Below are 51533 nucleotides of genomic sequence, written 5' to 3'. Positions count from 1 at the left end.
GCCTAAAATGGCCGTTGATTTATCTGCGGAAACAACTAACCAGCAATAAAAATTGCCTTGTGATAATCTATAAAAATCACCTAATTGAATAACATCCTGATATTTTTTGAAAAAGGTGATCTGTTCCTTAACCTGTTCTAATTCGGCGGCAGAAATTTTATTTAAATCTAGTTCATAGCCAAAGGTTCCAAAATAAGCGACATCTGCACGCATTTTTAAACTAGTGACTCTATCTACTTGGTGATTTGGAACTGCAGCAACATGGCTACCCATCGATACAATAGGATATAGCATAGATGTGCCATATTGGATGTGTAATCTCTCGACAGCATCTGTATTGTCGGAAGCCCAGGCCTGGGGAGCATAATATAGCATTCCGGCATCAAATCGGGCACCTCCAGATGCGCAAGATTCAAACAATATCTCTGGAAATCTAGCAATTAGTCTATCGTATAAGCTATATACCCCCAAAATATATCGATGGAAGAATTCTTTTTGGCAAGCAGCAGTTAGTGAGTGGCTAAATGCTTCTGTAATATTGCGATTCATGTCCCAYTTGATATATGCAATATTGGCGGTATCAATAATTTCGCACATTTTATTAAAGATACAGTCTACCACTTCGGTTCTACTAAAATCCAATACATATTGATTTCTACCATACGAGGATTTTCTATTTGGCGTTGCGATAGCATAGTCTGGATGAGTAGCATAAAGTTCGCTAATTTCATTAACCATCTCTGGTTCGAACCACAATCCAAAATCTAATCCCATAGCATTAATTTTTTCGGAGAGTCCTTTGATACCGTTTGGCAATTTTTCTAAATATACCGACCAATCTCCTAATGAAGTGGAATCGTTATCTCGTTTTCCGAACCACCCATCGTCGAGTACAAATAGTTCGATTCCGGCAGCTTTTGCAGTTGCTGCAATTTTCAAAATGCTTTCTTCGTTAAAGTCAAAATATGTTGCCTCCCAATTATTAATTAAGATAGGACGACTTTTTTGTTTGTACTTGCCACGCATTAGATTATTTCTAAACAAATTGTGAAAATTTTGACTCATTTTATTTAGACCCGAATCGCTATAGACCAGAACGGCTTCTGGGGTRTCAAACTTTTCGCCAGCCAATAATGTCCAATTGAATTCGAACGGATTAATGCCCATCAAAACACGAGTAACATCATACGCATCTACTTCCACTTGGGCTAAAAAGTTGCCACTATAAATTAAAGTGAATCCATACGCTTCTCCAGCAGTTTCAGTAGTTTGGGGGCGTTTGAGTGCAATAAAAGGATTGTGCATAGCRCTGCTGGCACCTCGACTGCTAGCAACAGACTGAATACCCGAAGTAATTTTACGAGTAGAGATATGACGTTCTCGAGCCCAAGCTCCATCTAAAGTAATCATTTCAAAATTACTATCATATAAATCGAGACTAGCGGACATTGCGCGTTCTATTCTTAAAGGCTTTGTAGAGATATTGATAAACGCAGTACTGCGAACTATTGCCGCTATATCAGAAAATACATGATAACGTAAAAGTACTTTTAAGCCGATCACATCATCTTGTAAAGTGATCTCCAAAGTTTCAACGTTATTACCATAAGTGGATGGTAGACCTGTAATAGCATCTTTTCCATTTTTTATGATGTGAGATTTGTAAACAAGGTCTGTAATAGAACTACCGTTATCGGCAACAACTTGATACGCAGGATCACGATAATCGCCTGTACCATAGCTTGGATATTCTTGTTTTAGGACCTCCAACGAAAAATCGAGATCACCTTTAAAGACACACGGAGCAAGACTGGTGCCCTTTTCTACTAACAAATGATCGAAGTCATCACGATGTCTAATCTTTTTTCCAAAGTATAATTGTCCAAGATGATTATTTTTTAAAATCTTAATTATATAACTCACATCATCATTATAAATATGAAAAGTGTTATTACTAAACTGAATCACAGTAATCAATCCCTTCGTTGTTAAAAATAAAAAGACCACAGTATGTTGTGATCTTAGATTAAATTAATGGTTGAATGCTTCATTAGTGTGAATGAAACTACAAATAGTATAGCAGAAATATGCAAATAATGTATACCCCCATCCCATACCAATTGTGTAAACCCATACGTGGTTACTGCATAAGCAATATCTTCACGATATAATCCTGCAATGACCTGAGTGTTTAGATTGTGTTCTAGCATAGCTTTAATATATCCTTGTTTGCGTTCAATAGAAGATAGTCTATCATCGCCTGCTACATGCAAAATATTGGTATGACCATAAGAGATTAAATGTTTTGTTGCTATATATCCTCCTAAAATATTATCGGTGTTAACTACTTTAATTTTGTTGTGCGTATCCTCTGTAAGAGTAATTTGGTCAATTAATACTATATTATATTTTTGAGCGAGTTCTTGTAATATTTGAAGTTGATATGGAAATCCGATAAAAATTCCACCTGCAATAATTCTTGAAGTAAAATAATCTTCGATTAGATCGTATTCTTGTGGGGTGTTGATAATGTTAACTAAAGCAGTGTGATTATATTCCTTATGTATCAAGGGATTAAAAAAACATAAAAATTCATTTTATGAGAACATTTCGCGAAACGCGTGTTTTGCGAAATGTTTAGCTTCACAACTAGTCCTAATTTTAAGCACAAAAAAAGCGAGAATTTTCTCTCGCGTATATTTTGCTTTAAAACAATTTTCTAAATATATTATCGAAATTGTTACTCTCAATACCATTAATACTTTTAAGGTCCTCAAACTTCATTCCGGCATAATTTACTCGTAGACATAAAGTTCTTTTGCACTGGTTAATAATATTTTTCTTGATTTGAATGCTATCAATTTCTCCTAACTTAATAATTGCTATGCGTTTGACTAATATTCCTCTAGATAAATAGAGCATTGTGTTAGACATACCATAAAATGTAGTATTATATATTAGCTTATGTGTAGGACTTATTCTTTTCTTTTCATCTACAAAATCAAATTCTGAAAAAAAGGTGTAAATTACGCCAAAAACTTCATTAAACGGTAAAATAGGAAATATAACATTGATTTTCTCATCTGCTTCATCTACTCCTATTATACTAATCGAAATTGTAGCTTTATTAAATAACCTAAAAATGGGAGTTTGACTAATATGAACTGCTGATATTCTTTCTTTATTAATTATTCCACTTTGAGTATTTAGTAGTCCTGAATGTACAGTTATAATTTCTTCTTGTTGATCTATTCTAAAATCATAGAATTTAACTAGGTTCCATAAACAACTAAGCACCTTAATTAATATAATAAATAGCAACAAAGCTATAACCTGGGTCATAGGAGTATCTAATATTACTTCGAATCCAATATTATATCCCAGCACCAATAGTGATAATATAACACTGAGATTAACCACTAGTGTACTATAAGATAAAGAAAATAGCAAAAYTTCTTTTTTGTTCATTCTGTAAATAGCTTTTATCTTAGTCGATTCCTGGTTTCTTAATAAAGTTTTTTGTAGTTGTTGAATAATTTTACTACTAAGCACTAATTTTATATCTTCGCTTTGATTTTTAGTATATGTATTTATTGTATATAAACCCAATAGACGCTGCTTAAAAGTTCTTGTTATATCAATACTTGTAATGGAAATGAGAGGAATTTTAGTAATCTTCTTATTAAATACTCCGACCTCTATTTGCAACAAACCATTCTCTACATAAAATTTTTTGCTAATCCAAGTRCAAATTGTATAGATGCAACTTATAAAAAACAAAACTAAACTAGAATAAATAGCAATCTTACGAAAATCAAATAATGAGGCAAATACATARTATGATACGATATAACTTAGTACTGTAAATACTAAATTTCGAAAACTCTCTCTATATTTCATTCATTGTACCATCACTTTCTTTGCCTAAAAATGTTATAATAAATTCAGCAATCTCTCCGGCTTCTCTTGTCTTTACAGGTAATAAAGTGTGAACTACAGTAGTTGTAACAATACTAATAATTGCAAGCCCCATCCTATCTAAAATCGGATTGCTRATGGTCGTGATTTGCTGAACCCTTCTAATCGGAATTATAACAGTAACCACTTTAAAAAATCCTTTAGTATACATAATCCTCTCTTGGTTATAACTGTATCCCCAATATTTTGTGTTGCAAATTGYTTTTAKCCACATMAATACAAATATACCTATTATCAACATCAGTATATGTAGATTTGTTAGTTGTATTTTATCTAATATAAACTGATAGCTAACTAATAGTATTATTGATAGCATAATTGCAGTACTGGTATTTTTTATTAATAAATATCTTAACATCTGATTATTCATCATAATTCTCCTCTACCCTAAAATTACTTTTATTTAATTGACACACGTTACATTGTACTCGCTACATCTAATGTATTCAGACACCATATACTTTATTATTTATTATCAATATTTTATGTTTATTTTATATTGCAGTATATTTTTTTAAAGTTTTCAAACACCAGTGTCGATATGTATACTGAAGCTTATTTTTGTACTTAAATATATTTTAGGAGGGGTTATTTATGGCAATAAACTCAATTACAGGCTTTCAATCCTCTATTAACAATCCTCAAAATCAAAACATCAATAGAACAAGAGAACTTCAACGAGAACGCGAAGAAAGAAACGAAGAACTTTCAACCGGAAAAAAGGTTAATGAAGCAGCAGACAATCCTGCAGTTATGGCAATAGCCACTAAAATGGTATCAGCATATATTGGATTAAATGCACAAAGTAATAATATTGAATCCGAAATGAGTCGTTCTAATGTTGCTGATGGTGCTTTGAGTGATTCTCAAGCTACTTTATCTCGGATGAACGAACTTGCACTTCAAGCCAATAACGGAATTTTAACTGATGAAGATCGGTCCTATATTCAGATGGAAATGGATCAACTAGGGGAACAATTAGGATCAATTTCTAAAAATACAGAATTTAATACCAAAGCCGTATTCGATGAAGAAGGTATTGATTTCAGTGAAGATACTTTAGGTTCATTTAGTGTTGATGTGACAGATCCTAATGCACTTAGCCAAATTCGTGGAATGTCCTCTGCTGTTAGTTCGATGCAAGCCGAAGTAGGAGCAGACTACAATGCAAATGAATCAGAAGTAAGATCTAATAATATTACTGCAGAAAATACCATGGCTGCTGTTAGCCAAATGCAGGATACAGATTATGCCGAATCCACTAGTGCAATACTTAAAAACAATTTATTAGATCAATATAGGTTACAAATGCAAAGTCAAATGCAAACTCAAATGATAAATCAGATGAGCATTATGCTGTAATTTGAATCAACTTGTAAATTTGTAAATATATTTTTGTAAACGTACAGTAATTTACTAAATTATTTTAACTACTTCACCGATATATATATTAGATTTATGTACTAAGGTACAAAAAAGTTAGGAGGATAATTATGGCACTTGGTCTAAATTCCGATATGAATTATTCTATACAAAACAATGACAGAAATGCTGATCGTGCTACTGCACAAATTCGAGAAATTCAACAAAATCTCGAAGAGCGACGTCAAGAACAGGCCACCGCAGAAGCATTACCGCAATCAGCTAATATTCCCGCCGGACTCTCTGTAGGATCTAGAATGGTATCCGCTTATATTGGATTAACTGTTGAAACTTCAAATGTAGAAAGCCAAAACGAGAATTACACTTCTGATAATAGTGCTTTAAACACCACTCAAACCGCAACTAACACGGCTCAGAATTTTACATTAACTCAAAATAATATTTTAACTATTCAGCCACCCGAAGATACCACTAGTTTATATACTACCGAAGAAGAAGAAGATGCCTTGGCTTTATACGAAGACACTCCTTCTCCTCAAGAGGAACTAGAAGCTAGAATCATTGAAGCACGTGCAGAAAGAGAAGCAGAACAAGAAGCACTTACCAGTGAAAGAGAAGCAGAACTTAACGCACAACAAGCTGAAACATCTCAAGAAATTAGCGAAATGCAGGAAGAGACACTTGAAGAAAATATTAATGCTGAAAATATAGCTGCCACCGCTAATACTAATGCCACTACTGCAGCAACCAGTACAACATTAAAAACCAATTTATTAGATCAATATAGATTTCAAATGCAATCTCGTTGGCAAACTTCTGCTATGAACATGATGAATCAAATGTCTACTTTATTTAATGTTTAAGTTCAAGAAGGGCAGAACTTTTGCCCTTTTTTATAAAAAGCTTGTAAATACAGTATTCGATATATCTATTCCAAAATTTGTAAGATAAATATTTGTTTCATTTTCTATTAAAGCTTTTTCATTTTTCCATKTATTTATTTCATATCCATAAATTTCTTCAATATTTTTACCATACCTATTTTTAAAATCTTTTTTACATATTCCTCTAATCATTCTTAGTCCCAAAAACATAAATTCTTCCATACTCATTTTGTTTGTTATAACATCTTCTTCTTTTATAATATCTGTGCCGTGATCTATTCCTTGTATATATTTTTTCAAATCATCTGTGTTTGTATATCTTATATTATTTAAATATCCACTAGCACCCAACCCTACACCAATATATTCATCTAATGTCCAATAGAGAATATTGTGTTTACATTTATACCCATTTTTAGCCCAATTCGATATTTCATATTGAAAAAATCCATATGAACTTAATATTTCTTTTGCAGTAGCATACATTTGTCTATCTACATCTTCAGATGTAATTAAAAATAATCCATTCTTGTAATCATTATAGAGCTTTGTATTTTTTTCTAAAATCAGCGCATATGCTGAAATATGTGTAATAGGATACTGACTGACCCTTGCAAGAGTGCATTTCCAATCATGCAAAGTTTGAGACGGCAACGCAAACATTAAATCTGTATTTATATTTGTAATCCCTATGCCTAATAAATCATTAATGGTATTTTCCCAATCTTCAAAAGTGTGAATTCTGCCTATTTTTTTTAACAAATTATTGCACGAACTCTGTAATCCTAAACTGACTCTATTTATACTCGTATTTTTAATTATTTGCAAATGTGATTTAGTTAAAGTTCCCGGATTTACTTCTATTGTCCATTCTATATCTTTATCTAAAATAAAATTGTCTTCAATTACTTCACAAATTTTACTCAATAAATTTACCGATAAAGCAGTAGGAGTTCCACCACCTATAAAAATAGTATTGATTTTTCGTTTAACTTTCCTACTATATCTTTTTAATTCTTCAACTAAAGCACTGACATATACATCTTCTAACGAATTATCTGCAATTGATAAAAAATCACAATAATAACATTTTGATTGACAAAATGGTATGTGAACGTATAATCCTGTATTCATCGTCGCAACTCTTTTCATTTTCTTATTTATAAGTGTAGACATTTTTTTTTAATTATATGCAATTATGTTTAAAAAAATTTTTTCATGGTCATACTACAAAAAAAAACAGAAATGGAATAAAACCGTGAATAAAAATTATTTAGGATTTGTATTTGAATTAGGATTTAACATGGGAATCGCATCATGCCTAGAAGAAAAAATGAAAAACGAAGTTAAAATTCATCTTAAGGATGAATCTTATATACGATCTGCAGTATATTCAACTTATACAAAAGACATCACTGATGTTAACGAGCAAAATCTAATAAAGCAAAATATAGACTATCTGTTATTTAAAGGAATACTTTCTGGAAAAAATTTCTTTAAAGAATGGTTAAAAACCAAGGTTCATGATCGAGAATACAAATTGGAATATTTTCAAGCTAATTTTAAAAATGTATTTGGTCAATTCAATCAACAAGACCAAAAAGAGTATTTTATTAATTCTCTAGAAACTCAACTTCAAATAAAGTTAAATGTTACAGAACGAGAATCATTATTTTTTAAAGGACAAGTTTTACGTGCCGATACTATAATTTTAATTTCTGTCAGTCAAAAATACTATTTATGCGTAGTAGATAATGCCATTAGTATCAGCCATATCCAAGATTATTCAAACTTAGAAAATATAAAAAAAATTTTTCAGCATTCTATTTATTCACAAGTCAGCAAAAGTCAATTTAGTAATCTAGCAATAGATGGTGTAGATATTTCTGATATGAATATTTCTGAATTACTCAATAATTATATGATTGGATTAGCATCAAAAGAGAAACCTTTATTAAAAATGATTCAAGCCGGTAGTTATGCCTATAATTTTATCAAATTATTATTTACTAAAACTACTATACAACATCTCACAAATATATGTATCGTTGGATATACAGATTCAGAAGTTTGTAGTTGTAATTTAACAGATAGTCAAATAGATATTTTAGAAACTTGTTTTAAACATTATTATTATTCAGATAAACAACATAAAACAACTACATTTGAAGATAAAAATAAAGACTTATTTAGTAGAGTTAGATCTAATTTCAAACAATTTTTCAAGTTGGACGAAAATACATTAAATAAACTTGTTAATTTTAAACCGGTATCGTTCACAGAAACATTTGATGATTTTCAAAATACAGCTGCAAAGTATACATTTGAAGAAGACACAGATACCCTGAGAAACATTCATGCAAAACAAATTTCAAAGTATATTGCAAATAAAGATGTTCAACTATTATTTTTAACTGGAAATCCAGGAATTGGAAAAACTACTGCAATTGTAGAATATCTCAAAAAAGAAGAGGGATTTTTATTTTTATACTTAAGTCCTAGAACTCAAGTAAATAATGATATATTAGAAAAGTTTTTAAATAATAATAAATTATACACTGACGATGCTGTATATTTAACAGCAAATAGTCAAGAAGAAAAAAATATTAATGGAGTAAATTTTTTAGCATCTAATCCTGAAAAATATATATCTGTTAAAAGTGATATTACTTTTTTASCTATTGATAATAAGAAAAAATTTTTATATTCGACGACGAAATTCAAGGAGCATAATGATACAATTTTTTCTAAAGCTGCAGAACATAATTTAGGTGTGTTATCCAAACTGACAAAAGCTATTAATTGTGTAATTTCCAATAACTTAAGCAATAAAATTATATCAACAGCTTGTATTCAATCCCTACGAAAATGTTCAGGCGGMAAATCAACGGCAACGCATATCAAAACTATATTCGATACATTTTATAACGAAAATACACGTCAAGTAAAAAATTTTGATAACTTTGCTAKAAAATTTCAAAATGTAATTATAATGGTAGATGAAATAACAGGTGATGGTGCCGGAATAGCGTTCTTGGATAATTTAATTAAATTAGTTTATCGACAAATTTATGACGCTATACCGCACAATGAAAAACATAAAGTAAATTTCAAAATACTTGTAGCAGATGCTTCTATTACCAACATAAAAGTCATTGAACAACACTTTAGAAATAGTCTTGGTGATAATAGTAAAATATATTTCAACAAAAATAAACAATCAAACAAAGAATTAGAAATATTTAACTTTCAATTTAGAAATAAATATAATTCTATCTGTATTAACACTAATTCTTATCCTGCTAATAAGTTATCTATAGAATACGATTTRTTACTCCAGACTTGTTTTGTCCCAGATGTATCTACTATATCTACCAATATAAATAATAATAATCTCAATGATAGGATAAGTAATGAAGCAATCGATATTATCGCTTCTAAAAGAGCCAAACAAGTTATTATATATATACAAAATTTAAATAGATTAGCACAAATTTCAGAGATAATGAATATTAAGTATTTAAAAAAATTTGGTACACAAATGATTAAAAATACAGACTATATTATTATTAATTCTATTTTATCTGATGCAGAAAAAGCCAATGTACTCAAATATAAAGATCAAGTTAAATTTGTATTAATGACATCTTCAGCTAGTAGAGGTATCTCTTTTCCAAATACCACTCGAATACTAATAGATGTACCTAATTTTAATATTGAACACAATTTAATGGAAATTTTACAATTAATATATAGAGGCAGAGGTGGTAAYCTTGATTTTACAACAAAATATTTAAAATTTTTTATCAACGATACGATTTTTTTCAATGATTCTTTGGATAGTACYAGGATTCAAAAATCTTTGATAGGATTATTTACCATGCTAATAATAATCAAAATCGCTATTTTAACACGAATTTATGGCAGTACTAAATTTAAAAATCAAAATATTTCATTAATACCAACCGGTGAAAAAGCAATAGACTCATCTTCAACCAGTCTAATTGAAACATTAAGTTCTTTAATTATACAATTAAAACGAGCTTATCGCAGAGATCTAACCAATAAGAATCTTGAAAATATAATTTATCAATTAACAGAAACTTTTTCTTCTATTAGTATCCATACTCAAGGAGAAATTTTTAATAATACTTCATTAAAGAAAATTCAAAATAATTTTCATACTGTATGGGATAATGGTATGGACAAATTATTAGATTTTAACCCTTTGATAGAACCTATTATTTTAGGAGATTTAATGATTTTTCCACTTAAATGTAGCATAGAGAGTTTTTTGCATTTTAACAATGAAATTATTCGAAAACAATTTATAGACAATAATTTACGTGAACAACTTCTAGAACAGATTCAATATAATGACAATATACCAAATACTATAAAAAAAGACTTAAACACAGCATTAGATACATTAATCCATGTGTATACAAGTAATATATCTAAAAAACTTCAAGATATTACTTGTAATGATTCAATGTTTATAGCTATGCCTATCATAGGTATTTTTACTTTTTCAGAATTTGAAGCTTTTACCGAAAATACACTAACAAATAACAGAAATACATTTAAACAATTATTGTATTCTTATTTAAGATCTCATTATAATATAACTGGTGTATTACCTATATCCAGTAATTACGAGAATGTCCCTTATATACTTTTTAAAAGCAACAACTTACAAGCTATTCGCAACAAAATATATAATGACAGATATATTTTCTGTTCAAGAGAATTAAATTTATTGAATTTACTTTTAATATAATGCACAACAATTCAACATAGCAAAAAAAATAATACTTTTCCATTGTATTTTTTCCAAAATTAGTATAATATATATATGTATTAAAAAAATATTAATAAGGAGGAATACAATGAAGAAAAACAAGAAACTAGCCTTTACATTAGCAAAGCTAATTGGATTAGTACAAACTATTGTGTTAATTGTTCTAATTATAGTAGTCTCTGTTCAAGTTTCAAATTCAAGTTCGAGAGAAATTTCATCCAGATTTAATACTACAGCTGAACTTAATGCTACTAAAGTACAAAACATTCTAGATTCTGCATTTAATTTATTAAACGATTTACAACATTATATTATTCGTACATATGAAGACTATAACGAACCTCTTATGATTGAAGGAAAATCAAGTCCTAATAATAATTGGAGTTCTATATTAAACGAATATATTTCTGCTGAAAATTACACTGCTGAAAATTATTTTTTACACACCGCTTGGAGTGCTATTGAATATAATGAAAATTTGAGCGGATTTGGGCTTTACTTTGAACCATATGCATTTGATTCAACTCAGGAAATATATGCATTTGAAGTTTACGGTGAGCAGGCACACAATAATACTGCAATTATAATAGATGAATACTCAGATTATGCAAATAAGGATTTTTATATTATGTCTAAAAATACAGGGAAAACATATATTACTAATCCTAAATTAATAAAAAATCAATTAGTTATTACGGTATCACTTCCTATTATGTATCAAAATCAATTTAAAGGTGCTTTAGCTGTTGATATTGATATTCAGGCTTTTTCAAAAACTAAAATTAATAGTACAACTTATCAAACATTATTTTCTGCTGTCTGTGATAATAACTGGACTATAATTTATGATTCAATGACAAATGATAGCATAGGATTAAATGTACGTGATTACGTATCAGAGGAAGATGTAATAGAATGGACAAATTTAGCTGCACAAAATCGTCCTTTTTCTCTTGTTACAGACTCTCTTAACGATATGGGGTATGAAGACAACGCATCTCAACAAAGATATTTATATCCTGTTCGTGCTGGAGATAATATTTGGTGGGCTCATGTCGAAATTGATCGAGATGAAATGCTCAGTTCTTCAACCAATCTTACTATCACAATTATTGTAATTTCATTTATATCATTGGTAATTTTAATAATGTTCATTATATATTTATTAACTCGATCACTTAAGCCTTTAACTCCACTTCTAGCAGCAGCAGATCAAATGTCTAATGGTAATTTAGACCTCAAACTAAATGTACACACTAACGATGAAGTCGGTCAACTTGGAACTGCATTTATTAAAATGAGTAATATATTACAAACAATGATTCAAGACATTCAATTTATACTTTCCGAAATGGCAAAAGGAGATTTTACGGTTACAAAGAAAACTAAAGCAAATTATATTGGTGCATTTGCTCCAATTAAATCTTCATTACTCGAAATAGGTGATGTGCTAAGCAATACCTTATCGAATATATCTTCTGCTGCTCTAGAGGTTAGTAATGGCGCTGAGGAAATTGCCACTGGTGCAACAGAACTTGCTGACGGAACGGTCGAACAAAGTAAAATTATTCAACATTTTAGTACTTCTACCGAAAATATCGCAACCTTAATTAAAGATTCTGTAGTCAACGTACAAGAAACCGCTAAAATTTCTCAAGAAGCAAAATCTAAAGCTGATAAAGGCACTCAAATTATGGAAAACATGTTAATTTCTATGAATACTATTAATCAATCTAGTCACACAATTTCTACTGTACTAAAAACTGTTGAAAGTATTGCTGGACAAACCAATCTTCTTGCATTAAATGCAGCAATAGAAGCAGCGCGCGCAGGAGAAGCTGGAAAAGGGTTTGCTGTTGTTGCAAGCGAAATTAGAGAATTAGCAAATCGTAGTAGTGAAACCGTAAAAGAAATTGATGATATAATTAAAGTGAGTATAAGCGATGTTTCTAAAGGACAAAAAATGGCTAATCAAACTTCTGAGAGTCTACATGATATTGTAGAAACTATTGCACAAACCAGTGCTCTTGCAGTTATTCTATTAGAAGCTGCTGCTCAACAACAAACTAGCATAGAAGAACTTTTAGCAGGAACCAAACAAATTGCTCATCTAATTCAATCAAGCTCTAGTACAGCTGAAGAAAGTGCCGCTGTAAGTGAAGAATTAGCTGCACAAGCTGAGCATTTAACCAGTATGATGCAATTTTTTAAAGTAGATTAATATAACGCAGCCTTAATTTATTCATCCTCATTTACAGTAACTATGGCATATATAAAAAATAATTAGTAGTTTTTCCTAAAAATAGTTGTATATTTTCAGTACTTGTATTAAAATAAAAATACCTTTATGGTAAATTTTATAATTAATGGAGGCAATAAAATGGTTAATGGACTTACCAATATACCACCAGTCAAATTTGAAGGACGAGATAGTAAAAAAGCTCTAAGCTTCAAATATTATAATCCTGACGAAATGATTCAAGGCAAAAAAATGAAAGATTATCTTAAATTTGCAATGAGTTACTGGCACACTTTGTGCGGAGATGGTACAGATCCTTTTGGATCCAGTACAATTGATAGAGATTATAGCGGTCAAACCCCGATGGAAAAAGCAAAAACAAAGGCCGATGTTGCCTTTGCTCTTATGCAAATTCTTGGCATAGAATATTTTTGCTTTCACGACTTGGATATTGCACCTACTGGAAACAGTCTGAAAGAATTGAAAAATAATTTAATAGAAATAACAGACTATATCAAAGGATTAATGGATAAAACCGGTATCAAGTTACTCTGGGGTACTGCTAATTGTTTTAGTCATCCTCGTTATATGAATGGTGCAGGGACTTCACCACAAGCTGATATTTTTGCATGTGCTGCAGCACAAATAAAAAATGCTATAGATGCAACGATCAAACTCGGTGGAACAGGATATGTATTTTGGGGTGGTCGTGAGGGATATGAAACTTTAYTAAATACTAATATGGAAATTGAACTTGACAATATGGCAAAGCTAATGCACATGGCCGTTGATTATGCTCGTTCCAAAGGATTTACAGGAGATTTCTATATTGAACCAAAACCAAAAGAACCTACAAAGCATCAATATGATTTCGATGTTGCAACCGTTGTTGGATTTTTAAGAAAATATGGTTTAGATAAAGATTTTAAAATGAATATTGAAGCAAACCATGCAACTCTTGCAGGGCATACATTCCAACATGAGCTTAATGTTGCTAGAGTAAATAATGTATTTGGTTCCATTGATGCCAATCAAGGCGATCTTCTGCTTGGCTGGGATACTGATCAATTCCCTACAAACGTTTATGACACAACACTTTGTATGTTAGAAGTTATTAAAGCAGGCGGATTTACAAATGGTGGATTAAACTTTGATGCAAAAGTTAGGCGAGCATCATATACTATGGAAGATATCATTTTAGCTTATATTTCAGGTATGGACACATTTGCACTCGGTCTAAAAATTGCCAATAAGATTATAGAAGATGGTAGAATTGATGAATTTGTATCCAGAAGATACGCAAGTTATAAAACTGGAATTGGGGCCGACATTATTGCTGGTAGAACAAATCTTGAAGAACTTGAAAAATATGCACTTGAATTGCCTCCTGTTGAACCTCATCCTGGTAAACAAGAATATCTTGAAGCAGTGTTCAATAATGTAATGTTTACGGTTTAATAAATACTATCAAGGTTCAAGTCTTCTTGCACCTTGAATATCAATTCTTTTGGAGGAGTTTTCTATGAACCCAATATTATCTGGATTTTATCCAGATCCATCTATATGCAGAGCAAACGACACATTTTATATGGTAACTAGTACCTTTGAATATTTTCCTAGTGTCCCAATATTTAAAAGTAAAAACTTAATYAATTGGGAACAAATTGGTCACTGCATATCAAATGAAAATTATGTAAAACTTACTAATTCTAAAATTAGTGGTGGAATTTTTGCTCCTACCATTCGATATCACAATGAAATATTTTATATGATAACAACTGATGTTTCTGGAATTGGTAACTTTTTTGTAACTGCGACAAATCCTGCAGGACCTTGGAGTGAACCTATTCGAGTAGATTTTAAAGGCATTGATCCTAGCTTATATTTTGAAGGTGAAGATGTTTATTGTAATACAACCGGAATAGACAAAAATGGTAATCGCGGAATTCAGATGGCTAAAATTGATATCAAAACAGGACAATGTCTTGAAGAAAAACATTTTTTATGGACAGGTACTGGCGGAATATATCCAGAAGGAGCTCATATTTATAAACATGGCAACAAATATTACCTGCTTGTTGCTGAAGGCGGAACATCAATGGGGCATATGGAAACCATTGCTTATGCAGATAATATATACGGTCCTTACGAATCCAATCCTGCAAATCCAATCTTAACTCATAGAAATGTAGAAAGCAATATTCAAGGTACTGGTCATATGGATATAGTTGAAGCTGCTGATGGAAAGTTTTTTGCAGTATTTTTAGCCTTTAGATTAACGGAAAGCTATTTTCATCATCTTGGACGAGAAACATTTGTTGCACCTGTTACATGGAAAAAAAATGAATTTCCTATAATTAATGATAACAAACCTATTACTACCGAAATTGATATATCTCAATTTCCAGCAATACCAACTATTGTAAACAAAAGCTTCATAGATACTTTTTCAACTTCTCAATTAGACTTTAAATATAATTTTTTGCGTAAACCTTCATCTGTAAAGTATGAAATCAACAACGGTTTAATATTATATGGTAATAATATTTCAATAAACGAAATTAGTACTCCAGCATTTATCGGATTTAGACAAACTGAATTTAATGTAGAAATATTTTTTCACATAAAAGCCGAAATGCAGCTTGATGATTTTTGTGGTGTTACAGTATTTTATAATAGCACACGACACTTTGATTTATGCATAAGTAAGAAGTCTATTTGGCTAAAAAAAGTATTTGATGATATTAAAGAAGTTTCCTTTGAAACAAATACAACTGAAACAAATATAGTTTTATATATAAAAGCAGATGAATTTAAATATTATTTTGGATTTGGAGATACTGAACAAACCGCTGCTAATAACATTGTGGCAACAGGACTCACAAGACATGTTTCAACTGAAGTAGCTAAGATTACCTACACTGGAGTATATCTTGGAATGTTTGTTGAAGGCAGTTTAGAAAGTAAAATGACTGTTACAAAAATTAAATATAATGCATAGGAGCGAGATATGGAATATATTTTAGGCGTTGATCTTGGAACAAGCGGAACTAAAACAGTTTTATTTGATAAGGCGGGTATTAAAATTGCATCTAGCACTGTAGAATATGAATTATTTACACCTAAAAATGGCTGGGCAGAACAGAATCCTGATGATTGGTTAAGTGCAACTATTACTACTATTAGAGATGTTATAACAAAATCTGGTGTTGCAGCAACTGATATCAAAGGATTGGGAATTTCTGGTCAAATGCATGGACTTGTAATGGTTGATAAAAATGGTACTGTTATTAGAAATGCCATTCTATGGTGTGATGGTAGAACTGGCAAAGAATGTGCAGAAATAACTACAAAAATCGGAAAAGAACGATTAATTGAAATCTCTGCTAATCCAGCTCTTACAGGTTTCACTGCTGGCAAGGTTGTATGGGTTCAAAAACATGAACCTGACAACTATGCTAAGTGTCATAAAATGATGCTTCCAAAAGATTATATTCGGTTTAAACTTACTGGAAATTATGGAGCTGAAGTTTCTGATGCTTCTGGGACTAATTTATTTGATATTAATACTAAGCAGTGGTCCAAAGAAATTTTAGATAATTTAGATATTGATATAAATTTATTACCAGAAGTGAAAGATTCTGTAGATATTGCGGGTAATATTACAAAAGAAATTGCAAAGCAAACTGGACTTAGTACAAACACCATTGTATGTTATGGAGCAGCAGATAATGCCGCCGCTGCAATAGGAACGGGCGTTGTATCTACAGGCAAAGCTTTTACTACAATAGGAACTAGTGGTGTAATTTTTGTTCATTCAGACAAACCTTTGATTGACAAAAAAGGTAGAATTCATACTTTCTGTTCTGCAGTTCCTAATAAATATACTCTAATGAGCTGTACATTATCTGCTGGAATGTCATTAAAATGGTTTAGAGACAATTTATGTAGTGATGAAATCAATGTTGCTAAGAATCTTGAAAAAGATAGTTATGAACTAATTAATGAAGGGGTTGCTAACATTCCTATCGGTTCTGATAAATTGATATTTTTACCTTACTTGATGGGAGAACGTTCACCTATTCTTGACGAAAAGGCTAGAGGTGTATTTTTTGGATTAAATACCATTCACACTAAATATCATATGTTACGAGCGCTTATGGAAGGTGTTATGTTTTCTCAATGGCAATGTCTAAATGTAATGAGGGAACTAGGAGTTAAAACTAATCTTATGTATGCTTGTGGTGGGGGTGCAAAAAGTCCAATTTGGCGCACAATGATGGCTGATATGTATAATATAGATGTTACCACAGTTAAAAACGAGGAGGGACCAGCGTTGGGTGTTGCAATTCTTGCCGCAGTTGCTTGTAACATGTATGAAAATATAGAAATTGCTTGTGATACTATGGTGAAAATTAAAGAAAAGATTTCTCCTATTACTAATAATCATTTAGATTATATAAAATATTATGAAATTTATACACACCTATATCCAGCGCTGATAGCAAGTTTTGCCAAATTAAATGATATATAAAAATTTATTTTAATTTTGTACACAACTTTAAGGCAGATGATAGTTGTACTTGCCTTAAAGTCTATAATTAACCAAATAATGTTATTTTTTTGACCAGAATCAGTTTCCTATCATAATCTAGTTCCACTAAATCAGTAGGTTTAATACTTTCACTTTTATTTTCAAAATATTCAGCATCTGCATACTGTAACAACAAGTATACAAACTGTGAACAATACATAATATTTGATTTTGGCTTATATGATTGTTTAGAGAATAATCCTAATAAATTATAAGCACTTCCACTTAAATTTATTTCTCGAATCTTATCAATCATTTTTTGCTTTTGTTCTTTACTAACCTCTAATTTATATACATAAATAGAAGAATCTTCCTTTTTTAATAAATATTCTATCATTTCTGCATTTAATCCCGGTGGATTTATATATTCACCTCCATTATAACTTATTAAAGTATTAAGTTTACTATCAAATGCAATAGATACATGATTATAAGTTTTATGCGTTTTAATTGAAATAACTTTACTGGTTGGACTTCCAGTATCAGAAAGAACTATATAAATATGGTTATCTTGTATACTTTCTTCCAATTTTTTTAAATATTTTTCATTAAGAGTCCCTTCATTTATATATGAAAAAAAACTATTTCTTTTAACCTGTTCAATAACTTCTTCAATAACTTCTTTGGTTAAAACTTCTTTAGAATTTTTTAAAAATTCTATTTTATTGGATAAAATTTGATTAAATTCTTCTATCTTATCAAAGGACAAAAAGGACAAATTTGAATTTCGTTCTACATTAATATCAGAAAAAATATAAACTTTATCTAAGTTCAAATCCAATATTTCTTTTAAATAAAACGAAAAACCTAAAAATAAATATGAAATTAGCATGGTCATTTTTCCTACTATAAAATCTGTACCATTTAAAATAAAAATACAATAGCAAACTTGAAGTGTTATTAGTGTCATATATGCTATAACAGTTAGTAATCTTTTCAGATTACTCTTAGATATGAAAATCATGTATGCTGTCAATAGCAAGTCAATAAATATATAAACTAAGCAAGAAGTTATTGGTCCATTAAATGATAATAAACAAATAGAAATTATTATTAAATTAAGTTTAAAAATTTGCCACTTCAACATGATATCCCCCCTAACTCTATTTTATCATGTTAAGTAATATACTGCAATATAGGCTTATACTATCAAATTATAAAAAATATATATTTATAATATTAGAAATTAACACTAAGATATTTTTTCATATTTATCAAACAGGAGTCAATGTATTTTAAATTGAATACACAAAAAATGTAATAAAATATACAAAAATTTAACAATAAATTTATTGACAAATCTAATTTTATAGTATATAATCAAGACAATTCTGTGCTAGCTGGGGAGGTAGCGGTGCCCTGTACTTGCAACCCGCTAGAGCAAGAGTGATGCTTTGTCTGCGGCAGTTATTTGTTTGGTCTGCCCCTGAAAAGTGGTGTTGAGAGTTCAGTCTTACGCAATAAGTGCTTATGAACCGTGTCAGGTCTTGACGGAAGCAGCACTAAGTAAGTTTATTTATGTGCCGTAAGGGTGCTGGATTTGAGCTAACTGTCAGGGTAACGCTTGTGAATTGCTGTCAAAGCAAAGTGCACAGAATTATACATAACATGTCTTGGGCATGTTTTTTTTTGCTTAAATATCTAAAAAGGTTATAAAAATGGCCATTTTGGAAAAATTAAATAATAGCACATAAAGTATAATAGAAGAAGGTGAAATTTTGAAAGGTATAGTAGAAAAAATTTTTGGTACTCACTCTCAAAGAGAGTTAAAACGAATAGAACCTATTTTACAAAAAATTGAATCATATGATGAAGAAATGCAAGCATTAAGTGACGATGAATTAAAAGCTAAAACTGAAGAATTCAAAGAACGAATACAAAATGGTGAATCACTAGACCATTTGATGCCAGAAGCATATGCTGTCTGTCGTGAAGCAAGCGTTCGTGCATTGGGCATGAAACATTATCCAGTGCAGCTCATTGGTGGAATTATTTTACACTATGGACGTATTGCCGAAATGAGAACTGGTGAAGGAAAAACTTTAGTTGCAACATTACCAGCATATCTTAATGCTCTTAGCGGAAAAGGAGTGCATGTTGTTACGGTAAACGATTATCTAGCAAGTCGTGATGCGGCTGAAATGGGTGTATTATATAATTATCTTGGTTTGAGTGTAGGATGTATTTTAAGTAATATGGATAACAACAAACGCCGTGAAGCTTATGGTTGTGATATAACTTATGGTACAAATAATGAATATGGTTTTGATTATTTAAGAGACAACATGGTTTTATATGCAAAAGACATGGTTCAACGTGAATTAAACTATGCTCTTATAGATGAAGTGGATTCTGTTTTAGTCGATGAAGCTAGAACTCCATTAATTATTTCTGGTCAAGGTGCAAAATCCACTCATCTTTATAAAGCTGCAGATATTTTTGTGCGTAGATTAAAAAAAGGACAATTGCTTAGCGATGAATCTACTATGGCGACATTAATGCGCGAAGAAATCGAAGAAGAGGGAGATTATATCGTAGATGAAAAACAACGATCCGTAACTCTAACTTTAGAAGGTGTAAAAAAAGCTGAACAATATTTTGGTATCGAAAATTTAGCTGATCCCAATAATATGGAAATTCAACATCACATCACTATAGCGCTAAAAGCTCACAATTTGATGCATCTTGAAAAAGATTATATTGTGAATGAAAAAGAAGAAATTGTAATTGTAGATGATCATACCGGTCGATTAATGGATGGTCGAAGATATTCAGACGGGCTTCATCAAGCAATAGAAGCAAAAGAAAATGTAGAAGTAAAAAAAGAAAGTAAAACATTGGCAACAATAACTTTCCAAAACTTTTTTAATCGATATTCTAAAAAATCTGGAATGACTGGTACAGCTTTAACAGAAGAAAGTGAATTTAGAGAAATTTATGGCATGGATGTTATTGTTATTCCTACCAATAAACCTATTCTTAGAATTGATCATCCAGATGTTGTATATACAACAGAAGCTGGAAAATACAAGTCTATTATAGAAGATGTTAAAGAGTCCGTTATCAAAGGTCAACCTGTATTAGTAGGTACTGTAACTATCGATATTTCGGAACATTTGAGTAAATTATTAACTAAAGAAGGTATAAAACATCAAGTTTTAAATGCCAAATATCATCAACAAGAAGCTGAAATTGTTGCTCAAGCTGGCAAAAAAAATTCTGTCACAATTGCAACTAACATGGCTGGACGTGGTACTGATATAAAATTAGAAGAAGGTGTCCCTGAGCTTGGCGGTCTTAAGATTATTGGTACAGAACGACATGAATCTCGACGTATTGATAATCAATTAAGAGGACGTTCTGGTCGTCAAGGTGACCCCGGAGAATCGCGCTTTTATTTAGCATTAGAAGATAATTTAATGCGTTTATTTATGCCTGAAAGTACCCTTAAAATGTTTAATTCTCTCGGTATTCCAGATGATGAACCTATTACACATGGTATTATGACTAAAGCCATTGAGCGTGCTCAAACAAAAGTAGAATCAAATAACTATGGTATTCGTAAACATCTCTTGGAATATGATCGAATTATGAATGAGCAAAGAGAATTAATTTATGGGGAGCGTTATAAAGTTTTAACCCAAGACAATATCCGTGAAAACATTATGAACATGACTCGTGACGTAATTGATCAAGCAGTAGAGAATGCAACTGCTGGATTAGAGTATCCGGAAGACTGGGATTTGGCAAAACTTATGGAATATCTCAATGCTATTATTCCTTATGATAATTTAACATTCACTTCTGAAGAACAAAAAGATTTATCTGAGAAAAAATTAAAAGATTTGTTATTTGAAAAAGCGGAAGAAATTTATAAATTTAAAGAGGAAAATATCGGCGAACAAATGCGCGAAAATGAACGTGTTATGTTACTGCGAGTTATTGATCAAAAATGGATGGATCACCTTGATAATATCGAACAAGTGCGTCAAGGAATAAATTTACATGCCTATGGTCAACGTAATCCATTAGTAGAATATAAATATATAAGCTTTGATATGTTTGAGGAAATGACTGACAATATTAAGCAAGATACTGTTAAAGCTGTCTTCCACATCCCAATGCAAACTAATAGAGAAATTAAAAGAGAGTCTGTTTTTAAAAATGTCATTACCAATATACAAGATAATAGTACTCCAAAAACTCCAGCTAAAGCGGAAAAAATAAATAGAAATGATACCTGTCCTTGTGGCAGTGGCAAGAAATACAAAAATTGTTGTGGACAATAGTTTTTAAATAAAAATCATAAACATTAAAAGTATAGTATGGCGTATAAATGAGGTTATTATGGATAAAATTATAGGAAGTAATATGATTTTTTACGACGAAGTTGAATCTACAAATCAAATTGCAAAAGAATTAATAAAAACTAGCAATATTCAAAGCGGAGCCATTATTATAGCAGATACACAAACTTCAGGCAAAGGAAGACTCGGTCGTAGTTGGTCCTCACCAAAAGGTGAGGGAATCTTTATGAGCATAGTCGTATGTCCAACTTTAGCGATAAATCAAATTCCAAAATTAACATTAATATCCGGATTGGCTATGTGTCATACACTTAAAAATATATGTGGTAGTAACGACACTCGCATAAAATGGCCAAATGATATATTAATTAATGAAAAAAAAGTTTGTGGAATATTGTGTGAATTGGTCGGAAATAATACTGGCAAAAATTTCATTATTATTGGAATCGGCGTAAATGTAAATCAAACTACTTTTCCATCTACGCTTCCTTATGCCACATCTTTACGTTTAGAATATAAAGTCGAGTTTTCTAGACAAAGAATAATAGATGAATTTGCAAAAATATTTGATGAAATGTATAAAACATATCTGATTGAAAAAAATCTTTCTCCTTTTATCAAAGACTATGCTAATTTATGTATAAATACAGGAAAAAAAGTATATGTAAATACAGAAAATACAACTGAGATAGTTACTGTTGAAAAAATTAATGAAGAAGGATTTTTAGAAGTGATTGATATGTATGGGAATAAACATGAAATTCAAAGTGGAGAAGTTTCAGTACGAGGTATTTATGGTTATGTATAATTAAGTTTAAAATGCTGAATCAGTAATATATTCAGCATTTTTTATGTATCTATTTTTTAAAAATTTCTATATTGTCTGCACTTTCGCCCCAATATAAAGTACGACCTTCTAATTCATAATACATATCCACAGATATGTCACCTACTATGTATAGCATTTTAGTTGGAGATAAAATTTCATAATATGCATATTTTGGATTAGTACCTACCCTAACATTACCGTTTTTTTCAAATTTTATATTTTCATTGGTACTAGTAGAAGTCCATTCGCCTAACAACTGTGGATTAAAATATTTATATGCAAAATTAATTGTTATACCAAGCGTCAATAATATAGCGATTAAACATCCTCCAACTAATATGTATATTTTTTGATTTTTTAGATTGATTTTCATTTGTAAGTTCCTCCTAAATACATTAAAAAATATTTTAAAGGTATTATACTATAAAAAATATGATTTTTCAATAGGTATTTTATAAAGGAGCCATAACAAAAATGGCTCTACTGGCATTCGATTTGACTATTTCTCCTTTATCCACGTGAGGCTGTATAAAAAAAAGTGCTAGTGTTAGTATAACTGCTAAACATTTTTTCATTTGTTATCCTCCTTGTGTTTAAACATATGCCTATAATTAGTCTAACCTTTTTTTTGTTTTTTATTGTAGTAATCTTTTGACAATTATTTTATAATGATATTTGACAACTTTAAAGAATACCTTTAAAGTATATATAACTACAGCATTCAGTTAAATTTTGAACTTGAAAACTATATTTTATATAAATTTATCTGCATATGTGGTATAATAAGGTATATTATTAATATTTTGAGAAAGGATTAATACTTTATGAACAATAACGAATCAAACGCTTTAAGAAATGCTTTTGCAGTTGGAGATAATTTCTTAAATACATTGCCTGAGAAAATGCTAATAAACATAATCGCCAATTTATCTGACGACTCTATATTTGTACTTGATGTTCATACGTCTCTTATACAATATTATGGAAACTATTTTAATACTGAGCTTGGATCAAATAAAAGGTCTATACCTCTTGGATATGAGGCTAAAGAAGGTTTAGTTCATGAGGATGATACAGAATTATATTTAAAGCTTATTAGAAATATGCAAAAGGGGCGCTATGAAGAATTAGATATCCGATATTTAATTCCAAACGGAACCTATGAATACTATACTTCTTCTTATCAACCCATATATGATAAAAATGGAGATTTAAACTTTGTAATTGGAAAGACTATAAATATAAATAAAGAAAAAATGTCTAGTGATGAATTTCGACTAGATCTTTTAACTGGCTGCTTTAATAAAGTCAGTGCCGAGCAAATGATTGCATCAAAATTAACAGAAAAGAAAGAATTAAAACATGCTCTTTTTATACTAGATATAGATAATTTTAAGGTCATTAATGATTCCTTTGGGCATTTATTTGGTGATGATGTTTTAAAAGAAGTTGCAAAGGATTTGAAAAAATTATTTAGAAGCAATGATGTCATTGCAAGAATAGGAGGAGATGAATTTGTTATTTTCTTAGAAAATGTTCCAAATGTTGATTTACTTGTTGCACGTAGTACAAAAATTATTGATGCGCTTAATAAGCATTATTCAAATGGAGACAACGTTTATGAAATTTCAGCTAGTATTGGTGTCGCTCAATACCCTGAAGCTGGAACCACATACCGACAAATCTTAAAATCTGCTAATGATGCATTATCTCTTGCAAAAAATAATGGTAAAAAACGTTTTGTATTTTCCACAGACCCAATTGCTCATACAAAAGTCATGTCTCCTCTTAGATTTGAGACTAATGACATTATTGCTGGATTATATTTTGATCATGACTTAATTTCCTCTGTTTTCAATATTTTATACGAAACAGGTTGTGAATTATCTAGTATTAATTCAGCACTTCGATTGATAGCACAAAAATATAATGCTGATAGATGTTATATTTTAGAAACATTTGATGAAGGTGAAACATACCATGCAACTTATGAGTGGTGTAGAAAAAATGTTGTTCGAAAACTTAGCTCACATTCACATGTTGATGTTTCAGTATTAGAGGATTTATTTCTTGCTTCTCATAATGGTATGATTTATTCAAAAGATTTTTATGCAACATTTAGAAACTATGGTGATTTTGAAAAAAGCACTTACCAAGGTACACACTCTTTTTTACACTCTCAAATAAAAAAAGAAACTTACGTGAAATTTATACTTGGTATAGATGACTGCTCATTGCCTAGAGTTTGGACAGCCAAAGAAGTAAATACTCTACAATATATGTCTAAAATAATCTCTCTAATGATTGAATCATCAACCCTTGTATCTGAACTTAATCACTTAAATTATTATGATCCATTAACGCATGTAAAAAATCGTAATAGCTATCGTGATACTATGCAAGATATTAATAAGTTTGATATTACATCTTTAGGTGTTGTATATATCGACATTAAAGGACTAAGTTCAATTAATTATGCACGAGGTACAACCTTTGGAGACGAAATTTTAGTTAGAGTAGCAAATCTTTTAGAGACTATCTTCGGTAATAATGTTTATCGCGTAGGAGGAGATGAATTTGTTGTTATAGTTCAAAATGTCAGTGAAGATGTTTTTGAAAACAAGGTACAACTCCTTGATGGAAAAGGTCGTGAAGAAAAGGACTATAAATTATCCATAGGATATACCTGGAATAGACATATTGAAACACATGATGAACAAATCAATTCTCTTTCCCATAATAAATATAGCCTAATTTTAACTAAGGGGCTAGAGTCCGAAATAGCAGAAGGCAAATTTGTTGTTTTCTTGCAACCTCAAATTGACATGCAAACCGATGATGTTACTAGTGCAGAAGCATTAATTAGGCGAAAATACGCAGATGGTCGTATCCAGCCTCCTATTATGTTTATCCCATTCTATGAAAAAGAAGGTATTATTTCTAGAATTGACCTTTTTGTACTAGATACTGTCTGCAAAGCTATAAATGAATGGAAAGAAATTCGACCTGACAAAGAATATAAAGTCTCTGTAAACTGTTCTCGTTCCACTATTACGGAAGATGATATCGTAGATAGATTTGCTCAGGTTTGTCAAAAAAATGGCGTTTCACCTTCTTTAATTGTTATTGAAATAACTGAAACTATTAATTCTACAAATAACCTTAGGTTATCAGAAATTATTTCTAATTTTATAGAAGCTGGATTCTTAGTTTCTCTCGACGATTTTGGAAGCGGATATTCAAATCTTTCTACTTTTGTAAAATCTCGTTTCGACGAATTAAAAATTGATATGCAACTAACAAACAATCTACACCGTGATGAAAAGTCTAAAGTCTTGACCGAAGTTGCTCTTAATCTATGCGAAAGACTTGATGGCTTAACTTCTGTTGCAGAAGGAATAGAAACCAAAGAACAATATGATATTTTAAAACAAATGAATTGTGTAAAAGGTCAAGGATATTATTTCGACAAACCAATGCCTATAAATGAATTTACAGATAAGTATGTACGTTTATCTTAATCTATTGAATAAACAAATTGATTTTTTAGCTCTTTCTCTTTTTTAGAGGAGGAGCTTTTTTGGAACAAGCAGTMAAATAATACATTGACAACGATATTATATTTCATTATAATAGTAATCAATATACTAACTAATATAATGTTATTACTATATACTTAAAATTTAAGGAGGCGATTTTTTGAATACACAAAACATTTTAAATATTATGAATATTCAACTTAACGAAGTTTCAGAGCAAGAAAGTCTAAGTAATACTATTTTATTATTACTCGTGACCCGCGAAGCAGATGAAACAATAATTTCTAAATTAACTATAGCAAATGAATCAGATATACCCATTTTATTAAAAGAAATATTTCATTCAGTTGCAATGAATGAATTTTTACGTTTACCTATACAATATTTAAGCAAAACTAATTTAAATAATGAGACAATAAAAAAAATTTTTACCGATATAAATCATTGGAAATTAAATAAAACTCAATATACTGAGGCAATCAATTATGTTTTTACAATTATAGAACGTACATTGCCTATATACAGTACACCTTCATACATTAATGAATTATTAATTAAATTACTGGAGCCTATAGGCGGAACTTTTTATTCAGGTACTTTAGGTATTGCATCTACTATGATTATGGCATATCAATACGCTGCTTATCTTGGAAATACTTTAGAAATTTAYGGTCAAGAAATTAATTTACAAATCTACGCGCTTGCAGTTATTAGATTATACGTCAATGGAATCTCATCACATCATATATTAGCATCTGATATGCTTACTTCTCCTATAATTAACAATTTTGACTATATTGCAATACACCCTCCTGCTAACATTGAATGGAAAGATAAGCAATCTCAAATTATCGACAGACCAGATTTATATAGTTTTGGATTTCCTCAAGTTACTACTTCTGATTGGCTTTTTTTATCACTAGCATTAAAATTACTAAATAAAACCGGTAAAGCCGTAGTACTTACCCCTGTGGGTTCTTTATTTAGAACCGGAATGGAAGAAAAGCTTAGAACTAGAATTATTTATTGTGATTATATAGAAGCAATTATAGAACTTCCAGAAAGAATCGTTACAAATTCATCTACTAATTTCGCTATAATAATATTTAACAAGAATAAATCTATCAAATTAAAAAATTCGATTCAATTCATTGATGCTACACARTTATATGAATCTCAAAAACGTGCTAAAAGAGCTTTAAGTATAGATAATATAAATGAAATAGTAAATATTTATAAATCTCAAACAGATATTGTTAACCTTAGCACAATTGTTTCTTTAACTAATCTTCGGTCTTCCAATATTTTGCCTAGTAAATATGTAACCAAAACTTCGTTTTTAAGTAATATTTATGGTGAAATTAAATTATCTATGCCCAATATAGTTTCAAACAAGACTTTAGATGATGTAGGAATTTTTTTCAGAGGCATAAATATTTTACGTAGTTATCTCCAAAATCCAAATGGTGATTTTCGAGTTATTAACCTTGCTAACGTCGAAGACGGAGAAATTAATATGGCAACTTTAACAACATATGAAGTAGATAATCGTGCTAGATTAGATATGTACCGTGTTCAAGAAGGTAATTTGATTATTTCAAATAGAGGGACCTTAAAGATATGTATAGTTCCAAAACATAAAGGCAATTTATTAATTTCCCAAAATTTTATAGGTCTTAGATTGCATAAAGGATATAATCCAGAATATATTAAACAATTTTTACAAAGTCCTTTAGGAGAATATCTTATTAATACAAAAAGAGCAGGTAGCGCATCCCAAATAATTAATATCCGAGATTTAAAAGAAATTCCATTTATTGAACCATTAACTCAAAATCAAACCGAAATTATAGACTCATATAATACTAAACAACAACAAATAGTCACTAAAATTGAAAAATTAGAATTAGAATTATTAACTATGAGAAATAAATTATATGACCAAATGGGAATTTCAAAATTTTTTCAACTATAAATATTTTTTTTCCTTATTACACAAAGGTCGGAAAATTTTTAATATACACTTTCTTCGCGTACTATTTCTACCGCACGTCTTAATTTATCTAAATTTCCATGTATATTATAAATATCTCTAAATATAAATTCTGCTTTACAATTATTTTTTCGTATAATATCCATAGAAATTTTTATATATTTTCTAAATGCTTCTTCATCAAAAGATTTTTCAGCTCCCAAAAAACAGGGGGGAATTTGCTTAGAATATATAATTCCTCTTTGAGAGAGTCTTGGTGCAATAAATTGTTCATCACATAACGCAGAAACAGAAACTTTACGTAAGTTTTTTATTTGATCTATATTATTTTCCCAAAAATTACTAATAGGTTCACGACAGCCATAGTATATCATTCCAAACTCTTCAGCAACACGTTTGGTTTCTGGCAATATAAACTCCTTAAATACTTTTGATGATACCTCAAAAAATTCTTGAGCATTTATATGACCCCATGTATCACTACTTTTTACAATTCCATTAAATCCCTGCTGCGGGAGTTCATGACTAAAACAATAACTACCACCTATATAATTATTTTTATTATTCAAACATATACAACGTTCATGTTCTTGAAACCTCAGTAACCTRATAGTATCATTTGCTAAAAATGTCATTAAATTTTTAAATTCTTCAGGTTCTCTTGTGATTGAATAAAACATATTATCTCTACCTAATAACTCCAATGCTTGTTGTGTTAAACTACAATTCCAATGATTAGTTGTATTTACTGGAACTACATCTAAAATATCTCCTAAAATATTTTGAATTTTATGCTTCTTAACTTTCAGAGCTTGTTGTTTATATGTATAGTTACTAAATGAAAGTTTTTGAAAATCTTGTTTCAAAGATCCCAAATGAGGTTTGATATAAAAATTTTGACCATCAAATGAACATATTTTATGACTATCTAATCCATATCTTAATCCCTCTATTTCAAATTTTAGAGGATAATAGTTAGGAACTATTTTATCATCACCAAACAGATTATATGGAATAATATTCCTCAAAAGTTCCTCTTCTATTTCTCTCGTTAAAATATTTTCACAGAATAAATCAGGTGAAATATCTTTCCAAAAAGTTAACTCTTCCATTACAATCATTGGTATATCTCCTTTTAATTCATTATGTGCATACCAATGATCTGTTTTTTCTGCCATGATAGGCAAATTAGCTAGTTCCCGCTGTTCTTTTGCCAGCATACGTAAATACTCACGTTCCCGTTTATTAACCATATAATCCCTCCATTTATAACACACTTTATTACAATACAGTTATATGTTAAATATAATTTTACATATATAATGATTTATAAATTTATATTTCAATAAATTTATTTTTTATATAAATATTATATAATACATATTATTTTTCTGCAACAAAAAAGACCTAGTTATATAGGTCTTTTCATTCCATTCTTATCGTAACATTAAAACTACTTCTATCTCCTCGATATCTAGCAATAGAATATTCTATAGGAACACCTTCTTTGTTTTTACCTACTGTATAAAAAAGTTGTATAGGCTTCCCTTTTTTTATATCTAATAATTTCATGTCTTGCTCATTTGCTTCAGTTACTTCAATTCTTCTAGTTACTTGTACAATTCTAGTGTCCAAATTTAATGATAAAAGATCATATAAACTTTCTTTTTCCATCTTGTACTTAATCAAAAATGAGCATCTCTCAAATGGTAAATATGTGATAATAGTAACTATAGGTTCTCCATCTACCATACGTCTACGATGCATATATAATATATCTGCTCCATTTGCTAAATTCAAAACTTGTGCAATATACGATGTAGCTTTAATTTTTTTAAATCCCAGAATTTCAGTTGTTGGAATTTTGCCAAGTCTTTGCATCTCACTATTGAAGCTTTCTATTTGTTGTACAAAAACATGATGCAGTTTCTGTTTTGCAACAATAGTCCCTTTTCCTTTTTGACGTGTCAAATAACCCTCTCTGACCAAATCAAGCACTGCTTGCCGTACAGTAGTACGACTTATATTATACATGTTACTCAATTCGAGTTCAGTGGGAATCATTGTACCAACAGGATAAAAGTTTGATTCTATATCGCTCAGTAGAATTTGTTTTAATTGATAAAACATAGGAATAGGTGCTAATTTGTCAATGGTTTTGGTTTGTTTATCCAAAAAAATATCTCCCTTCTACTAGATAGTAAGTGTAATATTATCTTATATTTCGCCGAAAATCAAGATAACAGAGTAGATAGCCAAAATCTTTATACATCTATGTTAAAAATATTTCATAAAAAACATCTATATGTATTCTAATAAATATTAAAAAAATCAAAAAAAATTTATAAAAAGCTATTGACATAACACAAAAATGCTGGTATTATAATGTTGTAACATTGATACATAAAATTTGTATAGGAGGTAACTAATGACAGGAATAATTTTTAATATACAGCGTTTTAGTACTAGTGATGGACCCGGAATCAGAACTACAATTTTTTTTAAGGGCTGTAACTTAAGATGTCAATGGTGCCACAATCCTGAATCTTATATTCCAACAATACAATTAATGTGGAATAGCGAGCAATGCGTCTCTTGTGACGCATGTACTATAAACTGTCCTAGCAGTATACCACACAACAATCGCATAAACAACCAAAAATGTCAAAATTGTGGAAAATGTGTCAATGCTTGTTTATATAGGGCATTAACAATATCAGGTGAAGAAAAATCTTCTGATGAATTAGTTGCCTTAGTAAAAAAAGATATGATATATTATAAAAATTCTGGCGGAGGACTCACTCTATCTGGAGGAGAAGTTTTACTGCAATCTGATTTTGCTGCAGACATTTTTAAAAAAACTAAAGAGCTTAATATACATAACTCACTTGATACGGCTCTTAATGTACCTTTTCATAATATAAAAAAAGTTTTGCCATATACTGATTTAGTTTTGCTCGATTTAAAATTAATGAATTCTCATAAACATCATAAATATACAGCCGTTAAAAATGAACTAATACTAGATAATTCACGACGTCTTTTCGACACTGGGATTGAAGTCCATATACGTGTTCCAGTAATTAAAAATATAAATGATAGTATAGAAAATATGCATACTTTACTAGATTTTATCGAAGGATATGATAATGTCACGAAAGTCGAATTGCTACCTTATCATGATATGGGCATCAACAAATCCAATATGATCGGCATAGAAAGCACAACATTTGAGCCACCCCTACAAAATTGCCTAAATGAGCTAAAAATGCTAATTAAAACAAGGAGGTCATAGTTAATGGACTCAATTTTAGAAAAAAAGATAGAAGCTTTATTTGGCCGTTCTGTAAAAGAAACTTTTATGGAACGAATACAATATACGTTTGAAACCGAATTTATGTTTGCAAATGACAGCTTTGCAGTTAAATACGGAAAAACTTTATATCATATTTTAGATAATATTTCGGTTGTTCTAGAAGATGATATGAAAATCGTTGGTTGTGTTAAAGTACGTATACCCGAAGATTCCGAAGTCGAGGAAATATTAAAAGTATATCATCGCTGGTGGGATATGTCTGTTGAAGATCGATTTAAAAAGGTCGCTTTCTATTATACAAATGGATGGTTAAAATGTCGCCCATATTGGTTTGCTAGCTTTGGTCATCTTGGCATAGATTACGAGGATCTAGTGTTCAACGGATATGATTCTATCATTAAACGTGCACAAACTAGATTAACTAAAAGTTGCAATGAAAAGCAACAAGAGTTTTTAAACGGCATAATTATTTCTATTCAAGCATTGAGCAATTTTTATGAGCGTTATGCTACTGCAGCTGTGGCTGCGGGCAAAATTGATCTTGCCGATGATCTAAAAACTATAGCGCATCAACCTGCCAAAACATTCAAACAAGCATTACAGCATATTTGGTTAAACACATTAGTATTACAAAAAGTTTCAGGATGCGGAGTTTTAAATTTTAGTAGATTAGATAAATATCTACAACCGTTATATGATCAAGATATCAAGGCTGGCATTTTAACTCGCGAAGAAGCCTTAAACTTAGTTGAAGAATTCTATTTTAGAAACAACGAAATGATGGCTCAAACTGATCATATGTCTGAAGAAACGACTGGCACCAAGGATACTCTTGAATTAGCATTCGATGACCCTAACTATTTAACACTTGGAGGAATAAATGCAGATGGGACTTCCGCAGTATGTGAACTTTCTTATATAATGCTAGAAGCTGCAAATGAAATGCGTCTTCGAAATCCATTTATTGTTGTACGATACCATGAAGGAATTGCTGAAGACTTTTGGAAATTGTGTGCTAAAGCCATGCGAAACAATGCGACAGTCGTAGTATATAATGACGAAACTATGATCCCAGCATTAAAATATCACAATATTTCTGCACCTGAAGTGTATGATTATGGATTTTGGGGATGCAACGATCCCAATATTGCTGCCTATGAAGGCGGACTTCGACAACTGTGGATGAATATGGCTAAACCTTTAGAGCTTGCTTTGCATCAAGGTGATTATCCATTAGAGCCTAAAAAAGAAGAAGATGTAGCCAAAGAATGTGCGTGGAGCATCGAAGACCGCATGATGGGAATAATGATAGGTCCATATTATGGAATTAAAACCAAGCCTGCTAACGAAATCAACTCTATGGAAGAATTTCTAAAAATCTTTGAAATACAATTCGATCATCTCATTTCAGAATTTCGAAAAGGTTTCGAAGCAGATTTTATTATTGAACAACACGAAACTGTTGGCAAGATGCGCATTGAAGATTGCTTCTTAAAAGGAACCATTGAAAATGCAGTCACTTGGACAGAAGGCGGAACCAAATATCATAAAATTGTAGCGCAAGGCTGCGGTCTTGCAACTGTTATTAATGCATTATATATAATTGAAAAAGTAGTCTTCGATGAAAAACTTTTAACATTAGAAGAACTTGCAACAATGATGCGTAATAACTACGAGGGCAATGAACATTGGCGTTTAAAATTTAAGAACAAATATCCAAAATTTGGTAACGATATTGATGAAGTTGATAAATATGCTCAAATTATAACTGATATATTCATGCGTATAATAGCAAAACACAATGGCCCTGAATATCTATATCAATTTTGGCCCACATATTCAACCGATAGAGCATTTACAATTATGGGTGAACATGTCGGAGCAACTCCAGATGGACGGCTAGCTCGAGAGCCTATTAGTGAAAATCAATCGCCTGCTGATGGAAGCGATCTTGAAGGTGTAACTGCTATGTTAAATTCTCTTAGCAAAGTACCTTTCAACCGCATCACAGGCGGACCATTAAACTTAAGGCTTCATCCAACAGTTGCCGCAGGAGATAAAGGTATTGATACTGTCGCCGCATTATTAAAAACTTATATGCAAAAAGGAGGAATGCAGCTTCAACTCAATGTCATCGATGCAGAAACCTTAAAACTTGCACAGGAAAATCCAGATAAATACCGCAGTTTATGTGTTCGCGTAACAGGGTATAGTGCATTTTTTGTTGAAATGGGTAAAAAAGCTCAAGATGAATTAATTCATCGTACGCAACATCAAATTTAATTTGTAGGAGGCAATTTTAATATGAAAAGTTTTATAGTAGAAAAAGACGGTAAAATGAGAATTGGTGAAGTTTCAAAACCAGTTATATCTTCCACTCAGGCATTAGTAAAAACTATTGCTTGTGGAATGTGTGGCACAGATATTAAATTGATTCACCGAACATTTAAGGGTTTTCCAGAAGATGTTTATCCTATAACTTTAGGACACGAAGGCGTTGGTGAAGTTATAGAAGTTGGCACAGACGTCAAAGGCTATAAAATTGGAGATAAAGTTCTTTTGCCATTTGCAACATCAGAAGGATACGGATCTGGTTGGGGAGCTCTCAGTGAATATGCAGTGGTCGATGATGTCAAAGCATTTCCCAAAGGCGAGGAGCCTGTATGGGGATTCGCACAAACTGTTCTTCCTGACGACATTGATCCCGTTGATGCTGTCATGCTTGTAACATTTAGGGAAGTGCTAAGTAGTATTAGATATTTTGACATCAAAGCTGCAAATTCAATTGTTGTGTTTGGGTGCGGACCTGTCGGATCAACATTTATCAAATTTTTATCACTTACAGGTGTAAAAAATATTATTGCAGTAGATATCTTTGACGACAAATTAGAAATCGCTAAATCCATCGGGGCTACACATACTATTAACAGTAAAGATCAAGATTTAGCTGCCGCTGTTCGTGCTATTTATCCAGATGGAGTAGATTTCGTATTAGATGCAGTAGGTCTTCCATTTATTGTAAATCAAGCAATGGCATTAATTAATGACCGCGGMGCTGTTCTTTGCTATGGAGTTCCTGAAAAAGAAGAAATTACCATTGATTTTAGTAAAGCTTCTTACAATTTTAGAGTTATATATCAACAAATGCCTAGAAAAGACGAAGAAGGTGCCGCAACCGATCAAGTTCTCGAGTGGGTTAGAAATGGGCAACTAGTAATTAAAGATTTTATCTCTGATTATTTTAAATTTGAAGACAGCGTTGAAGCATATGAAAAATTATTAGCACGTAAAATYCTAAAAAAAGGCATTATAACTTACAATTAAAAGGAGATCATTATGTATTTAATAGCTCATGATATTGGAACTTCTGGTAATAAAGCAACTCTTTTTTCTGCAGACGGAAAACTCATTACTAGTGTAACTCATGCCTATAATACTCATTATTTTAACGAAACTTGGGTTGAACAAGATGCTAATGATTGGTGGAATGCCGTTTGTATCACCACTCGCTCCTTAATTGCAGATGCACAAATTGACCCAACTGAGATTGCTGCAGTCAGCTTTAGTGGCCAAATGATGGGCGCCTTATGCGTTGATAAATCTGGTAATCCGTTACGACCATCCATTATATGGGCGGATCAACGTGCAACAGCTCAATCAGATCAAATCGCAGAACAAATTACACAGCGAGATTTTTATCATATAGTTGGTCATAGAAATACACCATCATATGGACTACAAAAGTTGATGTGGATTCGTGATAATGAACCAGATATTTATGCAAAAACTTATAAAGTATTAAATGCTAAAGACTTTATAGTTCTCAAACTAACTAATCAATTTTACACTGAACCTTCTGATGCAAACAGTATGGCTTGTTTTGACTTAAACACCTGGGAATGGTCAGATAAAATTCTTGCTGCTGCAAAAATAAGTAAAGATAAATTTCCAGAAATTAAGCCATCCACTTTTGTTGCAGGAGGTGTAACCAAAGATGCTGCCATTGCAACAGGGCTTGCCGAAGGCACAAAGGTTGTCATGGGTGGTGGCGATGGAGTTGTAGCTAATATTGGTTGTGGATCAATTGCACCCGGCAAAACTTATTGCTGTCTTGGAACATCAGCTTGGATTACTACAACCACTCAAAAACCTGTTTTCGACCCCAAAATGAGAACTGTAACTTGGGCGCATATTGTACCTGGTTTGTACGCTCCAAATGGAACCATGCAGTATGCTGGCGGCTCATACAGTTGGCTCAAAAATACTATTTGCACACTGGAATCTCATCAAGCTGAACACAATAATTCGTCACCATTTATATATATGAATGAACAAATTGAACAAAGCTCGATAGGTTCGAACGGGGTAATGTTTTTGCCATATATGTTAGGCGAAAGAGCTCCCAGATGGGATATGGCTTCTAGAGGTTCTTGGCTAGGATTAAAGCCAGAAAATACCAGAGGAGATATGCTTCGTAGTGTACTGGAAGGCGTTACATTTAACTTATCCATTTGTCTAGATATACTAAGAACACAAGTTGAAATTAACGAAGTTCTGGTAATTGGTGGCGGTGCAAAAGGTAAAGTGTGGCGTCAGATAATGGCCGATATCTTTGATGCTGAGATTAAAGTACCAAAGCTTTTAGAAGAAGCCGGTTCCATGGGTGCAGCAGTTATAGCTGGTATCGGTGCGGGACTATATGATGATTTTAATGCAATTGACAAATTTATCCAGCTCACTGATTCTGAAATGCCAAACCCAACTGCAGTTCAAGCTTATAAAGTTTATCAAGAAAATTTTGAAATTTACTATAACGCTTTAAAACCCGCTTATGAATTAATATCCAAAAATAATAACGTGAAGGAGTTTTAAATTATGTCACAAACTACAAATAAAACACGTGCTTTTGGTTCCCCTAGTCGTTATGTTCAAGGCAGAAATGAACTTGATTTATTAAAAGAATACACTGATGCTTATGGCAATCGCGTACTAATTTTAATTGATACTTTCTTCTATGCTAACTATTCAAAGAAATTTGAAGAAATGTATGCAAATGGAACTTCTACAGTTAAAACTTATGAATATAAGGGTGAAATCACAGCCGATAAAATTGCAGCTATCGTAAATGAAGCTAAAGCATTTAATCCAAATGTAGTTGTTGGTATGGGTGGTGGAAAAACTATGGATTCCGCAAAAGCTGTTGCAGATGATTTTAAAGCGGCAACAATCATTGTTCCAACCACTGCATCCACTGATGCTCCCGCAATTGGCCTTTCTGTAATGTATAACGAACAAGGAGTACACATAGGGGCAAGGCATTATGTTAAAAACCCAGATTTAGTATTATTAGATACAGATATTATAGCCAAAGCGCCGATTAGATTTTTAGTTGCAGGCATGGGAGATGGGCTTGCCACATTTATCGAGGCTCGTGCAAACTTTCAATCTGCTTCTCCAAACTATGTTGGCAAAGGCTATAGTGCCACAGTTGCAGTACGTGCAATCGCTCAGGCATGTCATGAAACAATTTTAAACAAAGGCATCAGCGCCAAACTTGCTGCAGAAGCAGGATTATGTACCCAAGATTTTGAAGATGTTGTCGAGGCAAATACATTGCTATCTGGTTTAGGAGTTCAAAATTCCAGTTGTGCAGGTGCTCATTCCATTGCAGAAGGAATTACCATCTTACCTGAATGCGCTAAACTTCTTCATGGTGAAGTGGTAGCCTTTGGAATTTTGGTTCAACTAGTTATTGAAGGTCGTTGCAAAGATGAAATTAAGGAAATGTATGATTTCTTCAATGCAGTAGGTCTTCCATCAACATTTGAAATGCTAGGAATTTCAGACGCAACATCTGCAGATATAATGAAGGTTGCACAAGAATCCTTAAAATCGTATTGGGACACCGAACCTTTTGCTATAACCGCCCAAATGGTTTATGATGCGATTATGATGGCTAATATTTTGGGCAAAGAGTTTCAAAAATAGATTGTTTTATATCTCATAATTAGTAAACACAAATAGGCTGGGGAACCGCCATAGTTCCATTTGCAGTAATCGGAGCTATTGTAATTAACATTATATTTTTGGTCTTTAAAGGAAATGGCTGGAACTCATATGCCAGAAGGTGCATCAGCTGTAACAAATTTGATCACAGGTGCAACATCTATAGTTGCCTGGATAGTCACTAAAATTGGTGTATTATTTTAATTTGTATATTGAAAGGAGCCTAAAATTATGATGAATCCAAGAGAGAATATGTTAAGAGCAATTAAAAACGATAGACCTGAATATGTTCCAAATGCACTTGAACATCTTATTGAAGTTAAATGTCCTACCTGTGAAAGACCCATTAAAGCTGGTTTTGATATTTGGGGCGTTGAATGGGCTTATGATCCACACGCAGAAGGTGGCACGTATGTCGCACATGGCTCTAAAATTATTCATAATATTGACAATTGGCGTGCAGAACTCAAAATTCCTGATTTAGATAAAGATGTCGATTGGAGCTATATTACCCAAAATTGGGGTGAATTTCCACTCGATGTTGCTTCTATCGACTACGAAAACAATGTTGTAATGGGYCTTGTRGAAATGGGCGTCTTCGAAAGATTGTATTTACTGTTTGGAATGGAAGAAGCTTTAATGAACTTCATTACTCACCCAGAAGAAATGGCAAAGATTGCAGAAGTTATAGCCGATTACAAAATCAAGGTTATACAGAGATTTGCTAAAGAAATCAAACTAGATATGATTTGGTATGGYGATGACTGGGGTACGCAAAATAATTTATTTATGCCTCCAGAGACTTGGAGACAATGCATCAAGCCTGCTACCAAACGTATTTATGATGCTATTCATGACTTAGGTTTAATTGTAAACCAACATTCTTGTGGCCACATTGCAAAAATCTTCGACGATATGGTAGACATGGGCGCAGATGTATGGAATATGTGCCAACCTTGTAATGATCTAGGTAAACTTAAGCAGCAATTAGGTGATAGAAAGTTCTGCTTCTCTGGTGGGCTCGATAGTCAATTTGTGCTTAATAAGCCTGGTGCAACTCCAGATGATGTGAGGGCAGAAGTTCGATTGCGTATGAAACAATTAAAGGGTACTAATGGCGGATATATTGCAGGTCCTAGTCACGAAGTTCCATATGCCAAAGAAATGCTTGACGCTATGTTTGATGAGCTTGACAAAACTAAATTTTATRATTATACAAAATAAAACAGAAATAGGAGTAATAAAATGAAATTAACAATTCAAGAACTAGCCAAAATGATTGATCATACAATATTAGCCGCATATGCGACAGATGATATGTTAAAAGAACACTGTGAAATTGCTAAGCAATATAACTTTAAAACAGTTGCTATTAACAATGCCCCTGTGTCTCTTTGCAAAAAATTTTTAGAAGGTACAGATGTGCTTTGCGATGCTGCAGTAAGTTTTCCTCTTGGTCAATGTACAATCGAGACCAAAGTATTTGAAACAATTGATATTATCGAAAAAGGTGCTGGCGAAGTCGATTACGTGGTAAATATAGGAAAAATCAAGTCAGGAGATTGGGCCTATATAGAAGATGAAATGCAAAGAATTGTTGCAGAATGTAATAAAAGAAATGTTACCAGCAAAGTTATATTCGAAACTTGCTATTTAACCGATGATGAAAAAAGAAAACTTTGTGAAGTCGCGCTTAAAGTTAAACCTACTTTTATTAAAACCTCTACCGGCTTTGGTACAGGAGGTGCAACAATAGAAGATATCAAGCTTATGAAAGAATGTGTTGGAGATAACCTTAAAATTAAGGCATCTGGTGGAGTTCGYACTACCGAGCAAGCACTTGCTATGATTGAAGCTGGTGCAAGCAGAATTGGAACTAGCAATGGTGTTGCTATCGTGGATGGATATAAAGACATGCAATAATTATTTRCGACGCTATGTATTTTATTCTTAGGAGTAAAATACATAGTTATTGCTACTTAATTCGAAAGGGGTAAATACATTGATATGCTTAAAAATGCTAGATATTACAAAGGGATATAGGGTGCATTTGTGCTCTATATTTTTTATGCCGTTGACAGTGTCATCTAGCGTATAGTATTATAAATATGCAATTAATATTGATAATAAGGAGAGAATTATGGCAAATATAATTATATCACCATCAAAATATGTCCAAGGTAAAAATGAAATGGCACAACTAGGTTCATATGTAAAAGATTATGGCAAAAAATCATTAATTTTGATTAGTGAATCGGGCATAAAACGCTTTATGGCTGTTATAGAAAAAACGCTCCTARACCAAGATATTACTCCTATATTTGAAACATTTAAGGGAGAATCTAGCAAAAACGAAATCAATAGACTTCAARAACTTTTCGATAAAAACAATTGCGATAATGTCATTGGTGTTGGTGGCGGAAAAATTCTGGATACCGCAAAAGCAGTAGCATACTATAAAAAATGTCCAATTATCATTCTTCCTACCGTCGCTTCTACTGATGCTCCATGTAGCGCACTTACTGTTATATACTCTGACCAAGGTGTTTTTGAAGAGTATCTATTTTTGCCACAAAATCCAAATTTAGTTTTAGTTGATACTCAAGTAATTACTGATGCTCCAGCAAGACTTTTAATTTCGGGAATGGGAGATGCGTTAGCCACATACTTTGAGGCAAGGGCCTGCAAAATTTCTGGTGCTACATCTTGTGCCGGAGGCGAATCCACTCTTGCAGCTCAAGGTATTGGCAAATTATGTTATGAAACATTAATAAATTATGGTTATAAAGCCAAAATTGCTATTGAACAAAAAATTTGTACTAAAGCAGTTGAAAACATTATAGAAGCAAATACTCTTCTTTCGGGAATTGGATTTGAAAGTGGCGGACTTGCTGCAGCACATGCAATTCACAACGGCTTTACCGTAATGGAGGAATGCCACAATATGTATCATGGTGAAAAAGTTGCTTTTGGTACAATAGTACAATTGGTATTAGAAGATGCTCCAGAACTTTCTGATGTAATCAATTTCTGTAAATCTGTCGGTCTTCCTACTACATTAAAGCAATTAGGCATCAAAAAAATTAATCCGAACAAAATCAAACAAGTTGCGCAAGCAGCAACGGCTTCAACAGAAACTATACACAACTTGCCATTTAAAGTAACTGCCGACGATGTGTATGGTGCAATTTTAATTGCAGATGCATTAGGCCAATAATCCGCCAATCTCCCTTAATTGAAAAAGGGAGAAACATATTATTATTGATATTCTTTTTGTTCAACTTTGATTTCCGCTTGAGATTTTATCTCTAATTCAGCTACATTGGTCGCCTGAATGTCTATAGCAATACTATTACAAACCGGAAAACTAAATCCCTCTTCTTCTGATTGCAATACTCCTGCATATTTTTTTCGTCTCAGCATATAAAACACCTCCATATAATAATTATATTACCCAAATTGTTAATATTTAATCCGTTGTAAAATTTCCAGTTATTATCTCCTTGAAAAATTTTGTTAACTATAGTATAAAAAAGATATTACAATTCATCTATTTTACGTTATGAAAGGGTCAATTAAATGGCAAAAGTTATATTAGGTATCGATAGACTTGCAGAATTTATGTATTTATTTGACAATAAGCGAGTTGGGCTCATTACAAATCCAACAGGAATAAATAGTGATTTTATATCCACAATTGATTTATTTGCACAATATACAAATTTAACAGCATTATTCTCTCCAGAACATGGTGTTCGCGGAAATATTCAAGCGGGTCAAAAAGTTGAATCTTATATTGATGCTAAAACTGGTACCAAAGTATGGACTTTATATGGCAAAAATAAAAAACCAACTCAGGATATGCTTATAGATGTTGATATATTAGTTTATGATATTCAAGATGTTGGATCACGACTTTATACCTACTTGTATACATTAGCTTATTGTATGCAAGCATGCAAAGAATGGGGCAAAGAAATAATAGTATTTGACAGACCTAACCCCGTAGGYGGTTCTGCAGTGGAAGGAAATTTAGTTCACAAAGAATTTAGATCATTTATCGGACTATATCCTATTCCTTATAGATATGGACTTACAATTGGCGAAATAGCTATGTATTTTAATTCAGAATTTAATATTAATGCCCAATTAACCGTAGTAAAAATGAAAAATTGGACACGCGATATGTACTATGATAACACCGGATTAAATTGGATTATGCCCTCCCCCAATATGCCTACTCTCAATACTGCTCTATTATATAATGCCACCTGCATATTTGAAGGAACTAATATTTCTGAGGGACGTGGCACTACCATTCCATTTGAACTCGTTGGAGCCCCTTGGCTCAATGCAGAAGAACTAGCCATTGCTTTAAATGAAAAATCGTTACCAGGTATATATTTTAGACCTATATATTTTACACCTACCTTTTCCAAGTATGAAAACCAATTATGTCAAGGGGTACAGCTTCATATTATCAATCGTGATGAAATTCAACCTATAAAAATTGCATTATATTTATTAAAAGAAATTCGTCAGCGCAATTCAGATAAGTTTAAATTTGCTGCACCATATACAGCAGCGGGAAAACCAATGATTGATTATAACACAGGGAGCGATACAGTGCGCACATCAGATTTTGATCCCGAAGCATTATATATCAAATGGGAATCTGAAAATAAACAATATAAAAAAGATAAATCTAAATATCATCTATACTAATATACACCTATCTTAGAAGGGACGGATATTATGACATTAAAGCAAAAAGTTGGACAATTATTTATGGTAGGTTTTGATGATACAAAAATAAATTCGCATATCGAAAATTTGATTAAGGATTTTAATGTAGGAAATGTAATTTTATTTGAACGCAATTGCAAAACTCCAGAACAAATCTTAAAGCTCATCCAAAATTTACAAAAATTAGCTATAAAATATAATGGAGTTCCCATGTTTATTGGAATTGATCAAGAAAACGGAATGGTTACACGCATAGGAGAGGGGGTATGTACTTTTCCTGGCAATATGGCACAAGCCAATGGAGCAACCGAAGAAGAAATCTATCAAGTTGCAAAGTATACTGGAGAAATGTTAGAAGCACTTGGAATTAATTATAATTTGGCACCTAGCTTAGATATCAATAATAATCCGAATAATCCAATAATAGGCATTAGAAGTTTTGGTGAAAATCCAGAAACAGTCACTAATATGGGACTAGCCTGTATAAAAGGATTTCAAGACGCAGGTATAATTTCAACAGCAAAACATTTTCCAGGTCATGGCGATACTGCCATCGATTCTCATTTAACTTTGCCTTGTATTCCACATAGCAAAGAACGACTAGAAAAAGTGGAATTATATCCATTTAAAGCTGCAATCGATGCTGGAGTTAAAAGTATTATGACTGCTCATATAATTTTTCCAGCTTATGAACCGGTATATCCTGCCACACTTTCACCACTGGTATTAACTAATTTGCTACGACAAGATTTAGGATTCCATAATTTAATTATCACAGATTGTATGGAAATGAAAGCCATCAGTGACACATATACTACTCAACAAGCTAGTGTTATGGCAATAGCGGCTGGCGCAGATATAGTGTGTATAAGTCATACAGAAAAATTACAAAGAGAAGCTCTCGAAGAAACCTTAATACAAGCCGAACAAAATATGAARCTACAAGCTAAAATCGATACTGCGGCTGATCGTATTTTGTCAATCAAGAAAGTTCTGAATGTTGACGAATATCTAAAACGTAATATCGCAGACATTGCCAACAAGCTTAACCCACCTGCTGCTATAAAATTGGCAAAAAAAATTAGCAAAAATGCCATAAAAGTAATCGAACAGGGAATCTCATTACCTATAGATCCAGGAAAATTACTAATAATTGCACCTGATTCCAGAGGATTAACCGGAGTAGATGGTCTATGGTATATTCCAAACTTTGCTTCATATGCTGCTGAACACGTGATAGCAGATTCAATCAAGCTAGAATCCGATCTTTCCATAAAGTCAATAAATGAGATTATTCAAAAGAGCCAAATTTATGATACTATAATCCTGTGTTTATATAACGCACAGTTTATGCATTCTCAAATAGAGCTTGCCAATAAACTCCTTGCCGAGCACAATCAAGTAATTTGCATYGCCATGCGTAATCCATATGATATTAATTTACTAAAAAATCCACAAACAACGGTGCAAGTATTTGAATATACACCATTATCTATGGATAGTTTACTTAAAATATTATTTAAAGTTTTTGTGGCTTAAACTTTGTTGTCAAATTGTATAAACTTTCAGAGTTTGCGGCAAGCTCTTCACTAATTGCTGCGCTTTCTTGACTTGTCGAAACATTCGTATTTACGACATCCATTATATCTGCCATACTTTTATTCATATCATCAACAGTTACCACTTGAGTAGTAGCTATTTGATACAACTCTTTAATTAAATTTGTAATTTGATTTGAGCTATCCGAAATTTTTACAAATGCTTTTTCAGTAGTATGTGCAAGTGATTCACTTTCTTTGATATTATTAACTGTATTTTCAATCAAACCAGTCGTATCTTTGGCGGCTTGAGTCGATTTCTGAGCTAAACTTCGAACCTCTTCAGCTACAACAGAGAACCCTTTGCCGGCTTCACCAGCTCTAGCCGCTTCAATTGCTGCATTTAAAGCAAGAATATTGGTCTGAAATGCAATGTCATCAATAGTTTTAATAATTTCTTGAATATCTTTTGAATCCACAGAAATTTTATTAATTGCATTAAGCATTCCTGCCATTTTATTAGAACTATCTTTAATAATCAGGCTAGATTCTTCGCCTAATATACGAGCATTAGTAGCATACTCAGACGAAGACTTAATTTGATTAGATATCTCATTAAGTGAATTAGACAAATCTGAAATACTAAGATTTTGGTCTTCAGCTCCTTTAGCAAGCGCTTGGGCACCTTGCGAAATATCTTCCGCTCCCTGACTTAAATGCTCACTAGAAGTGGTAATGTTAATTAACAATTTACTAATTTCTTCTCTAAATAATTCAATAGAAACTATTATTTCTTCAAAATCTCCAAGAAACGTGATTTTTGTACTATGAGTAAAATCTCCTTTTGCAAAATCAGCCAATAAATCACTTAAAGAATTAACATATTTTGACAATTCTTTCATTGAAAAATTAAACATATCATTCATTTTTTGAATTTCGATAAATCTAGTTTTAAGGTTTACTCTACCTTTCAAGTTTCCTGTTGAAAGCTCTTCTAGCCCTATTTCCATTTTAATGATATTTACAAGAATATCAGTTCTAATCCATCTAAAATAAATATATAGCATACCGGACATTATAATTAACGATATAATAATTGTTATTAAACTGGTCATTTCTATAACATCATATTCTTCTTCGGATTCCAATATTCTGTCTTCCGATTCCGCTATTAATATATCTATTTCTTGAATTAACTTTTCAATATTTGGTTTTACGTTTATTAAATACTCATTTATAGCTTCGTCAATACCAATGTTTAAAGCGTCCATCACTTTGTGTGCATTATTATGAATGGCATCATGATATTCTTCAATAGCGTTGGTCAAATTAATAATGTCTGCATTATTTCTATTTTCAGGACTATACATATATGTACCTAAATCACACGTTTTAGGATCTAAACTTCCTTCAAAAGGTTCTCCGTTCAAAATCGCACCTAAAAGATCTGTTGACCATTCATAATGTACAATTTCAGCTTTATGTAATTGATCGATAATATTATTTTCCACAGACAATGTTTCTTTTGAAAGAGACATACGATTAAATGAAAAAAGAATTACAATCAATAAAACTATATTTAAGCTAAACACCAAGATACTCATACTATAAATCAATTTTTTTAATTCTATTGACTTCACTTACATCACTCCTTATAAAATATTTTTTACCATGACATTATAATCCATTTTTAGCAAATTGTAAACAGCCAAAATGTGTCATATTTTATTTTTAGTTACTGTTTTTTTTTCTTATTTTTGATTTTAAAAATCATTCTTAATATATTTATTAAGCACAGCCATATTATATTCTTTAAATATTTAAATAAAATAACTTCCCTCAAGATATTTATAATATCAAAAGGAAAGCTACTGATTTTAATAATCTAAAATAATTTCACGAATCTCACCATTAGGAACTATTTCACCCAGTTCATCAGATCCTGACATATACTCCACTTTAGATGGACTAATAGCTCTAATAAATATAAATCCTTTATGATCAATATCCACCTCTTCTATTCTTAGAACAGCTTTTTTTGCCTTACTAATATTGAGAGTTTTACCTTTAAAAGCTGGGTAAATTGTATAGTATATTTCTGTTTCAAATGAAGTTGCCGGGATATACTTAATCCATTGACCATAAGGTGTATGAGGCGTAATTAATACTTGCAATTGGTTATTTGCATCACAATCTCCCACATAATATTGAAATTGGATGTGTCCATCTTCAGAAAGACTATAATCATTAACTAAAATTTTTCCTCCTTGACGCCCTTTTAAAACTCCAAAGGCAACACCCATAGCACCCATAGTTGCAAAATAGTTATTTTCTGTAATCGCAATACGTCTCTCTTTCATTTTATCTAAACTATTGTTTGTACCAATATATGGGAATATTTCATACATGTTCTCGTTTAAAATTATTTTTTGAGGAGATACAGTTTCCTTTGTCGATGCCTTTTCTTCGGACTCAATATTTATTTCTACAACAGATACCTCCGATTCAATTACTTCTTCTGTTTCTTCTGTTTCTTCTGTTTCTTCTGTTTCTTCTGTTTCAGCTAATTTTGCAGCTTCCTCTGCAGCTAACTTGGCTTCCAGCTCTAATCTTTCTCTTTCTAACCTAGCTTCTTCACTAGCTATTTTGGCCTCTTCTCTAAGTTGTTCCATTTTCTTGTTATAAGTATCTAAAAGCTCTATATTCCATTCTATCACTGAATCTTTAGAAATTTTTTTACATAAATGCTCTACCATTAAGGACTTTGAAGAATTTCCAGCTAAAAATATATTAACTTTTTCTGGATAAACATTAAATTTATTACACGTATTTTTGATAAATTCAAAAAAATCTTTTAGTCCAGCATCAATACGCTCTTCTAAAATACCTAATAATTCACGTTTTTTTATTTTAAACTTAATTTTACGTTTAAAACCTTCCCTATCAAATAACATGACTTTCATCTTGGTGTTAATACGCGTCATATTTTCCCAAAGAGGTCTTAAAGCATCAATCATTATAACAGTATTCCGCTTTGCTTCTTCCGAGCTACTAATAAATGCGTCTTCACCTATAAATCTCTTGCCATCCTTAGGTCTGGTAAATTGAACACGCTTTTTTAACAGTGTTTTTTGATTTTGAACAAGTAATTCATAAGCCATTGCTTCTAATAAAATTTCACCACCTAAATATTTATTTCCTCTAGCTCCTAATTCATCCAACATATATGTATATCTTTTATCTTCTTCCGAAGGTTTATATGATCCAAATGCAAAATCTGTAGTGTACGCACCTATATCGAACACTCCATAAAATACAGATTCTTGAATATTAGGTTGAAAATTATATCCAGAAAGTGCAGTTAAAGCATATGCTGTCGCTTCATCAATTCCCAATTCTACACTAAATTTTTGCATCACTTCTTCATTTTCTAATATTGATACTGGTAAAGATTTTTTAATTCCGTTGGTAAAAGATTCTAATATTTTATCTACAACGTCTTTATTAAATGACTTCGTACATGCTAAAATATATTTAAGATGAATACCATTATTCATATTATTAATTAGTGAACCTAAATAATATGCATATACTTCTACTGGATTAAATTCATTTTCTGTAATTTCTAAAAATGGTGGTAAATCATATGTCTTTTTTACTTTATCTTTAATACGTAAATGTCCACTATTTCTACCCGCCCATGGTTTTATATCATACATAAAATTTGAAAATATCTGACTTGAAGCTCTCCAATATTCTGCTAATACAGTATGAGATGCTGCAACATCTGCCCACTTTGTAAGTGGTCTACCTATTAATGAGTTATAATCTTGCAAAAAATTTTCTAAATTTTTGAAATGTAAAATTGCTGGAATTTGAAAATCATTTCTATTAATTGGTTTTTGCAAATCTCTAGCACCTATTCGCAATGGTGAAATTAAAGAATTATCATCTAGCATTGCAACAGTAACATTTTTTGAACCAAAATTTATTCCTATGTAGCCTTCCTTAATATCTAAAACAGGGTCACGATAAAATGTTCCAGTGCATTCTCTAAAAGGTATATTTGTATTTTCCCAATGACCTCTATTAGGATCATTTAACATCTTTTTATCATACTTAACTTTTCCTAATCTAATTGTTTCGTAATTAATTAAAGTAGTACAATACTGTAATGCTTCTTTGGTGGGTTTAGCCGGTGCAGCTGATTTAGCTGGTGTAGTTGCCATAATAATTCCTCCTAATTTAAATTTAATTTTATTTTAGCCTATTTGGGAAAGTATGTCAAGATGAGGAATAAAGTATACTCTCTACCCCTCATTTGGTCTATTATATAAATTTTTTGACAAATTTCTCAATTCTTATTAAAGCTTCTTTAAGCTCAGCTACCGAATACGCATACGAACATCTAATATAACCATCACCTGATTTTCCAAATGCATCTCCAGGTACTACTGCCACTTTTTCTTCTTGAAGCAATTTTTCACAAAATTCCAAACTATTCATTCCTGTTTCTTTAATCGAAGGAAATACATAAAAAGCTCCTTTGGGTTCAAAGCAAGAAAGTCCCATCTTTCTAAATCCCTCTATCATTAACTTTCTCCGAACATCATATGACTCCTTCATATGCTCAATATCTTCATCGCCATCTTTTAAAGCCGCTATTGCCGCATATTGGCTCGTTGTTGGTGCACACATCAAAACATATTGATGCATCTTTGTCATGGCTCCAATAACAGCAGCTGGTCCTAAAGCATATCCTATTCTCCATCCTGTCATTGCATATGCTTTCGAAAGTCCACTCAGTATAATTGTTCGTTCATACATTCCTTCTACACTAGCAATCGAAACATGGCGTGTTCCATAAGTGAGTTCTGCATAGATTTCATCTGAAAGTACAATTAAATCATGTTTCTTAACGATCTTTGCAATAGCCTGCAACTCATCTTCTTCCATAATAGCACCTGTAGGATTATTAGGATATGGAAAAATTAAGATTTTAGATTTTTCAGTTATAGCCTCTTCTAATTCTTGTGCCGTCAGTTTAAATTCATTTTTTGCTTTTGTAGCAATAGGGACAGGCACTCCTCCAGCGAATACTGTACATGGCATATACGCAACAAATGATGGTTCTGGAATCAAAACTTCTTCTCCACCATTTAGTAACGTTCTTAGCGCAACATCAATTCCTTCGCTACCTCCAACTGTAACAAGAATTTGATCAGCTTCATTATAAGATAAATCAAATTTACGTTTCATATATTTGTTAATTTCTTGTCGTAAAGGCAACATTCCAGCATTTGCAGAATACACAGTTTTACCCTGTTCTAAAGAATATATTGCTTCTTCTCTAATATGCCATGGGGTATCAAAGTCTGGCTCTCCAACCCCCAACGAAATTGCATTTCCCATTTCTGTTACAACATCGAAAAATTTTCGTATCCCAGAAGGAGGCATTGTTGCTACTCTAGTTGCTATTTTATCTGCTATATTCATGGAGACACCACCATTCGTTCATCTTTTTTGTGTTGTTCAAAAATAACACCATGATCTTTATATCTCTTTAATACAAAATGCGTGCCAGTACTTAAAACTTCGTCCAGAGCAGATAATTTTTTACTCACAAACATAGCAACTTCTTTTAAACTCTTACCTTTAACAATTACAGTTAAATCAAATCCACCCGACATAAGATACAAAGCTTCTACTTCCTTAAACATATAAATTCGCTTAGCAATTTTATCAAAGCCTTCGCCTCGACTTGGAGCCACTTTTACTTCTATAAGAGCAGTTACATTATCAATCTCCGATACTTTGTCCCAATTTATCAGCATTTTATAGCCGCAAATAATTTTGTCCTCCTCAAGCTCTGCAGTCAATTTTTCGATAACTTCGACGGTAGAGTCTAACATTACTGCCAAATCTTGTGGAGAATATCTACAGTTTTCTTCTAGCAACTTCAAAATTCTAGTCTTCATATTATGTCTCCTTTAAAAAAAAAGAATAGCCACAATCGCGGCTATTCTCTTGAAGTAAATATTCTTATTACTTATTAAGATTAAAGAATGAGCAAAGACCGTGATATTCGGCAACATCACCAAGCTCTTCTTCAATTCTAAGAAGTTGGTTATATTTAGCAGTTCTATCTGAACGACAAGGAGCTCCAGTCTTAATTTGCCCAGCGTTAGATGCAACAACAATATCTGCAATAGTTGTATCTTCCGATTCACCTGATCTATGAGAAACAACAGCAGTATATCCTGCTCTATTTGCCATTTCAATTGCTTCGAAAGTTTCTGTTAAAGTACCGATTTGATTAACTTTAATTAAGATTGAATTACCAATACTTTTCTTAATTCCTTCTTTTAAAATGCTTGTATTTGTAACGAACAAATCATCCCCAACAAGTTGAACACGATCACCAATTCTGTCAGTAAGTTTTTTCCAACCATCCCAGTCTTTTTCGCCAACACCGTCTTCGATAGAAATAATCGGGAATTTATTTACAAGGTTTTCATAATAATCTACAAGTTCATCAGAAGTTCTAACCACTTCTTCGCCCTTCATTTTACTTTCGCCTTTAAAGTAATACTTACCATCTGAATCATTGTAAAGCTCAGAAGCCGCCGCGTCCATTGCAATCTTAATATCTTCACCAGCTATATAGCCAGCTTTATTAACAGCTTCTACAATAAGTTCAAGTACTTCTTCAGAAGTTGCAAGGTCAGGAGCAAATCCACCTTCATCGCCTACACCAGTTGAAAGACCTTTACTTTGAAGAACTTTTTTAAGAACATGATAAACCTCAGCACACATTCTAAGTGCTTCTTTAAAGCAACTAGCCCCAACAGGCATAATCATAAATTCTTGTAAGTCAACAGTGTTATCTGCATGTTCTCCACCATTTAAAATATTCATCATTGGAACTGGAAGAACTTTCGCATTAAAACCACCAAGATATTGATATAATGGCATACTAAGCGCTTCAGCAGCAGCACGAGCCACAGCCATAGAAACTCCTAATATTGCATTTGCACCGAGCTTAGATTTGTCATCAGTTCCATCAAGTTTAATCATTTTTTTATCAATAGCAGCTTGATCTAAAACATTCAAACCAATAATTTCGTCCGCAATGATTTCATTAACATTCGCAACGGCTTTTTGAACGCCTTTTCCAAGATAACGACTAGAATCTCCATCACGAAGCTCAAGTGCCTCACGTTCACCAGTTGATGCTCCAGAAGGAACTATTGCACGACCAATATAATCTTGTGTACCATTACTAACAACAACTTCCACTTCTACAGTAGGATTTGCTCTAGAATCTAGTACCTCTCTTGCAAATACGTCTGAAATCTCTAAAAAACCTTCATCAATATA

Annotated in this window: 37 protein-coding genes and 1 other RNA gene; 22 read left to right on the top strand and 16 right to left on the bottom strand. The window is 31.8% G+C overall.

Annotated features, from left to right (window positions below):
- From EPU_RS02235 to EPU_RS13850, 4 genes are all read right to left on the bottom strand, one after another.
- A partial coding sequence (locus EPU_RS02235; RefSeq protein ID WP_052296443.1) for an alpha-galactosidase occupies positions 1 to 1968 on the bottom strand: 1968 nt, incomplete at its 3' end.
- A gap of 53 nt (positions 1969 to 2021) precedes the next feature.
- Positions 2022 to 2570, bottom strand: coding sequence for a type 1 periplasmic-binding domain-containing protein (locus tag EPU_RS12590; protein ID WP_010166357.1), 549 nt, complete (start codon positions 2568 to 2570; stop codon positions 2022 to 2024).
- A 136-nt stretch (positions 2571 to 2706) separates the two neighbouring features.
- The gene (locus tag EPU_RS02225; protein ID WP_029487836.1) at positions 2707 to 3900 is read right to left on the bottom strand and encodes a PH domain-containing protein; all 1194 of its coding nucleotides are present in this window, start codon (positions 3898 to 3900) and stop codon (positions 2707 to 2709) included.
- Positions 3890 to 4192: a PH domain-containing protein gene (locus EPU_RS13850; RefSeq protein WP_255347259.1), complete on the bottom strand. Its 303-nt coding sequence runs from the start codon at positions 4190 to 4192 to the stop codon at positions 3890 to 3892. Before EPU_RS13850 ends, EPU_RS02225 begins: the two co-directional genes overlap by 11 nt.
- Before the next feature lie 380 nt (positions 4193 to 4572).
- Here EPU_RS13850 and EPU_RS02215 point away from each other — a divergent pair, with 380 nt between their 5' ends.
- Both EPU_RS02215 and EPU_RS02210 read left to right on the top strand, forming a co-directional pair.
- Positions 4573 to 5340 carry a flagellin gene (locus EPU_RS02215; protein WP_010166351.1) on the top strand — a complete coding sequence of 256 codons (768 nt, stop codon included), beginning with the start codon at positions 4573 to 4575 and terminating at the stop codon, positions 5338 to 5340.
- Positions 5341 to 5471: 131 nt separating this feature from the next.
- Positions 5472 to 6224, top strand: coding sequence for a hypothetical protein (locus tag EPU_RS02210; RefSeq protein ID WP_010166349.1), 753 nt, complete (start codon positions 5472 to 5474; stop codon positions 6222 to 6224).
- 30 nt (positions 6225 to 6254) lie between these two features.
- Here the strand turns inward: EPU_RS02210 and hemW are convergent, their stop codons facing one another.
- Positions 6255 to 7379 carry a radical SAM family heme chaperone HemW gene (gene hemW / locus EPU_RS02205; RefSeq protein ID WP_010166346.1) on the bottom strand — a complete coding sequence of 375 codons (1125 nt, stop codon included), beginning with the start codon at positions 7377 to 7379 and terminating at the stop codon, positions 6255 to 6257.
- A gap of 124 nt (positions 7380 to 7503) precedes the next feature.
- On the opposite strand from hemW, the gene EPU_RS02200 reads away from it, so the two are divergent.
- From EPU_RS02200 to xylB (EPU_RS02180), 5 genes are all read left to right on the top strand, one after another.
- On the top strand, positions 7504 to 11025 hold the full coding sequence (locus EPU_RS02200; protein ID WP_029487834.1) for a hypothetical protein: 3522 nt from the start codon (positions 7504 to 7506) through the stop codon (positions 11023 to 11025).
- A 109-nt stretch (positions 11026 to 11134) separates the two neighbouring features.
- On the top strand, positions 11135 to 13267 hold the full coding sequence (locus EPU_RS02195) for a methyl-accepting chemotaxis protein (protein WP_010166342.1): 2133 nt from the start codon (positions 11135 to 11137) through the stop codon (positions 13265 to 13267).
- 159 nt (positions 13268 to 13426) lie between these two features.
- The gene (xylA, locus tag EPU_RS02190) at positions 13427 to 14743 is read left to right on the top strand and encodes a xylose isomerase (protein ID WP_029487833.1); all 1317 of its coding nucleotides are present in this window, start codon (positions 13427 to 13429) and stop codon (positions 14741 to 14743) included.
- 64 nt (positions 14744 to 14807) lie between these two features.
- Complete coding sequence (locus EPU_RS11270; protein WP_044149300.1) at positions 14808 to 16286, top strand: glycoside hydrolase family 43 protein; 1479 nt, start codon at positions 14808 to 14810, stop codon at positions 16284 to 16286.
- A 9-nt stretch (positions 16287 to 16295) separates the two neighbouring features.
- Positions 16296 to 17819, top strand: a complete 1524-nt coding sequence (gene xylB, locus EPU_RS02180; protein WP_010166336.1) for a xylulokinase — start codon at positions 16296 to 16298, stop codon at positions 17817 to 17819.
- Positions 17820 to 17886: 67 nt separating this feature from the next.
- Here the strand turns inward: xylB (EPU_RS02180) and EPU_RS12585 are convergent, their stop codons facing one another.
- Positions 17887 to 18966, bottom strand: coding sequence for a hypothetical protein (locus tag EPU_RS12585; RefSeq protein ID WP_010166334.1), 1080 nt, complete (start codon positions 18964 to 18966; stop codon positions 17887 to 17889).
- Positions 18967 to 19210: 244 nt separating this feature from the next.
- Here EPU_RS12585 and ffs point away from each other — a divergent pair.
- The 3 genes from ffs (at position 19211) to EPU_RS11260 (ending at position 22994) form a co-directional block, all read left to right on the top strand.
- An RNA gene (ffs, locus tag EPU_RS13045) (signal recognition particle sRNA large type) lies at positions 19211 to 19474 on the top strand.
- Between the two features lie 123 nt (positions 19475 to 19597).
- On the top strand, positions 19598 to 22168 hold the full coding sequence (gene secA, locus EPU_RS02170) for a preprotein translocase subunit SecA (RefSeq protein ID WP_010166332.1): 2571 nt from the start codon (positions 19598 to 19600) through the stop codon (positions 22166 to 22168).
- Positions 22169 to 22226: 58 nt separating this feature from the next.
- Positions 22227 to 22994 carry a biotin--[acetyl-CoA-carboxylase] ligase gene (locus tag EPU_RS11260; protein WP_010166329.1) on the top strand — a complete coding sequence of 256 codons (768 nt, stop codon included), beginning with the start codon at positions 22227 to 22229 and terminating at the stop codon, positions 22992 to 22994.
- A gap of 49 nt (positions 22995 to 23043) precedes the next feature.
- Here the strand turns inward: EPU_RS11260 and EPU_RS02160 are convergent, their stop codons facing one another.
- Entirely contained in the window at positions 23044 to 23388 is a 345-nt protein-coding gene (locus EPU_RS02160) for a hypothetical protein (protein WP_010166327.1), read from the bottom strand.
- A 79-nt stretch (positions 23389 to 23467) separates the two neighbouring features.
- On the bottom strand, positions 23468 to 23590 hold the full coding sequence (locus EPU_RS14270; RefSeq protein WP_010166325.1) for a hypothetical protein: 123 nt from the start codon (positions 23588 to 23590) through the stop codon (positions 23468 to 23470).
- Between the two features lie 249 nt (positions 23591 to 23839).
- On the opposite strand from EPU_RS14270, the gene EPU_RS02150 reads away from it, so the two are divergent.
- Positions 23840 to 26536, top strand: a complete 2697-nt coding sequence (locus EPU_RS02150) for an EAL domain-containing protein (protein WP_010166322.1) — start codon at positions 23840 to 23842, stop codon at positions 26534 to 26536.
- 178 nt (positions 26537 to 26714) lie between these two features.
- Positions 26715 to 28529, top strand: a complete 1815-nt coding sequence (locus tag EPU_RS02145) for an N-6 DNA methylase (protein WP_029487831.1) — start codon at positions 26715 to 26717, stop codon at positions 28527 to 28529.
- A 38-nt stretch (positions 28530 to 28567) separates the two neighbouring features.
- Here EPU_RS02145 and EPU_RS02140 read toward each other — a convergent pair whose 3' ends face one another.
- Both EPU_RS02140 and EPU_RS02135 read right to left on the bottom strand, forming a co-directional pair.
- Positions 28568 to 29800, bottom strand: a complete 1233-nt coding sequence (locus EPU_RS02140; RefSeq protein ID WP_029487830.1) for a hypothetical protein — start codon at positions 29798 to 29800, stop codon at positions 28568 to 28570.
- Between the two features lie 172 nt (positions 29801 to 29972).
- Positions 29973 to 30722: a GntR family transcriptional regulator gene (locus EPU_RS02135; protein ID WP_010166319.1), complete on the bottom strand. Its 750-nt coding sequence runs from the start codon at positions 30720 to 30722 to the stop codon at positions 29973 to 29975.
- A 253-nt stretch (positions 30723 to 30975) separates the two neighbouring features.
- Here EPU_RS02135 and EPU_RS11255 point away from each other — a divergent pair, with 253 nt between their 5' ends.
- The 8 genes from EPU_RS11255 to EPU_RS02090 all read left to right on the top strand — a co-directional run bounded on the left by EPU_RS11255 (position 30976) and on the right by EPU_RS02090 (position 41086).
- Entirely contained in the window at positions 30976 to 31842 is an 867-nt protein-coding gene (locus tag EPU_RS11255; RefSeq protein WP_010166318.1) for a glycyl-radical enzyme activating protein, read from the top strand.
- A gap of 3 nt (positions 31843 to 31845) precedes the next feature.
- On the top strand, positions 31846 to 34146 hold the full coding sequence (locus tag EPU_RS02125; protein WP_010166317.1) for a pyruvate formate lyase family protein: 2301 nt from the start codon (positions 31846 to 31848) through the stop codon (positions 34144 to 34146).
- Between the two features lie 21 nt (positions 34147 to 34167).
- Positions 34168 to 35187, top strand: a complete 1020-nt coding sequence (locus EPU_RS02120) for a zinc-dependent alcohol dehydrogenase (protein WP_029487828.1) — start codon at positions 34168 to 34170, stop codon at positions 35185 to 35187.
- Positions 35188 to 35199: 12 nt separating this feature from the next.
- On the top strand, positions 35200 to 36735 hold the full coding sequence (gene xylB, locus EPU_RS02115; RefSeq protein WP_010166315.1) for a xylulokinase: 1536 nt from the start codon (positions 35200 to 35202) through the stop codon (positions 36733 to 36735).
- 3 nt (positions 36736 to 36738) lie between these two features.
- Positions 36739 to 37851 carry a glycerol dehydrogenase gene (locus EPU_RS02110; protein ID WP_010166314.1) on the top strand — a complete coding sequence of 371 codons (1113 nt, stop codon included), beginning with the start codon at positions 36739 to 36741 and terminating at the stop codon, positions 37849 to 37851.
- Between the two features lie 249 nt (positions 37852 to 38100).
- Positions 38101 to 39093 carry a uroporphyrinogen decarboxylase family protein gene (locus EPU_RS02100; protein ID WP_029487826.1) on the top strand — a complete coding sequence of 331 codons (993 nt, stop codon included), beginning with the start codon at positions 38101 to 38103 and terminating at the stop codon, positions 39091 to 39093.
- A gap of 21 nt (positions 39094 to 39114) precedes the next feature.
- Positions 39115 to 39792, top strand: coding sequence for a deoxyribose-phosphate aldolase (deoC, locus tag EPU_RS02095; RefSeq protein WP_010166310.1), 678 nt, complete (start codon positions 39115 to 39117; stop codon positions 39790 to 39792).
- A 217-nt stretch (positions 39793 to 40009) separates the two neighbouring features.
- Positions 40010 to 41086, top strand: a complete 1077-nt coding sequence (locus EPU_RS02090) for a glycerol dehydrogenase (RefSeq protein ID WP_029487825.1) — start codon at positions 40010 to 40012, stop codon at positions 41084 to 41086.
- 41 nt (positions 41087 to 41127) lie between these two features.
- Here the strand turns inward: EPU_RS02090 and EPU_RS13510 are convergent, their stop codons facing one another.
- Entirely contained in the window at positions 41128 to 41292 is a 165-nt protein-coding gene (locus tag EPU_RS13510) for a hypothetical protein (RefSeq protein ID WP_010166306.1), read from the bottom strand.
- A 156-nt stretch (positions 41293 to 41448) separates the two neighbouring features.
- Between EPU_RS13510 and EPU_RS02080 the strand changes: the two genes are divergently transcribed.
- Both EPU_RS02080 and EPU_RS02075 read left to right on the top strand, forming a co-directional pair.
- Positions 41449 to 42594 (top strand): exo-beta-N-acetylmuramidase NamZ family protein, encoded by a 1146-nt coding sequence (locus EPU_RS02080; RefSeq protein WP_010166303.1) that lies wholly within the window; start codon positions 41449 to 41451, stop codon positions 42592 to 42594.
- Positions 42595 to 42624: 30 nt separating this feature from the next.
- Positions 42625 to 44154: a glycoside hydrolase family 3 protein gene (locus EPU_RS02075; RefSeq protein ID WP_029487824.1), complete on the top strand. Its 1530-nt coding sequence runs from the start codon at positions 42625 to 42627 to the stop codon at positions 44152 to 44154.
- On the opposite strand, the gene EPU_RS11250 is transcribed toward EPU_RS02075, so the two are convergent.
- The 5 genes from EPU_RS11250 to eno all read right to left on the bottom strand — a co-directional run bounded on the left by EPU_RS11250 (position 44135) and on the right by eno (position 51530).
- The gene (locus EPU_RS11250; RefSeq protein WP_010166301.1) at positions 44135 to 45793 is read right to left on the bottom strand and encodes a methyl-accepting chemotaxis protein; all 1659 of its coding nucleotides are present in this window, start codon (positions 45791 to 45793) and stop codon (positions 44135 to 44137) included. The two genes, EPU_RS02075 and EPU_RS11250, sit on opposite strands and share 20 nt — an antisense overlap.
- A 237-nt stretch (positions 45794 to 46030) precedes the next feature.
- The gene (locus EPU_RS02065) at positions 46031 to 48382 is read right to left on the bottom strand and encodes a hypothetical protein (protein WP_010166300.1); all 2352 of its coding nucleotides are present in this window, start codon (positions 48380 to 48382) and stop codon (positions 46031 to 46033) included.
- 100 nt (positions 48383 to 48482) lie between these two features.
- Positions 48483 to 49643 (bottom strand): aminotransferase class I/II-fold pyridoxal phosphate-dependent enzyme, encoded by a 1161-nt coding sequence (locus EPU_RS02060; protein ID WP_029487823.1) that lies wholly within the window; start codon positions 49641 to 49643, stop codon positions 48483 to 48485.
- A 2-nt stretch (positions 49644 to 49645) separates the two neighbouring features.
- Positions 49646 to 50131, bottom strand: coding sequence for an Lrp/AsnC family transcriptional regulator (locus EPU_RS02055; RefSeq protein ID WP_010166298.1), 486 nt, complete (start codon positions 50129 to 50131; stop codon positions 49646 to 49648).
- Positions 50132 to 50198: 67 nt separating this feature from the next.
- Entirely contained in the window at positions 50199 to 51530 is a 1332-nt protein-coding gene (gene eno, locus EPU_RS02050) for a phosphopyruvate hydratase (protein WP_029487821.1), read from the bottom strand.
- Positions 51531 to 51533 lie beyond the last annotated feature (3 nt).

It is taken from the genome of Candidatus Epulonipiscium viviparus (assembly GCF_000171335.1).
Lineage (GTDB): Bacteria > Bacillota > Clostridia > Lachnospirales > Cellulosilyticaceae > Epulonipiscioides > Epulonipiscioides viviparus.
The sequence above is the reverse complement of the archived record's forward strand: the minus strand, read 5'-3'. Positions and strand labels throughout refer to the sequence as shown.

What these genes read in the sequence shown, in the direction of transcription:
- EPU_RS02065 (WP_010166300.1), bottom strand. Translation starts at nt 48,382, where the DNA reads ATGGCAACTACACCAGCTAAATCAGCTGCACCGGCTAAACCCACCAAA.
- EPU_RS02210 (WP_010166349.1), top strand. Translation starts at nt 5,472, where the DNA reads ATGGCACTTGGTCTAAATTCCGATATGAATTATTCTATACAAAACAAT.
- EPU_RS02125 (WP_010166317.1), top strand. Translation starts at nt 31,846, where the DNA reads ATGGACTCAATTTTAGAAAAAAAGATAGAAGCTTTATTTGGCCGTTCT.
- EPU_RS11260 (WP_010166329.1), top strand. Translation starts at nt 22,227, where the DNA reads ATGGATAAAATTATAGGAAGTAATATGATTTTTTACGACGAAGTTGAA.
- xylB (WP_010166315.1), top strand. Translation starts at nt 35,200, where the DNA reads ATGTATTTAATAGCTCATGATATTGGAACTTCTGGTAATAAAGCAACT.
- xylB (WP_010166336.1), top strand. Translation starts at nt 16,296, where the DNA reads ATGGAATATATTTTAGGCGTTGATCTTGGAACAAGCGGAACTAAAACA.
- EPU_RS02195 (WP_010166342.1), top strand. Translation starts at nt 11,135, where the DNA reads ATGAAGAAAAACAAGAAACTAGCCTTTACATTAGCAAAGCTAATTGGA.
- EPU_RS02150 (WP_010166322.1), top strand. Translation starts at nt 23,840, where the DNA reads ATGAACAATAACGAATCAAACGCTTTAAGAAATGCTTTTGCAGTTGGA.
- EPU_RS11255 (WP_010166318.1), top strand. Translation starts at nt 30,976, where the DNA reads ATGACAGGAATAATTTTTAATATACAGCGTTTTAGTACTAGTGATGGA.
- EPU_RS02160 (WP_010166327.1), bottom strand. Translation starts at nt 23,388, where the DNA reads ATGAAAATCAATCTAAAAAATCAAAAAATATACATATTAGTTGGAGGA.
- EPU_RS02215 (WP_010166351.1), top strand. Translation starts at nt 4,573, where the DNA reads ATGGCAATAAACTCAATTACAGGCTTTCAATCCTCTATTAACAATCCT.
- EPU_RS02055 (WP_010166298.1), bottom strand. Translation starts at nt 50,131, where the DNA reads ATGAAGACTAGAATTTTGAAGTTGCTAGAAGAAAACTGTAGATATTCT.
- EPU_RS14270 (WP_010166325.1), bottom strand. Translation starts at nt 23,590, where the DNA reads ATGAAAAAATGTTTAGCAGTTATACTAACACTAGCACTTTTTTTTATA.
- EPU_RS02110 (WP_010166314.1), top strand. Translation starts at nt 36,739, where the DNA reads ATGTCACAAACTACAAATAAAACACGTGCTTTTGGTTCCCCTAGTCGT.
- EPU_RS13510 (WP_010166306.1), bottom strand. Translation starts at nt 41,292, where the DNA reads ATGCTGAGACGAAAAAAATATGCAGGAGTATTGCAATCAGAAGAAGAG.
- EPU_RS12585 (WP_010166334.1), bottom strand. Translation starts at nt 18,966, where the DNA reads ATGTTGAAGTGGCAAATTTTTAAACTTAATTTAATAATAATTTCTATT.